General features: G+C 67.7%; 41 protein-coding genes and 1 tRNA gene (2 of these 42 running past the window's edge). 15 read left to right on the top strand and 27 right to left on the bottom strand.

Going from position 1 to position 57671, the window contains the following annotated elements:
* Nucleotides 1-1515: the 3' portion of an LTA synthase family protein gene (locus tag ACUDCK_RS04150; RefSeq protein ID WP_336236209.1), read on the top strand. Its footprint begins 411 nt before the window's first position; the window shows 1515 of its 1926 coding nt (coding positions 412-1926); its start codon lies beyond the left edge, outside the window; its stop codon occupies nucleotides 1513-1515.
* Between the two features lie 130 nt (nucleotides 1516-1645).
* On the opposite strand, the gene ACUDCK_RS04145 is transcribed toward ACUDCK_RS04150, so the two are convergent.
* The gene (locus tag ACUDCK_RS04145; protein ID WP_175168160.1) at nucleotides 1646-2266 is read right to left on the bottom strand and encodes a DNA-3-methyladenine glycosylase I; all 621 of its coding nucleotides are present in this window, start codon (nucleotides 2264-2266) and stop codon (nucleotides 1646-1648) included.
* Between the two features lie 215 nt (nucleotides 2267-2481).
* Here ACUDCK_RS04145 and ACUDCK_RS04140 point away from each other — a divergent pair, with 215 nt between their 5' ends.
* A complete protein-coding gene (locus ACUDCK_RS04140; protein ID WP_054501881.1) occupies nucleotides 2482-2955 on the top strand; it encodes a YkgJ family cysteine cluster protein in 474 nt (157 codons plus the stop codon).
* Between the two features lie 13 nt (nucleotides 2956-2968).
* Here ACUDCK_RS04140 and ACUDCK_RS04135 read toward each other — a convergent pair whose 3' ends face one another.
* The 3 genes from ACUDCK_RS04135 to ACUDCK_RS04125 all read right to left on the bottom strand — a co-directional run bounded on the left by ACUDCK_RS04135 (nucleotide 2969) and on the right by ACUDCK_RS04125 (nucleotide 4943).
* Complete coding sequence (locus ACUDCK_RS04135; RefSeq protein WP_054501882.1) at nucleotides 2969-3832, bottom strand: alpha/beta hydrolase; 864 nt, start codon at nucleotides 3830-3832, stop codon at nucleotides 2969-2971.
* The gene (locus ACUDCK_RS04130; RefSeq protein ID WP_155755566.1) at nucleotides 3829-3987 is read right to left on the bottom strand and encodes a hypothetical protein; all 159 of its coding nucleotides are present in this window, start codon (nucleotides 3985-3987) and stop codon (nucleotides 3829-3831) included. The genes ACUDCK_RS04135 and ACUDCK_RS04130 overlap by 4 nt, the downstream gene beginning before the upstream one ends.
* A 176-nt stretch (nucleotides 3988-4163) precedes the next feature.
* Nucleotides 4164-4943, bottom strand: coding sequence for a helix-turn-helix domain-containing protein (locus ACUDCK_RS04125; protein ID WP_081273549.1), 780 nt, complete (start codon nucleotides 4941-4943; stop codon nucleotides 4164-4166).
* 107 nt (nucleotides 4944-5050) lie between these two features.
* Here ACUDCK_RS04125 and ACUDCK_RS04120 point away from each other — a divergent pair, with 107 nt between their 5' ends.
* From ACUDCK_RS04120 to ACUDCK_RS04095, 6 genes are all read left to right on the top strand, one after another.
* The gene (locus ACUDCK_RS04120) at nucleotides 5051-5491 is read left to right on the top strand and encodes a Fur family transcriptional regulator (protein ID WP_054501883.1); all 441 of its coding nucleotides are present in this window, start codon (nucleotides 5051-5053) and stop codon (nucleotides 5489-5491) included.
* On the top strand, nucleotides 5488-5907 hold the full coding sequence (locus ACUDCK_RS04115; protein WP_054501884.1) for a hypothetical protein: 420 nt from the start codon (nucleotides 5488-5490) through the stop codon (nucleotides 5905-5907). The genes ACUDCK_RS04120 and ACUDCK_RS04115 overlap by 4 nt, the downstream gene beginning before the upstream one ends.
* Nucleotides 5908-6317: 410 nt before the next feature.
* Nucleotides 6318-7229: a LysR family transcriptional regulator gene (locus ACUDCK_RS04110; RefSeq protein ID WP_064526510.1), complete on the top strand. Its 912-nt coding sequence runs from the start codon at nucleotides 6318-6320 to the stop codon at nucleotides 7227-7229.
* Nucleotides 7230-7412: 183 nt separating this feature from the next.
* Nucleotides 7413-9029 (top strand): methyl-accepting chemotaxis protein, encoded by a 1617-nt coding sequence (locus ACUDCK_RS04105; protein WP_054501886.1) that lies wholly within the window; start codon nucleotides 7413-7415, stop codon nucleotides 9027-9029.
* Between the two features lie 116 nt (nucleotides 9030-9145).
* Nucleotides 9146-9433: a hypothetical protein gene (locus tag ACUDCK_RS04100; RefSeq protein ID WP_054501887.1), complete on the top strand. Its 288-nt coding sequence runs from the start codon at nucleotides 9146-9148 to the stop codon at nucleotides 9431-9433.
* A gap of 109 nt (nucleotides 9434-9542) precedes the next feature.
* The gene (locus tag ACUDCK_RS04095) at nucleotides 9543-9974 is read left to right on the top strand and encodes a RidA family protein (protein ID WP_054501888.1); all 432 of its coding nucleotides are present in this window, start codon (nucleotides 9543-9545) and stop codon (nucleotides 9972-9974) included.
* Between the two features lie 36 nt (nucleotides 9975-10010).
* Here the strand turns inward: ACUDCK_RS04095 and ACUDCK_RS04090 are convergent, their stop codons facing one another.
* The 12 genes from ACUDCK_RS04090 to mnmC form a co-directional block, all read right to left on the bottom strand.
* On the bottom strand, nucleotides 10011-11318 hold the full coding sequence (locus tag ACUDCK_RS04090; protein ID WP_175168159.1) for a hypothetical protein: 1308 nt from the start codon (nucleotides 11316-11318) through the stop codon (nucleotides 10011-10013).
* A 10-nt stretch (nucleotides 11319-11328) separates the two neighbouring features.
* Entirely contained in the window at nucleotides 11329-12375 is a 1047-nt protein-coding gene (locus ACUDCK_RS04085; protein ID WP_175168158.1) for a hypothetical protein, read from the bottom strand.
* 10 nt (nucleotides 12376-12385) lie between these two features.
* Nucleotides 12386-24589, bottom strand: a complete 12204-nt coding sequence (locus tag ACUDCK_RS04080) for a hypothetical protein (RefSeq protein WP_175168157.1) — start codon at nucleotides 24587-24589, stop codon at nucleotides 12386-12388.
* Nucleotides 24590-24654: 65 nt separating this feature from the next.
* Nucleotides 24655-25893, bottom strand: a complete 1239-nt coding sequence (locus ACUDCK_RS04075; RefSeq protein ID WP_175142026.1) for an HlyD family efflux transporter periplasmic adaptor subunit — start codon at nucleotides 25891-25893, stop codon at nucleotides 24655-24657.
* Nucleotides 25890-28061 carry an ATP-binding cassette domain-containing protein gene (locus ACUDCK_RS04070; RefSeq protein WP_240317333.1) on the bottom strand — a complete coding sequence of 724 codons (2172 nt, stop codon included), beginning with the start codon at nucleotides 28059-28061 and terminating at the stop codon, nucleotides 25890-25892. Before ACUDCK_RS04070 ends, ACUDCK_RS04075 begins: the two co-directional genes overlap by 4 nt.
* Nucleotides 28058-29221: a TolC family protein gene (locus ACUDCK_RS04065; RefSeq protein ID WP_175168156.1), complete on the bottom strand. Its 1164-nt coding sequence runs from the start codon at nucleotides 29219-29221 to the stop codon at nucleotides 28058-28060. The genes ACUDCK_RS04070 and ACUDCK_RS04065 overlap by 4 nt, the downstream gene beginning before the upstream one ends.
* A 1045-nt stretch (nucleotides 29222-30266) precedes the next feature.
* Nucleotides 30267-30342 (bottom strand) — tRNA-Lys (locus ACUDCK_RS04060).
* Between the two features lie 216 nt (nucleotides 30343-30558).
* Complete coding sequence (locus ACUDCK_RS04055; protein ID WP_175168155.1) at nucleotides 30559-31356, bottom strand: MetQ/NlpA family ABC transporter substrate-binding protein; 798 nt, start codon at nucleotides 31354-31356, stop codon at nucleotides 30559-30561.
* Between the two features lie 49 nt (nucleotides 31357-31405).
* Nucleotides 31406-32059: a methionine ABC transporter permease gene (locus tag ACUDCK_RS04050; protein WP_006388812.1), complete on the bottom strand. Its 654-nt coding sequence runs from the start codon at nucleotides 32057-32059 to the stop codon at nucleotides 31406-31408.
* Entirely contained in the window at nucleotides 32016-33104 is a 1089-nt protein-coding gene (locus tag ACUDCK_RS04045; RefSeq protein ID WP_054501893.1) for a methionine ABC transporter ATP-binding protein, read from the bottom strand. Before ACUDCK_RS04045 ends, ACUDCK_RS04050 begins: the two co-directional genes overlap by 44 nt.
* A 172-nt stretch (nucleotides 33105-33276) precedes the next feature.
* Nucleotides 33277-35502 carry a glycoside hydrolase family 31 protein gene (locus ACUDCK_RS04040; protein WP_054501894.1) on the bottom strand — a complete coding sequence of 742 codons (2226 nt, stop codon included), beginning with the start codon at nucleotides 35500-35502 and terminating at the stop codon, nucleotides 33277-33279.
* Between the two features lie 271 nt (nucleotides 35503-35773).
* Nucleotides 35774-37648 (bottom strand): FAD-dependent 5-carboxymethylaminomethyl-2-thiouridine(34) oxidoreductase MnmC, encoded by a 1875-nt coding sequence (mnmC, locus tag ACUDCK_RS04035; RefSeq protein WP_175168154.1) that lies wholly within the window; start codon nucleotides 37646-37648, stop codon nucleotides 35774-35776.
* 131 nt (nucleotides 37649-37779) lie between these two features.
* Between mnmC and ACUDCK_RS04030 the strand changes: the two genes are divergently transcribed.
* Nucleotides 37780-38655, top strand: a complete 876-nt coding sequence (locus ACUDCK_RS04030; protein ID WP_054501983.1) for an inositol monophosphatase family protein — start codon at nucleotides 37780-37782, stop codon at nucleotides 38653-38655.
* A gap of 28 nt (nucleotides 38656-38683) precedes the next feature.
* Here the strand turns inward: ACUDCK_RS04030 and ACUDCK_RS04025 are convergent, their stop codons facing one another.
* The gene (locus ACUDCK_RS04025; protein ID WP_162876703.1) at nucleotides 38684-40384 is read right to left on the bottom strand and encodes an AMP-binding protein; all 1701 of its coding nucleotides are present in this window, start codon (nucleotides 40382-40384) and stop codon (nucleotides 38684-38686) included.
* Between the two features lie 76 nt (nucleotides 40385-40460).
* Here ACUDCK_RS04025 and ACUDCK_RS04020 point away from each other — a divergent pair, with 76 nt between their 5' ends.
* Nucleotides 40461-41657: a M20 aminoacylase family protein gene (locus ACUDCK_RS04020; protein WP_175168153.1), complete on the top strand. Its 1197-nt coding sequence runs from the start codon at nucleotides 40461-40463 to the stop codon at nucleotides 41655-41657.
* Between the two features lie 7 nt (nucleotides 41658-41664).
* Here ACUDCK_RS04020 and ACUDCK_RS04015 read toward each other — a convergent pair whose 3' ends face one another.
* Nucleotides 41665-42564, bottom strand: a complete 900-nt coding sequence (locus ACUDCK_RS04015; protein WP_175168152.1) for a LysR family transcriptional regulator — start codon at nucleotides 42562-42564, stop codon at nucleotides 41665-41667.
* 130 nt (nucleotides 42565-42694) lie between these two features.
* On the opposite strand from ACUDCK_RS04015, the gene ACUDCK_RS04010 reads away from it, so the two are divergent.
* The 4 genes from ACUDCK_RS04010 to pagP all read left to right on the top strand — a co-directional run bounded on the left by ACUDCK_RS04010 (nucleotide 42695) and on the right by pagP (nucleotide 46463).
* Nucleotides 42695-43780, top strand: a complete 1086-nt coding sequence (locus ACUDCK_RS04010; RefSeq protein WP_054501899.1) for a YeiH family protein — start codon at nucleotides 42695-42697, stop codon at nucleotides 43778-43780.
* Nucleotides 43781-43883: 103 nt separating this feature from the next.
* Complete coding sequence (locus tag ACUDCK_RS04005; RefSeq protein WP_006388802.1) at nucleotides 43884-44294, top strand: acyl-CoA thioesterase; 411 nt, start codon at nucleotides 43884-43886, stop codon at nucleotides 44292-44294.
* 10 nt (nucleotides 44295-44304) lie between these two features.
* A complete protein-coding gene (gene mgtE / locus ACUDCK_RS04000) occupies nucleotides 44305-45777 on the top strand; it encodes a magnesium transporter (protein WP_054501900.1) in 1473 nt (490 codons plus the stop codon).
* Between the two features lie 131 nt (nucleotides 45778-45908).
* The gene (pagP, locus tag ACUDCK_RS03995; protein WP_049071412.1) at nucleotides 45909-46463 is read left to right on the top strand and encodes a lipid IV(A) palmitoyltransferase PagP; all 555 of its coding nucleotides are present in this window, start codon (nucleotides 45909-45911) and stop codon (nucleotides 46461-46463) included.
* Nucleotides 46464-46539: 76 nt separating this feature from the next.
* Here the strand turns inward: pagP and ACUDCK_RS03990 are convergent, their stop codons facing one another.
* The 3 genes from ACUDCK_RS03990 to ACUDCK_RS03980 all read right to left on the bottom strand — a co-directional run bounded on the left by ACUDCK_RS03990 (nucleotide 46540) and on the right by ACUDCK_RS03980 (nucleotide 48705).
* Complete coding sequence (locus tag ACUDCK_RS03990) at nucleotides 46540-47151, bottom strand: gamma-glutamylcyclotransferase (RefSeq protein ID WP_054501901.1); 612 nt, start codon at nucleotides 47149-47151, stop codon at nucleotides 46540-46542.
* Between the two features lie 230 nt (nucleotides 47152-47381).
* Complete coding sequence (locus ACUDCK_RS03985) at nucleotides 47382-47840, bottom strand: Lrp/AsnC family transcriptional regulator (RefSeq protein ID WP_054501902.1); 459 nt, start codon at nucleotides 47838-47840, stop codon at nucleotides 47382-47384.
* Nucleotides 47841-47925: 85 nt separating this feature from the next.
* Complete coding sequence (locus ACUDCK_RS03980) at nucleotides 47926-48705, bottom strand: SDR family oxidoreductase (RefSeq protein ID WP_064527143.1); 780 nt, start codon at nucleotides 48703-48705, stop codon at nucleotides 47926-47928.
* Nucleotides 48706-48869: 164 nt separating this feature from the next.
* Between ACUDCK_RS03980 and ACUDCK_RS03975 the strand changes: the two genes are divergently transcribed.
* Entirely contained in the window at nucleotides 48870-49406 is a 537-nt protein-coding gene (locus tag ACUDCK_RS03975) for a cysteine dioxygenase family protein (protein ID WP_054501904.1), read from the top strand.
* A gap of 77 nt (nucleotides 49407-49483) precedes the next feature.
* Here ACUDCK_RS03975 and ACUDCK_RS03970 read toward each other — a convergent pair whose 3' ends face one another.
* From ACUDCK_RS03970 to ACUDCK_RS03945, 6 genes are all read right to left on the bottom strand, one after another.
* Nucleotides 49484-51178 (bottom strand): thiamine pyrophosphate-binding protein, encoded by a 1695-nt coding sequence (locus ACUDCK_RS03970; protein ID WP_054501905.1) that lies wholly within the window; start codon nucleotides 51176-51178, stop codon nucleotides 49484-49486.
* Nucleotides 51179-51237: 59 nt separating this feature from the next.
* A complete protein-coding gene (locus ACUDCK_RS03965; protein WP_006392965.1) occupies nucleotides 51238-52227 on the bottom strand; it encodes a tripartite tricarboxylate transporter substrate binding protein in 990 nt (329 codons plus the stop codon).
* Nucleotides 52224-52967 (bottom strand): GntR family transcriptional regulator, encoded by a 744-nt coding sequence (locus tag ACUDCK_RS03960; RefSeq protein ID WP_240806496.1) that lies wholly within the window; start codon nucleotides 52965-52967, stop codon nucleotides 52224-52226. The genes ACUDCK_RS03965 and ACUDCK_RS03960 overlap by 4 nt, the downstream gene beginning before the upstream one ends.
* A 182-nt stretch (nucleotides 52968-53149) precedes the next feature.
* The gene (locus ACUDCK_RS03955; protein ID WP_054419229.1) at nucleotides 53150-53869 is read right to left on the bottom strand and encodes a VOC family protein; all 720 of its coding nucleotides are present in this window, start codon (nucleotides 53867-53869) and stop codon (nucleotides 53150-53152) included.
* 12 nt (nucleotides 53870-53881) lie between these two features.
* Nucleotides 53882-56617, bottom strand: a complete 2736-nt coding sequence (gene secA, locus ACUDCK_RS03950) for a preprotein translocase subunit SecA (protein ID WP_054501908.1) — start codon at nucleotides 56615-56617, stop codon at nucleotides 53882-53884.
* 174 nt (nucleotides 56618-56791) lie between these two features.
* On the bottom strand, nucleotides 56792-57671 hold the 3' portion of the coding sequence (locus tag ACUDCK_RS03945; RefSeq protein WP_175168183.1) for a M23 family metallopeptidase. The gene runs 104 nt beyond the window's last position; 880 of the gene's 984 nt are visible here — the last part of the coding sequence; its start codon lies beyond the right edge, outside the window; its stop codon occupies nucleotides 56792-56794.

Genomic DNA, 57671 nt, shown 5'->3' with positions numbered 1-57671 from the left:
CTCGGGCTGATCGGCTGGGGCGGCTATGCGCTGTTCGGCCACGCCGAGCCCGACGCGCAACTGGCCTGGTGGCAGATGCCGCTGGCCAGCCTGGCGCTCCTGGCGGTGGTGATCCTGGCGATCCGCGGCACCCTCGGCCACCGGCCGATCAACCCGTCGTCGGTGGCCTACAGTTCCGACGGCATGCTCAACACCCTGGCCCTGAACTCGCTCTATAACGTGTTCTACGCCGTCTACAGCATGAAAAACGAAAAGTCGGCCTCGGCTGTGTACGGCGGCATGGACGACGATGACATGCAGCGCCGCGTACTGACGCAGGCTGGCCTGCCCTATCCGCCGGCCAACGCGGAATACCCCAGCCTGCATCGCCAGCCCGCCAGCCGCAAGACCGCGCGGCCGCTCAACCTGGTCATCATTCTGGAAGAGAGCCTGGGCGCGCAGTACAGCGCCGGCCTGGGCGGCATGGATCTGACGCCCGAACTGGACGCGCTGGCGCGCGACGCCTGGACCTTCACCCGCGCCTACGCCACCGGCACGCGCTCGGTGCGCGGCCTGGAGGCGGTGGTGACCGGCTTCCTGCCCACGCCGGCGCAGGCCGTGCTCAAGCTGCCGCGCTCGCAACGCGGCTTCTTCTCGCTGGCCGACCTGCTGGGCCGCCACGACTACCACTCGCGCTTCATCTACGGCGGCGAATCGCACTTCGACAACATGAAGGGCTTCTTCCTGGGCAACGGCTTTCGCCAGATCGTCGACCGCGAGGACTTTATCGATCCCGCCTTCGTCGGCACCTGGGGCGCGTCCGATGAGGACATGTTCAACCAGCTCGACCGGCTGCTGCGCGAGGACGGCGACCAGCCCACCTTCACGCTGGCCTTCAGCGTCTCGAACCATTCGCCCTGGGAATACCCGGCGGGCCGCATTCAGACCGAAGGCAACCCGGCCACGGTGGAAAACACCGTGCGCTACGCCGACTGGGCCCTGGGCCGCTTCTTTGAACGCGCCAAGGCGGCACCGTACTGGGAAAACACAGTCTTCCTGATCGCCGCCGACCACGACTCGCGCGTGTTCGGCGCCAGCCTGGTGCCGGTGCGCCACTTCCATATTCCCGCCGTGATCCTGGGCGCCGGCATCGAACCGCGGCGCGACGACCGCCTGATCAGCCAGATCGACCTGGCGCCGACGCTGCTGTCGCTGATCGGCGTCGATACCGAACACCCGATGCTCGGCCATGACCTGACCCGCAGCACGCCGGGCCGCGCCATCATGCAGTACGACAACACCTATGGCTACCTGAAGGAAAACGACCTCCTGGTGCTGGCGCCGAACAAGACCCCGGTGCAGTACCGCTACACCGCGCCGGAAGACTATGCCCCGGCGCCGCTGGACCCGGCGCTGGCCGACGAGGCGCTGGCGCACGCGCTTTGGCCCAGTTGGGCCTACCGCGAAGGGCGCTACTGCATTCCGGGCGCGGCCGCCGTGGCGCAGGATGCAAAGGCGCCGGCCGCTGCCGGATAGGCGCCGCAGGAGACCGGCGATGCGTGCCGGCCCGCCGCCACGTTATGCACAGGCGCCTAGCCAACGGGCCGCCTCGTGCCAGCCCCCCTTGTGTCGGCCGCCTTGGACCAGCCACCTTACGCCAGCCACCTTACGCCAGCCGCCGGTTCGCCGGCCGCCGGAACGCCTTGCGCGCCTGCTCGCTGAGACCGTGGCAGTGGCAGTCGGGATGATGGTCGTTGACCATGCCGACCGACTGCATGAAGGCATACACCGTGGTCGGCCCAACGAACTTCCACCCCAGCTTCTTGAGGGCCTTGGACAAGGCCTCGGATTGCGCCGAGGTCGACGCGCCGCGCGTGGACGGGGATCCCGGGGGCGCCTCGAAACGCCAGAAGAACGCTCCCAGCGACCCTTCGCGCTGGATCATCTCCAGCGCCCGCTGGGCGTTGTTGATGACGGCTTCGATCTTGCCGCGATGGCGCACGATGCCGGCGTCGGCCAGCAGCGCCAGCACCTGCTTTTCGCCAAACCGCGCGACCTTGGCCGGCTCGAACGCGGCAAAGCCGCGGCGGAAGGCCTCGCGCTTGTTCAGGATGGTGCGCCAGCTCAGGCCCGACTGGAATCCTTCCAGGCACAATTGCTCGAACAGGGCGCGGTCGTCGCCTTGCGGACGGCCCCATTCGTTGTCGTGGTACGCCATGTATTCGGCGGACGTGTCGACCCAGGCGCAACGGGCGAGGCCGTCGGAAAAGTCGGAGTTGGCGGTCATGGGAAAGGGTCCTGGCGGCTATCGGGTTTCCGATGCTACCGCAGCAACGTCCCCAAAAAAAGTCGTAGCGGCCGCAAGCCGAATCCAGCTACTATTTCCCACCCTGATCCCGCGCCGGCCGTGTCCGAGCGCGTCCCGGATCGGCCAGGCGGGCTTGCGGCATGCAAGCCCGTTTTGCGTCATGCCGGGACCGGACAGGCTTTCGGATCCCCGCCATGTCCCTGCTCGAGACAGCCGCCCTGACCCTGGTGTCGCCCGCCCTGCTGGCCGGCGACAGCAACCCCGCCACCAATCCCTGTCTGGACTGCGGCGCCTGTTGCTCGCATTTCCGGGTGTCGTTCTATATCGGCGAGCTGGCCGGCGAAAACGGCGGCCAGGTGCCGCTCGACCTCGTGACGCAGATGAGCCCGCTGCGCGCCTGCATGAAGGGCACTGAAATGGGCGGCGGCCGCTGCATCTCGCTGCGCGGCGAACTGGGCCGACCCGGCATCCACTGCGCCATCTACGAGAACCGCCCGACGCCCTGCCGCGAGTTCGACATCTGGATGCCCGACGGCTCGCCCAATCCCGACTGCCAGCGACTGCGGCTGGCGCTGGGCCTGCCCGCGGTGCCGCCGCGGCCCGACGCGGAAAACGATCCCCAAGGCCCGTCGCACCCCAACCAGCCCGACCAGCCGGCCGCGGCCTGATTCGCCTGCCGCCCTAGCGGGCGGCGACCAGCATGCCCTCTGCGCCCGCCTGCGCCTCCTGCCCCCGCGCGAGCCGCGGCGCATTGTCGCGACGCCGCACGCGCACGATGCCCGGGTCCTTGCCCAGGAAACTCAGGACGTTCTGCATCACGCGCTCGCGCTCGTGATCGACGCAGATCATGTGATAGCTGTCCTGCAGCAGCACCACCGACGCGCCGGGAATGCGCGCCCCCAGCAGCCGCGCCGACCGCGGGCTGGTCAGCTCATCCTCGACTGCGTGCATCACCAGCGTCGGGCAGCGCATCCGCTCCAGGCCGCGCTTGACCATGCCGCGCAGGCGATCGACCTGGCGCACGCAGGCCAGCGGCACCCATTGGTAGTGAAAGCCGTCGCCGCGCGCAAAGCCCGCCTTGATGAAGGCCCGCACCAGTTCGCTCTTGACGCCGTAGGGGTCTTCTTCCTCGACCCGGATGCGTCGCGGCACACCCGGCACGTGATACAGCAGATAGCGCAGGCCGCGGTACCAGGGCGTGCTCCAGCCATCCAGGAAAACCGGCGCCGACAGCGACACCAGCGCGCCGCGGGTGTGCGACTCGCGCTTGCACAGTTCGACCGCCAGCAGGGCGCCCAGGCACATGCCGATGACGTGCACCACCTCGTACTGCTCGCACAGCTCGCGATAGCGCCGGGTGACGACGTCCATCCAGTCCTCGACCCGCACGTCCAGCAGGTCCTCGGGCCGCCCCGCGTGCCCGGGCAGCGTGACGCCATGGGTTTGCACCCCGGCGCGCGCCAGCACCTTGTGAAGCGAGCCCATGTCGAATTCCGTGCCGCCCAGGCCGTGGATCAGCAGCGCGCCGGTACGCGGGGTCGTCACGGCGTGCTCCCGGCGGCGGCGTCGAGCTGCCAGGCGGCGCGCGTGGCCGCCAGCAGGCGCGCCAGGACGTGGGCGAAGGCGAGGACAGCCGTCGGAGCCGCGGCGGCGCCGGCGCTCCCGGCCGGCGGGAAAGCGAGGAAAGGTTGGCAAGTCATGGAACACCCTTGATGCATGGCGGGCAGGACGAGAAGACCTGTCCTACCCTGCCGCCATGGTAGGCAAAGGGCATCCGCGAAGATCCGCAAATCTGTCGGGAAAAAGTGAAGATCCGTAAAGGCTGGCCAGGGCTGGACGGCAGCCAGCGGCGCGACCGCACCCCCTGCCTGGCGGCTTACTCCCGGCCGGCGAGGTAGCGCGTGGGCGTCATGCCGAAGGCGGCGCGGAAGCTGCCGATGAAGGCGCTGGTGCTCTCGTAGCCGACCGACAGCGCGGCTTCGGTGACCGAGCCGCCGCGGCACAGCATTTCCAGCCCGCGCAACAGGCGCGCCTGCTGGCGCCACTGGCCCAGCGTGACGCCGGTTTCCTGACGGAAGCGGCGCATCAGGGTGCGCGTCGACATGTTCAGCCGCTGCGCCCATTCGTCGATGCCGGAGGGGTCTTCGGGCGTGCCCAGCAGGGTGTGGGCCAGGTCCTGCAGGCGCGGATCGTCCGGCATCGGCAGCAGCACCGGGGCATGCTCGCGCTGCTTGACCTCGACCAGCAACACCTCGAACAGTTGTTCGAGATAGGCCTCGGGCAGCTCGCCGGGCGCACTGGTGGTAAAGCGCTCCATCAGCGCGTCGATCAGGCGCGAAGACGGCCACGAGCGGCAATGATCCGGCAGCCGGGCGCAGGCGTCGGGCCGCACGTACAGGAACGAACCGCGCGCCTCGCCGAACCAGCGCGCCGCGTGCGAGACCCCGGGCGGAATCCAGCCCAGGCTGCCCGGCAGCACCGTCCAGACCTCGGCGCCCGACTGCACCATCACCAGACCCTCATGCACCAGCACCAGCATGCCCTCGTTGTGCACGTGGTCGGGCACCGACAGCCCCTTGGATGCGCGCGGATGCCGCATGCTGAACGGGGTCAGCAGGACATCGGGCAAGGCGTTGTGGACCACGGTCACGCGCATGGTTGGCAGATTTGAGCTACAGGTTGACGGAATTCCGTTAGCGGGGCCACTTGAAAATGTACATCATTCTCATCATTCGGGCATCGCCCCCGGCATGGAGAATCTACATGGACCATACCCGCCTGCGCGTGGCCGGCATCAAAGCCACCTTCCCGCGCCTGAAGATCCTGGACATCTTCCACCAGCACGCGGACCAGCACATGAGCGCGGCGGACATCTACCGCAACCTCATCTCGGAACACAGCAGCATCGGCCTGGCCACGGTTTATCGCGTCATCACGCAACTCGAAGACGCCGGACTGCTCAAACGAACTCAGCTCGACTCGCACTGCACCGTGTACGAGTTGAATGACAAGGGACACCACGACCACCTGGTCTGCCGCCATTGCGGCCGGATCCTGGAGTCCAGCGACCCCGAAATGGCGCAACTGGTGCGTGATATCGCCAGGCAACGCGGTTTCGCGCTGGACTCCTACAGCCTGGTGCTTTACGGCGGCTGCGGCTGCCGCAAGGCCGCGCCCGCCCTTTCCATCGGAGAATTCGAATGAACCGCGACCAGTTTTTCTTCCACGACCTATCCCACTTCCCCATCGTCACCGCCAAGCACGGCGGCGCCCCGGCCGGCTATTCCGCCAGTTGGATCCGCGAGATGGAGATGCTGGTCGACAACCCCGAGACCTTCGTCATGGTGGTGCCCGACATGCGCACCGAGGCCAGCCACGGCGACCGCAAGGCGATGATCGACTGGCAGACCGCCAACATGCCGCGGCTGAAGGCCCGCTGCCGCGCGTTCATCGCCGTCGAACGCGACGCCGACGCGCTCGACAAGATCCGCAAACGCGGCGAAAAGATGGCGCGCGCCTTCGGCATGCCGTTCCTGGCCGTGGCCACGCCGCATGAAGCGGTGCAGTGCGCGCGCGAATTGCTCGGCCAGGCCGGCCCCGGCGGCTTCGTGATCGACTGACGCGCCACAACGCTTGCACGCTGCTTTCAAGCGCGCCTTCGGGCGCGCTTTTTTTGCGTCTGGGGCCTGCGCAGGGCCGTAAATCGCTGTGCCAGGGCTTATTGCCGAAATTAGAATGCAATATTGATAAATTTGCGATTGTGGCAAAAGGTGTTGCTGGAATAAATTCCACCACTGGCCCAATCGCCTGGCCCACAGGCCCCGGGGCTGGCATTGCAGCGCGCCGGGCTCCCGGAAAGCGCTCTTTCCGCGGCGCAACCCACCCTCGCTTGCGTGGTCCGACGCCGTTGGCCGTGGCGTTCACAAGACGGCACGGCGCGCGGCCATCCCAAGGACCGCCGCCTCCCGCGCCGTTCATAGCGGTTGCCAGCCGCCCGGACTCGACATTGAGATTTACGGCACGCACATCAATGAAGCGATTCCAATTCGACAGCACCGCGCTTCGTTACTTTCTCACTGTCGTCGACACAGGGTCCGTCAATGGCGCCGCCGCGCGGCTCAATGTCGTCAGCTCGGCCGTCAGCCGCCAGATCGCCGGCCTGGAGCAACGCCTGCACAACCAATTGTTCGAACGCCACCCAAAGGGCATGCGGGTCACCGAAGTCGGCCGCATCCTGGCCGACCACGCGCGCCGCGTCGAGGCGGATGCCGCCCGCACCTATGCCGAAATCGATGGCCAGAACGGCCGCTACACCCAGACCGTGAAGATCGCCGGCGCGCCCGGCTTCGCCGCCTACGCCCTGCCGCGCAAGTTCGCCGCCTTCCAGGCCGAACACCCGACCATCCGCTTCAAGCTGCACATCCTCGACGCCGGCCTGGTGTCCGAGCGGGTCCGCTCGGCGCAGGCCGACATCGGCGTCACCTACAGCCACACGGCGGAAAAGGACATCGCCGTGATCTATTCGCATCCCGCCGAGATCGTCGCGGTGATGCGCCCCGGCCACCCGCTGGCCGCCTGCGAATCGCTGCACATCACGCAGCTTTCGGCCTATCCGCTGGCGCTGCCGGATGGCGGCAGCGCCTTGCGGCAGGTGCTGGACATGGCCTGCAGCCTGTACAACGTCACGCTGTCACCGGCCTTCACTTCGAATCTGCCGGGCGCGGCCTACCACTACGTCCTGGCCAGCGACGCGGTCACCCTGTGCGCCCGCCTGACCGCCGTCGAGCACCTCGAAAGCGGGCGGCTGATCTGCCGGCCCATCAACGACGCGCTGCTCAACGCCGGCCAACTGCAGTTCCAGACGCACGCCTCGCGCCCCCTGTCGGACGCCGCGCACCGCTTCCTGCGCTTCATCCGCAGCGACGCCCCTCAACTGTTCTGACCCTGCTGCGACGCCCGCCAACGCGCGGGAAAGCCAGGCCGTACCGCAGCGTTGCCGAAAGCAGAATGCCGGGGTGAAAAATGATCAATTGTTAAATTTGTAATTCAAATTTACAGTCTGCCGGATTTTCCGCGACCACGCTTTGACGGGTCAGCCCCAAGACAGACACAGGAGCCCCCCACCATGCTTAAGAACCTGAAGATACGCACCGGCCTGCTGGCCGTGATGGCCATCTTCCTCCTGGCGCTGACAACGGCCACAAGCATGGGCTGGATCTATGCGCGGGACGCCGACGTCGCGGTGGACGACCTGAACTCGGTCGCCGCCGAGCAGACCCGGCCGCTGTACGAAACGCAGACGCTGCTGCTGCGCAGCCGGCTGATGCTGGTCGCCGCCTACCTGGACATCGTGTCCGGCAAGGGCAGCCAGGCCCAGGGCAGCGTCGACCAGGCCACGCAGTACCTGCAGGAAGCGCGCAAGCACTTCGCCATCTACCAGCGCGTGCCCAAGAGCACCGAGGCCGGCCTGAAGCTGGCCAGCGAACTGGACACCGTCTTCACCGCCTATGTGCGCAGCATCGAGGCGCTGGAGCAGGCGCTGCAGAAACAATCCGCCGATGGCTATGCCGCCGCCGTGGTGGACACCCGCGGCGCCGACGCCCGCTTCGCCGAACGCGTGACCGCCTTCCTGGCGCACACCGAACGCCGCAGCGCCGAGATCAATACCGCGTCCGACCTGCGCTACGAACGGGCCGAGCTGTCCACCATCATCATGCTGGCGCTGGCCGCCGCGCTGGCGCTGGGCTGCTGGCGCTTCATCGGCCGCCAGGTGCTGCAACCGCTCAGGGACGCCGCGGTGCATTTCGACCGCATCGCCTCCGGCGACCTGACCCAGCGCGTCACGGTCAATTCCAAGAATGAGATCGGCGTGCTGTTCACGGCGCTCAAGCGCATGCAGGAGAGCCTGACCCGCACCGTCAGCGAAGTGCGCCGCAGCGTCACCGAGATCAACACCGGCGCGGCCGAAATCGCCTCGGGCAACACCAACCTGTCGGCTCGCACCGAGGAACAGGCCGCGTCGCTGGAAGAGACCGCCGCGTCCATGGAAGAATTGGCCACGGCCGTCAAGCAGAACACCGAGCACGCGCACCAGGCCAACACCCTGGCGGCCGAGAGCCGCGCCATCGCCCTGCGCGGCGGCGAGGCGGTCGGCCAGGTGGTCCAGACCATGGCCCGCATCTCGGAAAGCTCGCGCCGCATCTCGGAGATCGTGTCGGTGATCGACGGCATCGCCTTCCAGACCAACATCCTGGCCCTGAACGCGGCGGTCGAGGCCGCCCGCGCCGGCGAGCAGGGCAAGGGCTTCGCGGTGGTCGCCGGCGAGGTGCGCACGCTGGCCCAGCGCAGCGCCCAGGCCGCCCGCGAGGTGAAGGACCTGATCGAACAGTCCTCCAGCAACGTCGAAAGCGGCGCCGACCAGGTCCGCGCCGCCGGCGACACCATGCAGGAAATCGTGGCGTCGGTGCAGCGCGTCACCCAGATCATGGCGGAAATCACCGAGGCCTCGACCGAGCAGTCCGTCGGCATCGACCAGATCAACGGCGCCGTGACGCAGATGGACGACGTCACCCAGCAGAACGCCGCCCTGGTCGAGGAAGCGGCGGCGGCGGCCTCGTCGCTGGAGGAACAGGCCAAGCGCCTGGCCGCCAGCGCCGCGTTCTTCAAGCTGCCGGCCGGGACGGTGATCGACGTCACGCCCCAGGCCATCTCCGCGCCATTGAGCCCTGCCTACGTGAACTGAAAGGGTCGGTAACGCGGACGCGCCGATTTAAGACTGCGCCCGATCGGCCGTTGTCCAGAAGGTCAGGCCCCGCTCCCCCTGCGGCCGGCCTTCCCCCGACCACGAGCCCCCCCCGCATGAGCCGCGCCCTCGCCTGTCATTTTTGCCTCTCGACGCTGGCGCAAGGCGCCCCGCTGCTGGAACGGAACGGCACGGCCATCTGCAAGGCCTGTGTCGACGCCTTCTCCGTCGAATTCACCGAGCGGGCCTGGGCCATGGCGTCATCGCTGGACGAACAGCTCGACGTGCTGCTGCTCGAAAGCAAGCGGGCGCTGGAACAAAGCGCCACCCTGGCCGAGCGCGCCCGGGGCTGCGGCCTGAGCCTGGCCGACCTGTCGGCGATGCCGCCGCGCACCCTGTCCTGATCCGTCGGCCCGGCCGACAAGTGATGGCGGTGGCCGCCGCCTTGACCTCAACCACGGTTGAGGTTTGATACTGCGGCTTCGTCAATACGCTTGTCCACGGAGCCTTCGCATGTCGTCCCGCATCACCCCAGCCCTGTCCTCGCTCGCCTTCATCAACCCGCCCGGCCTGTACGACCCCCGCCCCAATGGCTACTCGCACGTCGCCGTGGCCGACACGCCCGCCCGGCTGGTGTTCGCCGCCGGCCAGGGCGGCGAAAACACCCGGGGCGAGCTGTCGCCCGACTTCCTGGCCCAGGTGCGCCAGGCGCTGGACAACGTCCAGACCGCCCTGCAGGCGGCTGGCGCCACCCTGTTCGACGTCGCCAAGCTGACCGTGCTGGTGGTCGACCACAGCCAGGAGCGCCTGGCGCTCTTCTCAAACGAGATCAAGTCACGCTGGGGCGTGCACCTGGCGCCTGCCTGCACCCTGATCCCGGTGCCGCGGCTGGCGTTGGATGGCATGCTGGTGGAAATCGAGGCAACGGCGCTGCTGCCGCTCTGATCCACGCCGCCCCAGGCGGCGTGGACGCGCCGGCAATCAGGCGCCGCCGACCGGGCTGCGCTCCAGCAACGCCCGGATCATCTGCAACTGCGTCTCGAACCCCTGCAGGCGCGCATCCTGGTGCGCATTCACCGCCTGATTCCAGGCCTGCAGCGTTTCCAGTATCCGCGGCGCCTGGGCCAGCCCCTGCGCGCATTGATCCAGCACCTGGCTCTGCGCCTTCTGGACGTCGCCCAGCTCCGCCAGCACGCCGGCGGCGCGGCGCAGCTCGGCCGACTCCTCGGTTGACGCATCCGCCAACGCCCGTACCGCGCCGACCACGGCGCCACCGCGCTCGATCAGCAGCGTCAGCGCCTCGTCGATCGAGTCCGAGCGCGCCTTGACGGTGTTCACCTGCGCGATCGCCGCGTCTTGCCAGTCGCCGATCTGCTCGAAGCGCGCCTCGATCTGCGCCTGCACACGCTCGTCGCGTTCGCGCGCCTGCGCCAATTGCCGCTGCAAGGCCTCGTGCGACTGCAGCGTCTCGGCCTGGCGCTGCGCCAGCCGCTCGACCAGTTCGCCCAGGTGGTGCACCTGGCGCGCCAGCATCTGCTCGTTCACCACGTCGCCAGGCATGATGCTCAGGCGCTGGTTGCGAACGTCCAGGCACTCCAGCATGAACTTGCGGACGGCGCGGATGTAATCCTCGATCTGCCCCCGCAGCAGCACCATCATCAGGCCCAGCAGGATCGAGCCCACCAGGCCGAAGAGCGATGCCGCGAAGGCCGTGCCCATGGCGGTCAGCGGACTCTGCAACTGCGCCACCAGGCGCCCGAAGACCTGCTCGACCTGGGACCCATCGACGGAGTTCGTGTTGAGTTCCGCCAGCATCCCGCCGACATCGCCCAGCGTATAGATCAGGCCGATGAACGTGCCGACCAGGCCCAGCGCCACCATCAGGCCGACCAGGAAATCCGGCAATATCTGGGCCTGATAGACGCGCACCCGCAGGTCCTGTACGTCCTTTTCCAGGGCCTCCTGCCCCAGCGCCAGCGTTTCCTGGCGCAGCAGCACCTTGCCCAGGGTGGTCTTGACATAAGGCAGCGTGCGCCAGTCCTTGCCCTGGCCCTCGACCTCGGCGATGAATCGCCTCAGGGCATCCCATCGCGTGTTGATCCGCAGGCTCTGGTTGACGATGAGCAGGGTGCCCACCGCGATACCCGTCAGGATCACGAAGGTGATGGCATGGCCTGATCCCAGCGCCAGCTTGATCAGGTCCGGCCAGATGGCTGACGCCACCGCCGCGCAGATCAGCGGCGACAGCACCTTCGCCACTTGCCAGCGTATCGATCGGAAACGAATCATGATCGGCTCCTCAAGGCTCGACGGACATGGAGACCGTCATGTCTTTCTGCCCGGCGGGCGCCGGGGTCATGTGCATCCGGATCTGCCCGGGCGCCACTTTCCGCTTCATCAAATAGTCCTTGATAGAAATGAGATAGAACAAAGCCGTGCGCTTGTTTTCGGTAAGCGCGTAATTCGGCACATAGATCACCACGTCGATGCTGGCGCCGCTGTCGCGCCGCGCCTCGAACTCCTTGAGCGTGCGTTGCAGGTCGTCCTCGATCTGCTGGCGGAAACGGCGGTCTTCCTGCGGCATCGTCGGCCCGAACTTGTCGACCGGCTTCTGTTTGCCCGCTCCCGCCTCGTTGCGACCCGCCGCGTTGCCGCCCGCGCCATGCTCCAGCGCGGCCTGCTTCTTGCGCAAGGCAGCCAGTTCCTGCCGCAGGGCATCGTTCTCGCGGCGCAAGGTGGCATGCTCCAGGGCTTCCTCCTCCCTGGCGGCGGCAGCGCTTGCCTGCGCCTCCCGCCTGGGGGAGGCATCGTCCCGCGCCGCGCCTTCGCGCCCACCGGACACGGCCCTGACATCGGCGCTGGAAGCGGGCTCCGCGTGAACGGCGGCCGGTATGCCCGGCGCGTCACCGCCTGCCTCCGCCGTCTGTTCAGGCCGCGGGTCGTTGCCAGGCGGCGCCGATGCCGGCTGCGCGGGCGGCGAGGCCTGCGCCTTTACATCGTCGGCGCTATCGGAGGCATCCATCGCCTCCTCCGCATGTGCGTCCTGCGCCTGATCGCCCCCGTCGCGCGCCTGCGGCTGCGCGACAGCCCGCGCGGCGGGATCCTTGCCGCCCGCCGACGCTCCGCCCGTGCCATCCCCCGCCAGCGAGGCCGAGGCCGCCCGCGATTCATCCAGGCGCTGCTCGACCAGCGCCCGCTGGATCGCCATCTTGGCCATGATGCCGCTGAACATCCCCAGCGACATGGCCAGGATCACGATCACGAAGACCAGCGCCAGCACCAGGTTGGAGAAGGCGTCCACGAAGCCCGGCCAATAGTTGATGTTTGACGAAGATTGACTTTGCATCACAACCCTCTCAGATGACCGGATGGGCGCTGGAATGCAGCGCGCTGTCCAGCGCAAGCGCGACGTGGGTGTCCACGATCACCTGCAGCGCCAGTGAGGATTCGGTGAACACCGTGTAATCGGCTCCGTCGTTCCCTTTGATCTGGCCGCTTTCCGTCCAGAACCGCGCGCCACCCAGTTGGCCGAACTGCAGCACATCGTGCTCGCCTCCCTGTACCACCAACTGGCGGAACGCGCCGTTCAACAAGCCGTCGTTGCTCAGGGACATGGCCGACCCGACATCCGACATCAGCCGCACATCGGTAGAGTCCATGACCAGGGTGTTGCCCTGCTCATGGGCCGCCTTGTCGGCGTCCAGATCCACCGCGTTGATCGTGCCGTGGCTGCGCGCGAAATCGACCAACTGCCCGTCGCCCGTGACCTCGACTTTCTTGTCAACGATGCCGAAGGCGCCATTGGCCAGGAACACCATGCCGGGCTCGCCATGCGTCATCGGGTCGGACAGCGGCCCGTCCGCGCCGGCCGGGGTCACGGTCGCCAACAAGGTATGACTCTGGCCATCGTCGACCTGGGCCTGGAAGGAGAAGGCGGTGGGGTCCCCGGCCTCGTTGACCGCGTTGCCCAACACGGCGGACTCGAACTGCGCGAATCCGGTCAGCGGCGCGAAGGCGGTCTCTCCAGGCTTGATGACGCTGACATGCCAGTCATCTCTCAGGACCCCCTGCTGGAACAGCGTGGAATCCAGGTAGTGCCATCCCGCCTCCAGGTGCAGGGAGGCATACTGCCCGTGGGGCATTCCCCTGTCGGGCGACAGCAGGGTGTAGCCGTCGATTTTGAGCTGAACCTGATCGTCCCGGGTCGTGCTGCGGATCAGCCAGGTGCCGGCCTCCGCCTGCGCGACATGGAACCAACCCGTCGCCCGCCCGATCAGCGAAGCGTCGGACATGGTCACGCCGCTGTCGAACGCGTGCCGCCAATCGTAGGGCAGGTTGTCGGCCATGCGGGACACCACCGGCGCCACGGTCGCGGTCAACGCCAATGCGTCCGGGAAGCTGCGGTTGGCATCTTGGGGCAGGTTCCAGAACTGCACGCGCAGCCCCTCTGCCGTTCGATGCGCCGTCAAGTCCACCACCTGCAACGTCTCGCCCTTGCCCAGGGGCGCGCTCAACGTATAGTCCAGCTTCACGTGGTGCGCCGTGTCCTTCGCCCCCAGGGCCACGCCCTGCTCGGTCGGACCGGTTTGCACGTCGCGGATCACGCTGAACTCGGATTCGCCTGGGCGGCGCCATTGCATCACCCAAGACCCCACCCCGCCGGTGTTGCCGGTATCGACCCGCAGGTAGTGCCAGCCCGCATCCAGGCTGACGTCGCCTTGGATGCCATTTCGCAGATACTCGCGGCCGACCATCACCCGGTCGCCATCAACGCTGACGATCTCGAAATCGTCCACCACCGGCGATCGGAATGTCCAGATGCCGGCCTGTTCGGGGCTGACGTGGAACCAGCCGCTGCCAACGTAGTTGGCGATGGTGGCATACGGCACACCCGGCAGCAGCGCGCTGTTGTACCCCCTGAAGTTAAGCTCCGGCAACTGCCCCTGGCCAGCGGGATTGACCGTGGAAGTCGCCCAGATGTTGTTGATATTGGTCGCCTGCGCACTCCCCATATTCCACGCGAATACCGAGAACCCGCCGGTATCGAGCTGCACCGCGCTGCCCAGCGCCGCGTCGCCGTTCTGAACGCTGACCGGCGTGACGACCTGGCCCGGCGCAGGGGCGGCGATGGTCAACGCGAACGGCTGCGAGGTTGCCCCCTTGACGCCCGGTTCGTTCTCCACCGCCACGGTCAACGTGTGCGAGCCATTGTTCAGCCCTGGCGACACGTAGGTCCAGTTGCGGCCATTGGCATGGACGCTGGCGTAGCCCATCCGGGTATCGCCGTCATACAGGACGACCCGCTCGCTGCCCAGCAGACCGCGGTCCAGCGCCCCGCTCACCACCAGCGCGGCGCTGGCGATCGTCGCGCCAGACTCCACGCCGGACAATCCGCTGGCTTGGGGCGTCGACACGGACAATATCGTCGCCGCTGTCGCAATGGCAGCCTCGTCGATGAGCACGGGCAGCGCCTGCGCCGCGGCAACGCGCGTATGCGTCGGCCCCTCGACCTGCACGGTCAGGGTCTGTGCGCCCACGCCCAGCCCCATGCCCGCGGCAGGGGTGAACGACCACGCGAAGCGGCCGTCCTTGTCCGCGGCGCCCTGTACCGTGGCATCGCCCAGCCGCACGGTTTCGCCGTTCAGCGTGCGGTACACGCCCAGGACCTCGTCCCGTCCCAGCCCGTGAGACAACGATCCGTTCAAGGCTTGCGCCGGATCCACGCGGCTGGCGAGCGCATCGATGCGGATGGCGTCGTCACCCAGCACCACGACCGGATAGGCAGCGGCATGGACCGGATCCGGCGCGGGCACCGGCTGCTCGTTGATGCGCAGCGAGAACGTGTGTTCGCCCTCGGACAAGGGCGGCGCGTTGAAACGCCAGCGCGTGCCGACAACCGCGGCTGCGCCCAGCAGCACGTCGTTGTCGAAGACCTGCACCAGGTCGCCGGCGCGCGGCTCCCGCGCCAGCGTGCCGAAGATCCCGACCCGCTTGCCATCCAGGCTCTGGCCAGGTCGGACACTTTGCGCCGCAAGCGTGTCGAAACGGCTGCCGGCCGACAGCACCTGCCCGGTCGGCAGGACGATCACGGCCTCGATCAACCCCGCCTGCAAGGGGTCCGGCGCGGCGTCATGCACGTTGACGGCCAGCGTCTCGAACACCAACGGCGTCGTGGGGCTGTTGCCGGCGCCGCCGATCGAGATCTTGAAGTCGTGCTGGCCATTGCCCAGCGGCACCTCGATGTCGAAATGCCACTGCTGCTCTTGAACACTGGCGCGTCCCAGGAGCTGGGCGCCGTCGCGGACTTCCACGTACTCGCCATCGGCCAGCGGCGCGGCCAGCGCTCCGCTGATCGTGAACTGCCGCTCGCTGGTGTTCTGCCCCACCACGACGCCCTTGGCGTCCTTGACCTCGATGCCCTCCAGCCCTTGCAGGTGGAAGCTGAAGGTGGGCGAAGGCCTGCCATGGATCGCGCTATCCTGCGCGGTATAGGTGGTACCCGCCCGCGCCGCGTTGTCCACTGTCGCGAACAGATTGACGGTGCCGAGCGCCATGTCCACGTCGCTGCGCCATTGCCAATTGGTTCCGGTGACCGTGGCCTCACCCAGGTAACTGACGTTGCCCTGGCCGTCATCCTGCCAGAGGCGCAACACCTGCGCGTTCGACAACGCCGCGCTGAGCCTGCCGGAAACCAGCGGACGCCGGAAGTCGATGTCCCCACCCATCGGCACATTGCCCACGACCGGGCCGTCATCGTCGCGCACGGTCACGATCGACACGGTCTGGGCGGGCGTGCTGCTGTCCTTGCGGAAGGACACGCTGTCCCCGGTCTCGGCAATGGCGGTGGTGGCCCCCACCACTTCCACCGACAGGACGTGCCGGCCGTCCAGCAGCGGCGCATCCGGCCGGAAGGACCATTTCAGCGGGTCGGCCCTGTCGATCACGGCCTGGCCCAGCTCGGAGGTGGCGCCATTGAAGGTATCCGACACGCGCAGGCGTTGCCCGAACTCGGCCAGCGGCGCGCTCAATGTGCCTTTGATGAGCGGAGTGGCCTCGTCGGTCAGGCGCGAGCCTGGATCTTGATCCAGCAGGTTGCCCTGCAAGGCCCCCGTCTGGTCGTTCAGCTCGGTGATGGTGAGATGCTGGACCTGGAAATTGGCTATCGCCGCGGCGATGTCGTTGCCGATCCCCGTCAACCGGTTCTCGGGAATCGCGCTCAGCGTGTAGGAGCCCGACGGCAGGGCCTCGCCTATCCGGAACTCCCAGGTCGTGTCGGTCAACATCCGGGCCACGCCCAGCCGCTGCCGCTCGCCGTCCTGCGGTTGTCCGTAGACCACGATCTGATCCTGTCCACCCAAAGCGGTGCTGACGGTGCCGCGCAATGTCGCGATCTGGCCCTCGATGGTGGAATTGGCGCTCAACTGGCCCGGCCGCTGGCCGTCGATCAGCCCCGTGATCGACGCGAACAGATCCGGACTCGGCCCGCTTCCGGCCGCCACCAGCGTCAACGCCGTCTGCGCCGACAACGCGGGCGCCACGCTGGCATCCCCGGCATCCACGCCCGCTGGCAGCGCCACCACGCTGTACTGATGATCCCCCGCCAACTGATCGGAAGACGTCAGCGCATAGCTCCATTTCTTGCCTTCCAGCGTCGCGCTTCCCAATGCCACGCCATCGCGCCGTACCTGCAGCGTGGTCCCGGCCGGCAACTCGCTCGCCAGGTGGCCGGACAACATCAGGTCGCCGCTGCCGATCAACGCCACCAGTCCGCCGTCCGCCAGGAGCTGCGCGTTGTCAGGCGCGTCGATCGTGATCGCATTCTGGTAGACGGTGGTCCGCGCCTCGCTGTCCGGGGCCGGCGCCAGCGTCGCCAGATTGACCGGTCTGACAGCCACCTGGTGGGCGCCCGGCGACTGCGCCCACAGCGTGTAGGACCAATTGGTACCCGAGGCATCGAACCCGGCCAACCCCACGTCCTTGCCGTCGATGGACACCATGACGCCCATGCCCGGCGTCACCGCCTCGGTGGTGGTGCCGGTCAGCATCGTCAAGCCGCGGTCGGTGAAGATGGGCTCGGCGCCTGTCGTCAAGGTGACGCCGAACGCGGGCGCGTCGGCGCCGCTCACCATGACATTAACGGGCGCCAGGCTCCGTACCGCCTCGACCGGCACGCCGCCATCGAGCAACACGTATTCGACCCGGTGCATGCCCGTCGCCAGGTCCGCGCGCAGTTGGAACGTCCACGCGCCGTCCGCGCCGACGGACGCCTCGCCTGCCGCGTCACCATCGACCAGCACGCGCACCGACAGTCCCTGCGTTCTATCCGTATTCACCCTGGCCCGCAGGATCGGACGCAGCGTTTCGACAGCGCCCTGCGCCGACAGGTCCTGCACCGATATCGGCGAGAGCGACAGCACGTTGACATCGACCGTATCCGACCGCACCGCGCCGAAGCTATCCCCTCTGTTCTCGATGGCCGCGTAAATATGGCTTGCGCCGGCCGGCAGCGATACCGGCGGCCGCAACGACCAGGTCAGGCCGTCGGTATTGGCCGTGCCCAGCAGTTGGACAACACCGTCATGCTCGGCGTAGACCCGCAGCACCTCGAAGGCGTTCAGCGCCTGCCCCAAAGTGCCCGACAAGCGCGGACGCGTATCGTCGAGCACCGCCGTCGTCACCACCTCGCGCCGCGGCACCTCCTGCCCGCGCGCGGTCCGGTCCCACGTACCCAGCAGATTGTTCGAATCCAGCACCGACGTGATGGCCACCGCATGACCCGGCCGCAGCGTCGACACCGTGATTTCCGGGGTTTGCGCCGACATGCGCGACACCCCGTCGGACGTCAGCAGCACGGCGCTGAAGCGCTGGCTGCCCGCCTCCACGTCCGCCTGCGGCGTGAAGGACCACGACACTCCGTCGGCGTCCATCTGGGCCTCGCCGAGCCTGTTGCTGCCTCGGAAGATCGCCAGCACCTCGCCACTGCCGAGCGGCTGGGCCAGATGGCCCTTCAAGGTCGGACGCGCGTCGTCGGTGCGCATGAGGACCGGGCGTCCGTTTGCCCCGAGGGATTCAAGCGCGAACAGATCTCCGCGGACATCCCCCTGGTCATCGATCAGCGCCGTGATGCTCACGGACTGCTGGTGCACGACGAAGTCCGACGAAAGCGGGCCTTGCAGGGCCTGAGGATCCGCCCGGTTGACCACGCGGGCATTGAATACCGTGTCGCCAAAGGGAAGCTCCCGGTCGACCTGGAACGTCCATTCGGCATTCGCATCCACGGTGGCATAGCCCAGGAGGACCTGATCGGCCTGCCCGGGCAAGCGGCCGTACACCGCCACGCTCAGCCCCCCGGCCAGCCGCGCGGAAACACTGCCCTTGAGCTGTGGCAGCGCGTCGTCGGACGGCACCCCGGTGGCGTTGGCGCCCGTGAATGAGGATCCCGCCCCGTATATGTCGCGGGCCTGGCTGATCGTCGCGGTCTCGGTGGGCGCGCCACCGTCGATGTAGACCGTATGCGATGCCGACACCGCCCGCAGTTCGGCGCCGTCATGGTCCGTGACCTGGACCGCGATGACATGGGCGCCATCCCCGAGGACTTCGTCATCGGCCAGCGTGCCCGACCACGTCAGGCTGGCCTGATCGAACGTGACATGGCCATCGCGAGGCACATCGTCGATAACCAGCTTGAGGACTTCGCCCTCTCCCAGCGGCGCGCCCAGGTGACCGCCAAAAACGAACTTCCCCTGTTTCGAGGCGCCATCGACCCCGGGCAGCAGGATGTTCTGGTCCAGGTGCGCCGGATCCGCGATGGAGTCCAGGGTTACCTGTTGCACATGGATGGTGAATTCCGACGAGGCATCGCCCTCCTTGCCCAATACGATATTCTCGACTCGCGCCAGGAACGTATGGACACCAGCCCCAAGCGGTTCCCGGTTCTGGAAAGTCCACTCGGTGTCCGTGGCCAAGGCTTCTCCCAGCCGCACCATCTGACCGTCGATACGGTCATACAACACCACGCGGCGGGTATCGGCGTTGATCGGTTTGTCGAGCTTGCCGCGCACGATGCCGCGAGTGTCATCGGTGCTGACGCCCGCCTGCGTCAACAGGGCCTGCAGCGGCCCGGCGTGGTCTTCGTAGCCGACGATTTCCGCGTGTTCCTGGGGAACCTGGGTGTCGACCGTGAAGCCCACCTTCGTCACCGCCCGCACCGCGCGCGTGGAGGCATCCTCGATACGCGCCGACACCTCGTAGCGTCCCTCCTGCCAGACTCGCGGCGCGCCATTGCTTTGCGGCAGGCTGAAAGTCCAGTCGGTGCCGTTCGCCTCGAACTTCGCCACGCCAACCGGCGTGAACAGCGCGGCGCCCTCGCCCTTCACGTAGATCGTCACCCGCTCCGACGGCAGCAGCAGCGGCGCCCCGAGCTGGCCACGCAGCGTCACTTGGTTGTCGGCGGTGCCATGGCCATCCCGGCCCAGCACATTGACGCCCGTGGTCGGTTCGACCACTTCGGACACCTGGATGCTGTTCACGTTCACCGAGGTCGCCAGCGTATTGCTGGTCAGCCCCGAATTGACCGCCACCACTCGCGCGTGAAGCGTCGCGAGCCCATCCGGCAATGCTTCGGTCAGGGTGTAGGTCCAGTTGACGCCGTTCAGGGTTGCCGCGCCCAGGCGGCGCATGGCGCCGTCCTCGCGCGACAGGAACACCTGCACTTGCTGGCTCGCCCCCACCGCCTCGCTCAGAGTGCCGCTGACGACCGGCCTCCGGTCGTCGGTGCTGGCGCGAAAGCCGACCGGCCCCACCTGCGAGCCATCGGCGCCCACGCGATCGGTTACGTTCACCGTCAGCACCACCGCCGTCACCGGCTGGGCGACGGCGTCGATCGTGATGGGAACCGTCGAATCCGACAGCAGGACCTGAGGCCTTGCACCTGCGACGATCCGCTCCACCCTGACCTGGAACCCGTGCGCGCCGTTGCTCAAACCCGCGGTTGGCTGGAAGCTCCAGGTGGTGTCCGCCACGGTCGCCACGCCCAGCAGGACCGCAGCGGTGCCATCGACCGAATCATAGACCGCGACGCGCTCATTCGGCCCCAGCGGCATGCCCAGCCTGCCCGACAACTGCGGGCGCACGTCGTCGGTGAAGGGCGGCTGGGCAAACAGCTTCGCATCCAGCAGATTGCCCTGCAGCGCACCGACACTGTCCTGGACCGCGTTGATGGTCAGTTGGCTTTCCCTGGCGGTGAATGTCTGGCCCACCGGTCCCAATTGCCCGTTGGCCCGGTTGACGATCCGGGCCGAGAACGTATGGTCACCCAGTTCCAGGCCTCCGGGCGGCGTGAAGCGCCAACTGCCGTCGGCGGCGTCGGCATTGAGCGTGGCCAGGCCCAGTACGTTCTCGACCACCCTGCCATCGGGCTGTCTCACGGAATCTACGATCTGCACCGCGCGCGATGCCGGCAGCGTATTCCCGTCCAGCAGCACGCCCGAGATCAGCGGCCGGCGATCATCGGTGCTCTGACCGGGAGCCAGCGCGCCGACGAAGCCGCTGTTGCCCGGAATCTGGTCACGAACCTCAGTGATGTTGACGACCCCCGTGGGCGTGCCATCATCGAAGTCAATTTCCCGGTCCACCGCCAGACGAATCTGCCCGCTGGCCGTGTCCACCACTCGCACCGACAAGGTGGAATGCCCTTCCGGCAACTCACCCGCGCCGCCTTGCGACGCGCCCAGCTCCAGTTGCCAGGTGAATCCGCCCTGCGGGCGCTCGATCAGCGAAGCTTGGCCCAGCACCGTCTCCTTCCCTGCTTGCGCCGCCACGATCTGCAACGCCTCGCCCTCTCCCAGCGCGGTGCCCAGTTGGCCGCGCAGCACCGGCGCATGGTCGTCGGTCAGGAACGGACCGTCGCCGTCGAACACATTGCCCCTGATGGGGCCGGCGGCGTCATCCAGCTCGCTGAAGGTCAGGCTGTTGATCCGCAGATCGAATTCGGCATGCCGCGGTCCCATGGCGTCGCCGCCATTCACCACGCCCGCCATCAGGCGATAGTTGCCCTCGGCCAGCGGGGGATCGATCCGCAGCGACCAGGCCAGGCCCGTTTCATCAATCTGCGGCTGGTAGGAGAAGGACCGGCCGGGATTGTTGACGTCCTCCACGCGGACTTGCAGGCGTTGCCCCGCGAGCAACGGGCCTGACAGCGTCCCGGACAGCGAAGGTTGCGTGTCGTCGGTGGAAGCGCCGCTGACGATCAGGCCCGTGTAGACGCCCACGTCATCCATGACCTGGTCGATCACCACCTGCTGCTCGGGCAGCTCGGTGCTTACGATGACGGCAGGCGGAGCCGCGCTGAGCAGGGCCTGTGGCGCCCCATCCTCCGGCCCGGCGCGCTCGACCACGGCGCGCAGCCGGTGGACGCCATCCCTCAGTTCGCTGTCAGCGGGGAATTCGTAGCGCCACGTCGCTCCCGAGCCTTCGCTGGCAGGCGTGACGTCCGCCTTGCCCACCAGTGTCGGCGCGCCGCCATTGAGGGCGTCGTAGATGGCCACGTACTCGCCTGGCGCGGGCAGGCTGCCCAGCGCGCCCGTCAGGATAGGCTGGGTGTAGTCCGTCACGGGACTCGTGGTCTCCAACAGGTTGACTTCGGTCACGCCCGGAACGATCACGCCGTCGAACGACAGCGACTGCACGTTGACGTCCCAGGAGCCCCAGTTGGACGTTGCGTCCGGCGCATCGGCATCGACGCCCTCGGGATAGACCGGCGCGTACGCATCCAGGCCCGGCGAGAACACCTTGACCACGACGTGATGGCTGCCAAACGCCATGTCCGACACCGGCGTGAAGGACCATTGCGGCAATTGCCCCTCGCCGGCCGGCGCCACGTTGGCGTAACCCAGCAAGCGTTCGGCCCCGCCGTTCAGGCTATCGGCCAGCACCAGCACCTGGTCGCCTTCCAGCGCCGCGCTGAGCGTGCCGCTGAAGGAAGGCCGCCGATCGTCGGTGCTCATGTTGGAACTGAGCGCGCCCACGAAATCGTAGGGATCGGTGGATGGATCGCCGACGTCGTCGGCCACCATGACGATCTGCGCGGCCTGGGTCGGCTGTATGCCGACCAGCGTGGGCTCGGTGTACTGGTACGGGTGCGACACGGTTTCCGTCGTGTTGCCGGCCACGTCGCTGATGCGCGCCAGGATGTCGCCCGCGCCGTACCTGGAGAATCCCACCGCGACGCTCCATGACGCGCCGTCGGCCGACAGCTCGCCCACGGTCCACGTGGCGCCGCCGTCGATCGACACCATGATCCGGTCGTCACTGGTCACCGTGCCAAGCACCTTGCCGCGGATTGTCTGCGCCGGCTGCGTGAACAGGAAGCCGCCCGGCAGCACCGCGCCCGCGAACGGCGTGCTGATGCTGTCGATGGAAGCCACGCGGGCGTCCGGCGGCGTGACGTCCAGCACGAATGCATGCGAGGCGCCGGGCAGCGTCAACGGCTGCTCGCCGTCGACACCAGACACCGCCACACGCGTCAGCAGCCGCGCGTCCTCGCCTTCGCCGTCCAGCCGCAGGAAGCCGGAGACCCAGGTGCCGCCGCTCGCGCCATCAGCGGCGGGCGTCGCCTCGGCCTCCACCCAGGTCTTGCCGCCATCGGCCGACACCTCGATATGGGTGTTGGGCCCCAACGTGCCGAGATAGTGGCCGGACACGGCCTGCACCGGCTGATTGGTGATGAAGTCGCTGGGCGAAACGCCGGTATCGGCGCTCAGGCCGGTGATCTCATCGACCTCCACGCTGACCAACCCATAGGTCCGCAGGTCGGATCCGGCGATCAACTCGCCCTGGTCGTCGACGATTGCCGCGAACAAGCGCTTGGCGCCGTCCTCGCCCAATGTGTTCTCGCCGTAGTCCCCGGCCCGCAGCACCACGCTGCCGGCGGCCACGTCCTCCGCCGTCAACACGCGCGACAGGATGGTGCGGCCATCGAGCAGATGCAGCTCGACGCGCTGGCCGGCGCTGATGCGGTCGGCGCTGCCGGTCCATGACACCGTCACCGACGGCTGCGCATCCTTGCCCAGCGCATCGAGCGCGGGGAGGGGCGACGCCTCCGCGTCCGTGAACGTCGCCGCCACGGACGCCCAGGGCATCTGCGGCAACGTGAAGGTATCGAACAGGGCGGGATCGACCAGCCTGCCGAGCAGCACATTGGCTTCCTGCATGGCCGCCAGCAGGACCGCGCCCTCGATCGTCGGCGCGATCCGCAAGGCGCCATCGGCATCCGGCGCCAGGCCGCCGGCCAGGAGCTGCAGGGTGTTGCCCAGCGCGCCCGACACCGAATCCATGCCGGCCAGGGCCGCCAGCACCTTGCCATAAGCCTGCGCCGCGACCGACGCCTGCGCGAACGTGTCGGCATTGATGGCCACCACCGGCCCCAGGATGTCGACGAGCTGCGCATCGCTGGTGAACTGCGACATGAGCTTGGTCACCGCGGCCGCCATCGCGTTGACCTGCTCGGCCGACACCCCGTCCAGCGGCGCGGAGGGATCGGCCGGCGCGCCCACCAGGCGCGTGACGAGTTCGGTCAGCGGCGTCACCGAGATCGACAGTTCGGTCTGCCCCTCGGCGCGGTAGCCGATTGCGCTCAGCGTGGGGAAATCCGTCGCGGCGAATTGCGCCGCCTGCTCCGCCGTCATCCCCTGGGCCAGCGCCAAGGCCTGGCGATATTCATCGATATAGCCCTGGCCGTCGCGCGCCTTGTCGGACACCACCACGCGCACCAGGCCGACATAGTCGGACGGCAGTTCGGCGCGGTAGGACAGCACCTGGCCGCCGGGTCCCAGCACCAGGTCGCCCTCGCCCAGCGACTGCCCCTGGCCGTCGTACAGCGAAATCGACAGCGTCTGCGCATGGTTGAACACCCCGGCCGCGATGCCCCCCGTGACCGTGACGGCCGGCTTTGCCGGCGTGTCGCCGTCAGGGTCCGGCGTCGGCGACGGCGTGCTCCCGCCAGCCTCCGGCTGCTCCCCGGCGTCTGGCGCGGGCGCCGGCGCGGCCGGCCTGTCTTCTTCCTTGCCCTTGCTCTTGCCCTTCTGGCTGGACAGCCCCAGCGCCAGGCCAACGAGGCCGACCACGCCGAACATCCAGCCGTACTCCTGGTACCAGGCCAAGGGTTCCCCCGTGCCTTTGCCATCCTCCTTGGGCGCGCCCTGCGCGCTGTCCGACGGCACGGCCGCCGCCTCCTCGGCGAAGCCGAGCGTCTCTTGCGTCGTGGGTTCGGAGATCGGCACCTGCAGCGCCTCGGCGGCGTCCTTGAGCGCGGTGCTGTCGATATCCACCTTGGAGAACAGCTCCGCACCCGACAGCGATTGGTCATCGAACTGCAATTCGGGCGAGGGGCGCTCCAGGATCTTCACTGCCAGGCCGGGCAACAGCACTCGGCTGCCATCCTTCATCAGCGCGACCACGTCGACACCGACGATCGCCATGGCCTTGACGTCGGAGAGCTTGAAGTTCAGCGGAATGCGGCCGTCTTTGGCAAAGGTGGAGAGCGTCCTGAATCGATTTTTCATGGCGGTGGTTTCACAAAAGGAGAATCAAAATCCCGGGCCTGTCACGCCCGGCAAGACAAGGCAGGTCAGCGTTCACCCAGCGATTGCTGCAACCCCTTGGTGATGGGCTTTGCGAGGTACTGAAGCACCGTGCGCTCGCGCGCCTTGATGTCCACGGTGGCGGTCATGCCCGCCCGCAGTTGGATCTGTTCGGAGGAATGGCGCTTGAACTCCGCTTCCCGGATCAGGATGCGGACGCGGTAGTAATGCGAAGGCCCCTGGCGCGTCTCTTCCTGGAGCACGTCGGGGCTGATGTAGCTCACCTCGCCCGACATGACGCCAAAGATGGAGGAGTCATAGGCATCGATGCGCACGTTGGCGCTCTGGCCCACCTGGACAAAGGCAATGTCGGCGGGTCCGACCCGCGCCTCGGCCAGCAGGTCGCCGCCGGTCGGCAGGATTTCCATGACCGTCTCGCCGGGGCGCACCACGCCCCCTATCGTGTTGACGCGGATGTTGTTGACGATGCCATCGGCCGTGGCGATCAGCCGCGTCTGTTCCAGCACCTGATTGCGGTCGCGCAACTGCTCGGTCTGGCTGGTCAGGTCTTCCTGCGCCTTGGTCATTTCCGCCTGCGCGTCCTGGAAATACTTGTTGCGCCGGCTGGTCATCTGCGCCTCGATGTCGGCGACCGCGCGTTGCAGCCGCAGGATCTCCGCCTGGCTGACGTCGCCTGTGGCCACCAGCTTGCGGTTGATCGACAGTTCCTGGCGCGCGAGCGACAGCATGTTGCGCAGCGCCGCCAGGTCTTCCTTGATCGCGGTGCGGCGCTTCTGGTACAGGTCGCGCTGATTGCGCATGTAGTCCTTGTAATCCTGCAGATCCGAGGGGAACGCCAGCGGGGTGCCATAGACCTCGGCATGCAGGCGCGCCAGCGTGATCCGCAGCGCCGCCACCTTGGCGTTGCTGTCGCTGACGGCGGCTCGGGCCCGCTCTTCCTGCAGCGTCGCCAGCACGTCGCCGGCATGGACCACGTCGCCCTCGCTGACATGCAGTTGGGTGATGATGCCGCCATCGGGCGACTGGATCACCTGGGTGCGCGCGGCGGCGATGATCTGGGCGGGCGCCCGCGTGACCTGGTCGATCTTGCCCACCGCGGCCCAGGCCAGCAACGCGCACAGGCCGGCGAACATGGCACGCATGCACCAGCGCGCCCGGCGCGGCGGCGTGGCCAGCGAGACCCCATCCGATCCGTCCGCGGGCAACATCGGCGCCAGGGCATTCCCCTTGCCGCGCGAGCGGGAATCAATGATCAGCCGGCTCATGCCTGCGCTCCCGCCACGCCCAGCGAGGCTCCGGCGGCGCGCCGGGCATCATCATCGCGCCGGGCGGCCTCCAGGTCTTTCAATACAGCATCGCGCGGGCCGTCCCTGACGATGCCGTTGCCGATCATGACCACGACGCGCTCGACCAACGGCAGCACATTGGGCTTGTGGGTCACGACCACCAGCGTCGCGCCGGCCCGCGCCTCTTCGGCCAACACGCCGAGGCAACGGCGCTCCTGGTCGTCGTCCATCGACGCGGTGGGCTCGTCCAGCAGGATGATCCGCGGCCGGCACAGCACCAGGCGGGTGAACGCCACCAGTTGCCGCTGCCCGCCGCTCAATCCCCGCCCGCCTTCGACGATGGGCCGGTCCAGGCCCTTCGGATGCGCGGCCACGATGCGATCCATGCCGGTGCGGCGCATGGCGCGCAGGATCTCTTCGTCGCCGGGATCGGGCAGCCCGATCAGGAGGTTCTCGCGCAGGGTTCCCTGGAACAGGCGATGGTCCTGCTGCAGGTAGCCGATCTGCCGGCTCAACGCCAGCCGGCTGATGTGCGACAGATCCAGGTCGTCCAGCAGTACGCGCCCGGATTGCGGCACGTACATGCCGGTCAGTACGCGCAGCAGTGTCGACTTGCCCGACCCGATCGGCCCGACCACCGCGATTCTTTCACCCGGCTGGATACGCAGGTTCGGCACGCGCAGGGCCACGGGATTGTCGCCATAGGCGAACGACACGTCTTCGAGCGCAAAGCGTCCTTCGATCCGCTCCGGCGCCAGCGGACGCCGCACGCCGTGGTTGTCGGTCTTGAGTTGATAGAGTTTTTCCAGGCCGTCCTCGGCGGCCAGCGCATGCGCGCGCTGGATCATCAAGCCCGGCACCGCCAGGATCGGATTCAGGATCCGGCCGCTCAGGATGGAGCAGGCGATCAGGGCGCCGGTGGTCATCTCGCCGTGCATCACCGTCAGGGCGCCCACGACGATCAACGAGGCATAGCTGAGTTGCTGGATGGAGCCGCCCAGATACCCCACGTTTTCGCTCAAGTGGCGCATCTTGAGATCGTTGGCGATGGTCCGCGCGCTGACATCGAGCCAGCGCGACAGGAAGCGCCACCCGCCCGCGCCGGCCTTGATGGTCTCGGCCCCTTCGACGGCCTCCACCAGCAGGCCCGTCTTGAGATTGGCATACGCCGCGCCCTCCTTGGCCTGGCGCGCGATCCGGCGCTGCGATGCCAGGCCGATGAACAGCGCGACCAGCGCGAACCCCAGCAACACCAGGCCCACCGCCGGCGTAGCCAGCGCCATCACGATCGCCACGAACACCAAGGCCATCGGCAAGTCGACCAGCGCGAACAACGAAGACGCGGTGTAGAACGCGCGAACCTGTTCGTAGCCGCGGATCTGCGCCGCCAGCGAACCGACGGAAGCCGGCACCTGATCGATGCGCAGCGACATCAGGCGATGGAAGATGTCGCGCGAAAGCATGCCGTCGACCCCGACCACCACGTGATCCATCACGCGGGCCCGGGCGATCTTGACGGCGAGTTCGATCAGGACGCTGATCAATACCCCGGTCGCCAGCACGAACAGGGTGTACTCGCCACGCGTGGGGATGACACGGTCATACACCTGCATCGAGAACATGGAGGTGGCCAGCGCCAGCAGGCCGACCATCACGGAGCCCACGCACGCTTCGATCAACGCGCCGCGGTACGGCCGGATGGCCGCGTTGCGACGCGAGCGGAAGGTCTCGGCCGGTGCCGGCCCGACCGGATGGCCGCTGACCGCGGAAGAACCCGCCGGCGCCAGTTGCATCCGCGTGCAGCGGTCTTGCAGCGCGGCGCTCGCGAACGCCTGGGTGACGGTGCCGCATGCCACCATCCAGTCGCCCGTGGGCGCCAGGTCGGTCACGATGCCCCACTGGCCGTCCGGCAGATGGCACAGCAGCGGCAAATGCGCGGCATCGGGACGCCGCAACCCCTGCGGCGCCCCCACCCCCAACAGGCGGCACAACAGAACCAGCAACTCGGCGGGATGCTGGACGCCGGCGCATTGACGCAGGCCGGACCGCAATTGCAGCGGATCCAGCACCGCGCCCTGCAACGTGGCCAGCCGGTTCAATGCCCAGGCCAGCGACTCCAGCGGCTCCATCTTGGGGACGGCGCTCACGGCGCCAGCTCCGTCGCGCCCAGGCGCACCTGCAGGCGATAGGCGGCCGCGGCCAGCGCGGCCTGCGAGTCGGCCCGGGCGTACTGGTTCTGCGCCAGTTCCCGGACGGCATTCAACAGGTCGATCCAGGTCTTGCGCCCGGCGGTGAACTGACGGGAATAGGAGTCGAGCACGTGCTGCGAGCCGGTGACGGCGCTCTCCAGCGCCGCCAACTGATTCTCGGCCGCCGCGATCTGATCGATATCGCCGAGCATCGCCTCGCGCTGTTCGAGCCAGGCCGCGTCCACGGCCATGCTTGCCGCCGACACGCGCTCGCGCAGGGCATCGGCCTCGACACCGGTCGAGAACCCCGCGCCCGGCGTGTAGCGCAGGCCCACGAACACCGATACGCCACGGTCGGTGCGGGCGCCCGGATAGGCGTCGCCCAATGGGCGGTTGACGCGCAGGTAGGCCGTCGGCCAACGTTGCGCCGACTTGGCGTCGAGCTGGGCCCGCATGACGGCCACATCGCCCTGGGCCATTTTCACGGCCGCGCTGTCCCATGCCTGGGCGCCGACGTCTTCCGCCAGCAAGCGGGCCGAAACGTCTTTGACCTGCTGCGCGTCGGGCCACGCGGCCAGCGTGTCGGCCTCAGCGTCCAGCCCGGCCACGCCCGACAATTGCTCGATCCGTTGTGCCGCCAGCCGCAGGGCGGAACGCGCCGTCGTCAGGTCGACTTCCGTCTGCCGCAGGCGCGACAGCGCCAATTCGATGTCGACCGCCGGCGAAGCATCGGCCGCCACCCGGCGGCGCATCTGGGCTTCGTAGCCGCGCAGCCGGGTCATGGTTGCCTCGGAAATGGCAATCCGGTCTCGGGCGCTGATCAGCGACTGCCAGGCGCCGATGACCTGCAGCGCCAGTTGCTGGCGCTGCCATGTGACCCGCGCCTCGCTCTTGCTCACATCCGCGCGGGCCCGGTCGATATTGGCATTGATCTGGCCGCCATCCCATAGCGTCTGCTCGAGTTGGGCGCCCCGCGATGCGGGCGAGTTGACGGAAGTCGAGTGCGACTCCATGACCAGGGACGCCGAAGGCCACCAGCGCCGCCGGGCCGCGTCCACGTCCACCTTGGCCGCGTCCAGCTCCTGCTGCGCGCCACGCGCGAGCGGATGGCTGCGCATCGCCGCCTCGACCAGGGCCTGCAGTGTGATGGGAGCCTCCCCGGGCCCGGAGGCACCCGCGGGCGCGCCAACCGACGCTGTCTTGCCGCCGGTCACACCGGCCCCGGCCGTGCCGCCCGTCGCGACCAGGGCCATCGCGACGACGGCGCCCACGCACCAGCGCATTGCTACCCATGACCGGGATCGGCCCGCCCCGGACATCAGGACGACCATGACGTACCCGCATCCATTACGGACACGACAATCGTTGCCCATCGGTGCATTTGCCAATCGGCATTGCAACCCGCCTGCATTTCAGCTTTATATTTTTTCATTATTACGACGACAAAAAAACGGCCCTGCAAGCCATTATTTCAACCTGGATGAAATCCCGCGATTCCAATTGAAATCGCTACGTGCATTCAGCAAGGAAATAACCCCGTCAGCACGATTCCTTCGCGAGAATCGAGGCGATTTGGCTAATGAATTAGAGCACTTGCGGCACACGCATCATGCGTAACGCCATAGGTATTAATTTCGATGGAGCAGTCGAATATCAATGCGCACGCCGCACTCTAATAATTATTATTGCGGGAAGCAGGACAAATAAAACACATAGATATTTATAAAACCGCGGCTTGGTCTTATATTATCCGAAGCCATTTCCAATAATGGTATTTTCAGCTCGAATTATTTCCGTCGAGCTGCTCAGATGGCGTGATATTCGGATAAAAGGAAACCGCTCTTTCCCGGGAGTCTCATTCGTCCGCAAGAAAGTGGCCGATCAACAACGACTGCGGAATCGACCCGCACACCACGATGGCCATTGCGGCCAGATCGGTCGATCGGCGGGAGACGGCTCGATCAGAGCCCAAGGGTCGGTCGCGAATCCTGAAGCGGCGCGCCGCGCAGCGGCCTGCCGGGGAGCACCGGTACTCGGATACCGGCGCGGCTCCAGGCGAGGAGCCGCGCAAAAAAAAACGCCGCTTCGAAAGCGGCGTTTTTGGGTGCCATGGCATCAAGCTCCCCGGGGATGGAGAGCTTGGGCTCAAGCGAGAATTCGGGGTGGTGGGCTGAGCGAGACTCGAACTCGCGACCAACGGATTAAAAGTCCGCTGCTCTACCGACTGAGCTATCAGCCCGACCGAAGCCCGAAATTATGGCTGATTTCGTGGACCTTGTCAAAAAATAGAGGCCAGGATGCCTCCACGCCGGAACTGGCGATCGCTGTCCGCCAGCGGCGCCGGTGCACGCGACCCGCCGCGCGCTGCGGCGGGACCGTGAAACGGCCGTTCGGCCCGCCTCAATGGAAAACGGCCGCTTGCGCGGCCGTTCTGCATCGGGGAGGCGAACCTGGCTTACCAGGCAGCCACCACCGCGCCCTTGAACTTGGTCTCGATGAATTGCTTCACGGCCGGGCTGTGGTAGATGCTGACCAGCTTGGCGAACTCGGGACGGTCCTTGTCCTTTTCACGCACCACCAGCACGTTGGCGTACGGCGAGTTGGGCGATTCCTGGGCGATGGCGTCGGTGGCCGGGTTCAGGCCCGCTTCCAGCGCGAAGTTGGTGTTCACGGCCGAAGCGTCGGTGTCGTCCAGCGAACGCGGCAACTGGGCGGCGTCCAGTTCGATGAAGCGCAGCTTCTTCGGGTTCTCGATGACGTCGATCGGGGTGGCCTTCAGGCCGGCTTCCGGACGCAGCTTGATCAGGCCATTGGCCTGCAGCAGCAACAGGGCGCGGCCGCCGTTGGTCGGGTCGTTCGGCAGCGCGATGCGGGCGCCTTCCTTCAGCTCGGACAGCGACTTGATCTTCTTGCTGTAGATGCCGATCGGGAAGATCACGGTCTTGGCGATGCTGACCAGCTTGTAGCCGCGGTCGGCGTTGGCGTTGTCCAGGTACGGCTGGTGCTGGTAGCTGTTCAGATCCAGGTCGCCCGAGGCCAGCGCGACGTTGGGCTGCACGTAGTCGGTGAACTCGATCACCTGGATATTCAGGCCCTGCTTGGCGGCTTCCTGCTTGACCACGTCGAAGATCTGGGCGTGCGGGCCGGCGGTGACGCCAACCTTCAGGGGCTTGTCCTGGGCCAGCGCGGGCTGGGCCAATACGGCGGCGCCGAGGGCGAACGCGGCCAGCGACTTCAAAACCTTGATGCTCATGTTGCGAATTTCCCGGATGTCGGAAGGAGGAGAAGAATGTTCGGTGTGCTCAACGATGCGAGATGCGGCGCACGTAGCGGTCGCCCAGGCTCTGGATCAGTTGCACCAGCACGATCAGCACGATGACCACCGCGGCCATCACGTCGGACTGGAAGCGCTGGTAGCCATAGCGGATCGCCAGGTCGCCCAGGCCGCCGCCGCCGATGGCGCCGGCCATGGCCGAGTAGCCGATCAGGCTGACCACGGTGACGATGGTGGCGGCGATCAGGCCGGGCAGCGCCTCGGGCAGCAGCACCTTCATGATGATCTGCATCGGCGAGGCGCCCATGGCGCGCGCGGCCGTGATCAGGCCCGGATCGACTTCGCGCATGGCGTTCTCGGCGATGCGCGCCATGAACGGGATCGCGGCCACCGACAGCGGCACGATGGCGGCGGTGGTGCCGATCGAGGTCTGCGCCACCAGGCGCGTGAACGGGATGATGGCGACCATCAGGATCACGAACGGCACCGAGCGGGTGGCGTTGATGACCGCGCCCAGCGCGTGGTTGACGGCCTGGTTCTCCAGCATGTTGCCGCGCGCGGTGACGGTCAGGATCACGCCCAGCGGAATGCCGACCAGCACCGCGATGGCGCTGGCCACGCCCACCATCAGCAGGGTGTCAAGCAGCGACGTAATAAGCAGGTCGATCAGTTGCGGGCTCATGAGCGATTTCTTCAACGGTGATGTCACGGGCGGTCAACGCGGCGATGGCGTCCTTGACCGCGGCGGGCGCGCCCTGGGCCAGCACGAACATCGTGCCGACGGCCACGCCCTGGATGTCTTCGACGCGCGCCTGCACCAGGCCCACGTCCAGCGAATACTGCGTCGACAGGTCGGACAGGAACGAACCCGACGCGTCGGTGCCGGTCAGCGACAGGCGCAGCAGGCGCACGGCCTGGCCCGGCTTGGCGGCGGCCAGCGCCTCGATGCGCTGCTTGACGGCGGCCAGCGTGGCGTCGGTCAGGTCCGACGCCGTCGCGGCCGACACCATGGCGCGGGTCACTTCGTGGCGCGGCTGCGCGAACACTTCGCGGGTGCTGCCCATCTCGACCACTTCGCCCTGCGACAGCACGGCCACGCGGTCGCAGACCTCGCGCACCACTTCCATCTGGTGCGTGATCATGACCACGGTCACGCCGGTCTTGCGGTTGATGTCGCGCAGCAGCGCCAGGATGTTGTGGGTGGTCTCGGGATCGAGCGCGGAGGTGGCCTCGTCGCTGAGCAGCACGTCCGGATTGTTGGCCAGGGCGCGCGCGATGCCGACGCGCTGCTTCTGGCCGCCGCTGATCTGGCTGGGATAACGGTCGCGCAGGTGCTCCAGGCCCACCAGCGCCAGGAGGCGTTCGACGCGGGCCGGGATCTCGCTCTTGGCGACGCCGGCGATTTCCAGCGGCAGCGCCACGTTGCCGTACACCGTGCGGCGCGACAGCAGGTTGAAGCCCTGGAACACCATGCCGATGCGGCGGCGCTGCGCGCGCAGTTGCGCCTCGCTCAGCCCGGTCAGCGCCTGGCCGCCGATGGCGATGGAGCCCTCGTTGGGACGCTCCAGCAGGTTGATGCACTGGACCAGCGTGCTTTTACCGGCCCCGCTGGGGCCGATGATGCCGAAGACCTCGCCCTGCTGGATGTGCAGGTTGATGCCACGCAGCGCCTGGAACTGGCCGTGCGGCGTGGCGTAGGTCTTGGATAGGTTCTCGATCTGAATCATGGCAAGCGATTTTGTATCTTTTCTCTTCTAAAGAGAACGACCGTTTTTTCCATTTTTAATAACTAACAGTAATATAAGATGCGTCCGCGCAAAGACGTAAAGGGCAGTCGGGAAGGAAAGCCTTCCTGACTGCCCTTTTTCATCGGCGGCCGGCGAACCGGCCCCGCCTGGCTCAGCGAGCGCGCGAAATACGGACTTCCGCGCCGCGGCGCTTGACCTCCAGGCCCTCGGACGGCGAAATGCGCAGGCCTTCCAGCCCCTTGATGTAGCTGGAGCCCTGCATCTGCATGACGCGGATCTTGTTGCGCATGACCACCGGGTTGTGCACCGGCATGCCGAACATCCAGACCTCGTCGAGGATGCGGGCCGAATTGAATTCACCGGTGTGCTGCGCGGCCGGGCCGAGACAGAGCATGTGCCCTTCGCGGCCGAACACCGGGAACTGGCCCAGCTCGCAATCGATGGTCCAGGTGGTGCCGCCTTCGTAGCGATGGCCGGTGTTCAGGTCCCACCAGGCCTCGCCCTTGGGCAGGTACACCCGCACCTGCTTGCCCGGCGCGGTGATCGGCGCCACCAGCAGGGCCGGGCCGAGCAGGTACTGCAGGTCCCATTCGTGGGCATGCGGGTCGTTGGGGAACGACAGCGCCATGGAGCGCTGCACCGGCAGCCCGGTGCGGGCCGCGTCCTCGATGGCGCCCAGCACGTAGGGCACCAGGCGGTAGCGCCACTGCATCCAGGTCTTGACGTGCGCCAGGGTCTCGTCACCGAAGTCCCACGGCAGCAGGCCGGCGACGCCCTGGAACGAGAAATTGGCCGAGAACACGCCGGCGGTCAGCCAGCGCAGGTACAGCTCGGGCGTCATGTCGGCCGTGCCGCGCGAACCGGTGCCAATGCCGTGCACCTGCACCGGCAGGCCCGAGGCGCCGATCGACAGCGCGGTGCGCAGGGTATGACGCAGGCCTTCCCAGGTGTTGTCGACCTGCGGGCCAACCTGCCACGGCAGGCGCTGCGCGGCCGGGAACAGGTCGGTGCTGGGCACCACGCCCTCGGGCGGCACTTTCAGGCCGGCGACGGCGTCGAACAACGCGCGGCGCACCAGCAGCGGATACATGCTGCGCAGCGCGGGGCCGGTCTCGCCGTTGCGGGCGGAGACGCCATCGGGAATGGCGATCTGGGCGTCGCAGGCCGGCGCGTCCAGGCCGTCCTCGACCAGTTGGCGATGGCGCTCGACCCAGAGGTTGTAAATGTCGCGGTAGGTCAGGTCCAGCAGACCGTAGGGCTGGCCCGAGGTGGCGGCATTGCCGTCGAACACCTGCGCCGAGCCATCTTCGCGCGTCAGCAGCCAGCCGCGGTCTTCGAGTTCCTCGAACAGCGGGCTGGTCTTGATGACACCCGGGAAACCCGACGCCGCCACATGCACGTTGTGCTTGTGGAACAGCGCCAGCATCTGCTTGGCATCGGGGAAGCGCTGGGCGTCCCATTCGAACACGGTCTTGTCGGCCTGGAAGCCCCAGGCCGCCGGCTGCGCCAGGGTCACGGCATCCACCGGAATCTGGTTTTCGCGCATGCGGCCCAGCAGGGCCACGGTCTGTGTCGGCATCTCGCCGCTGGCCTGCTGCAGCCACGCGCCCATCGCCCACAGCACCGGCTGGCCGGCGCGGCCGGTCAGGGCGGTGTACTGGTTGAGGATTTCGGCGGGCTCGCCGGCGAACAGGAACACATCCAGCACCACGTCGTCGACGCTGACGACGTAGGCCGAATCGGCCGGCGCCGTGCCAACCGCGTGCTCGACGCGGCGCATCGTGTTGACGTACAGCCCCCAGCCGCGCGGGCTCCATGCCAGCGGCAGGGCGCGATGCTCGGGATCGTCGGAGACCACGGATTCTTCGCGGCGGTTCAGATCGCCCGGGGTTTCGCCCAGACCGTACACGCGCTCGCCCGGCAGCAGGGTAAAGCCCGCCGTCCAGGCCGCGGCGTCGGCCTGGTCCAGCGCGTTGTGCCCGAATGCGGGCGTATGCGCGGAAACCTCGGACTCGAACACCCGCTCTTCATTGCGGTAGAGCGCAAAGCGCACCGGGTTGGATTGGAGCTCCAGGGCCACGTCGCCCTGGGTGATGCGCCAACCGTCCCCGCCTTCGCGCGGGGCAATGGCGGCCTCGCCCACCGCCTCCTGGCGCGCGAGCAGCATCTCGGCCACGGCGCGCGCGCGCGCGCCGGGTTTGTCATCGGTAAGGTGGTTCGCCTCGCCGCAGCGCAGGCGGAACACACCAGGCGCATGCGCCTCGACTACCAGGTGCAACCCATCGCCCGCGTCGAAATCGATGCGACTGGGGCGGGACGTCAGCAGCTCGATGTTGTCGAGCTGGGTAGTATGGGCAAAGTCGAACTTGGGCGGCACAGAGCATCCCCCGGCTTAAGCCAAAAACCATCAAAAGACGCTATTTTGACGGATTTGAGCTTTGAAATAAACTCAGTCCCTCTTTTGGATGGCGATATCATCCGAAAAAAGGGGTCGCAAAGCCCCCGGCTGGCCCCCCGCAAGTCATCGCCAGAGCGCCACCGGAACACCAAACCTGCGCCCAACGCGGGTTCATTTGGCGCCAAATCCTGGCATTTGCCACAATTCTACGCCACCCCGCTCCGGGTTCTGCACGCCCCGGAAGTTTTTTTCAGCGTGGGGCGATCAACCGGGACAGATCGGTTTCAAGAGGTGACGGCTCGCCGCAAAGCCGGGCCGCAACCAGGTCCCCCATCAACGCGGACCAGGACAACCCGCGCGACGCGTAGCCCGCCGCCAACCACAACCCCGGCGCATGGGCCAGCTCGCCCACGGCGGGCAGGCGCCCCGGCAACACCGCCCGCCACCCCGCCCAGCCCGGCAGCGTGCCAGGCACGAGCGCGTCGAAGGCGGGAAAGTCGCCGCTGCTGAGCAATCCCGCCGCCTTGTCCAACGTCACGCGCTGGCCTTCGGCGCCGATACACGCCTCGCTGGCGCCATGCACGTACGTACTGCCCGCCACACAACCCGCGCCAGTGTCCGGCAACAGGTAGCCCTCGCCCCCGACCACGCAACGCGGACCGCCGCCCAGCGCCGCGGCCGGTATCAGTGTGACCTCGCCTGCCAGCGCATGCATCTGCGCTACCCGCGGCAGCGGCGCCAGCAGGCCACTGGCCGCCAGCACACCCTGGGCGCCGAAGGCGTTGGCCAGGATCACGACATCGGCCCGCGCCAGCTCCGCATCGGCGGCGTCGAGCGCGCGCCAACCCGTGCCGTCCGGCGCCACCCGCGCCACCGTCCCCGCCGCCACGCGCACGCCGGGCGTCGCCAGCAAGGCCGGAATCAACTGGGCGGGCTGCACCAGCATGCCCTGCCCGAAGAAAATACCGCCGCGCGCCAGCGGCAATCCGGCCAGCGCGCTGGCCTCGTCGCGGCTGACCGCGCGCACCCAGTCACGCGGAAACGCCAGCACCGACAGGGTTTCCTCCAGCGCGGCGGCGCGCCCGGCGTCACGTTCCAATTGCACGGTCCCGCACCGGATCGGCGCGGCGCCGCCGGCCAGCCCGGCCCAACGCGCCCGGGCGCGTGCACTGCCGGCGCGCGACAGGCGCGCGCGCGCATTGTCGTCGCGCGCCAGCACCGGCGTCAGCGCAGCCGCGGTGTGGCCGGCATGGGCCAGCGCGCCCCCCGCCAGCGCCGCATCCAGCACTGTTACCCGCCAGCCCCGCAGCGCCAGGGACTGCGCAATGCCCGCCCCCGCCAGGCCCGCCCCCACCACCAGCGCATGGCGGCCAGGGTCGGCCGTGGCGGCCGGCGCGGCGTCGGCGCCGACCGCCACCGCGCCTACCGTCATGTGCCATTTGCCGCCATAGCCCGGCGCCCGCCGCACGTCGAACCCCGCATCGCGCAGGGCCTGGCGCAGTTCACCCGTGCAGGCCCAGGTGGCCACCGTGGCCTGCGGCGCGGCCAGCCGCGCCAGGTCCTTGAGCAAGGCGGCCTGCCACATGCGCGGGTTGCGTTCGGGTGCGAAACCGTCGAGGAAATACGCATCGACTCGCGCGGCGAGCCGCGGCGCCAACACCTGCGCGTCGCCGAAACCCAGCGTCAGCGTCACCGCGCCGCCCTCGAATTCCAGCCGGTGCAGGCCGGGCAGCAAGGCCGGCCACTGGGCCGCCAGTTGCGTCGCCAGCGCAGCCACGGGTTCGGGCGCATGGCGCGCCAGCACGGCTCGCAGGTCTTCGCCGCCGAATGGATGCGCCTCCAGCGACACCACGTGCAGGGTGCGCGAACGCTGTGGATCGTCGCGCCAGGCGCGCCACAACGCCAGGAAATTGAGACCCAGGCCGAAACCGGTCTCGCAGACGGTGAAGGCGCCGCGACCGCGCCAGCGTTCCGGCAGGCCGTTGCCCCGCAGGAAAACGTGTTCCGCCTGGCCCAACGCGCCCGACGGCGAGTGATAGACGTCGCCATAGACCGGGCTGTACAGCCGGCCCTGGGCATCGAATTCAGCGACGGCGGGGGTCAGGGGCGCATAGGACGAGGACATGAAAACGGCGGCGATCGGAAAAGAAGGATTATCGGCTGGCGCAGCCGGCTGCGTTGGATATGCGCCACGGGCACGCGGGCTTTTGCCGCGTCGCCACGGATTTGACGCATGGCTGGGCTTACACTGGTTTCATGGAAACCTATGACCCGCCCCGCTCGCTCGCCTCGCCCGTAGACCTGTGCGCCGCGCTTGACGCCGCGGTCACGGCAGCCCACGCCGGCGCGGCCATCCTGCAATCCTACGCGCATCATCGCGCCGACCTCGTGATCGATCGCAAGGCGCGCAACGATCTCGTGTCCCAGGCCGATCGCGAGGCCGAGGCCGCGATCATCGAACAATTGCAGGCGCGCACGCCCAAGTTCGGCATCGTCGCCGAAGAGACCGGCGGCCAGGCGCAGGGCGCCGCCACCTGGTACATCGACCCGCTCGACGGCACCACCAATTTCCTGCACGACATTCCGCACTACGCCGTCTCGATCGCGCTCATCGCGCATGCCGGCACCGCGGTATCCCCCACCGAACGCCTGGCGCGCGACACGCCCGTGGCGGGCGTGGTCTACGATCCCTGCCGCGAAGAACTGTTCACCGCCGTGTACGGCCTGGGCGCCTGGCTCAATGGCCGGCGCATCAGTTGCTCGCGCACCCGCACGCTGGACGACGCCGTGCTGGCGACGGGCTTTCCCTTCCGTGATTTTTCCTTCGCCAGCCAATACATGCCGATGCTGCATGACGCCATCAACCGAGCCCGCGGCGTGCGGCGCATGGGCGCGGCCGCGCTGGATCTGGCATGGACCGCCTGCGGCCGCTATGACGGCTATTGGGAAATGGGATTGGCGCCCTGGGACGTGGCCGCGGGCACGCTGATCGTGCGCGAAGCCGGCGGCGCCTGCAGCGACATGCACCAGCAGGACTCCTGGCCCATCGGCGGACGCGTCGTGGCCGGCAACCCCGACATCGAGCGCGCCCTGCACGAGATGATCGCCCCCCACCTGGACCAGCCGGGCTGAGGCCCGGCCGTCCCCACGCCGCGCGCGCTCAGGCCGCCTGGCCCTGCGGCGCCGCGGCCTCGGCGTCCGGACGCAGTTCGCGCCGCAGGATCTTGCCGACGTTGCTCTTGGGCAACTCGTCGCGAAACTCGACGAAGCGCGGCCGCTTGTAGCCGGTCAGCTTGTCCTTGCACCACTGCTGCACTTGGGCCTCGGTCAGCGAGGCATCCTTCTTCACCACGAAGACCTTGACGGCCTCGCCCGAATGCCCGTCCGGCACCCCGATGGCGGCGCATTCGAGCACGCCCGGCATCTGCGACACCGCCGCCTCGACCTCGTTCGGATAGACCTTGAAACCCGACACGGTGATCATGTCCTTCTTGCGGTCGACGATGCGCGTATAGCCCTTGTCGTCCATGATGCCGATATCGCCGGTGCGGAAGAAGCCGTCGGCGGTCATCGCCTGGCGGGTCTCTTCCGGCTTCTGCCAGTAGCCCGCCATGACCTGCGGCCCGCGGATGGAGACCTCGCCGCGCTCGCCCAGCGCCACCTCGTGGCCCTCGTCATCCAGGATGGCGACGTCGGTGGAGGGCAGCGGCAGCCCGATCGAGCCCGAATACGCATCGGTATCGGTCGGATTGACCGTGGCCACCGGCGAGGTTTCGGACAGGCCATAGCCCTCGACCAGCGGCCGCCCGGTAACCTTGAGCCAGCGCTCGGCCACCGCCTGCTGCACCGCCATGCCCCCGCCCAGCGTCAGCCGCAGGCCGGAGAAATCCAGCTTGGCGAAGTCCTCGTTGTGGACCAGCGCATTGAACAGCGTATTGACGCCCGGGAACACGTTGATGGGCGTTTTGCGCCACGCGCCGATCAGCGACGGCTGGTCGCGCGGATTGATGATGAGCACGTTGCGCATGCCGGCGTGCAGCCCGTACAGGCCGCAGACCGTCATGGCGAACACGTGATACAGCGGCAATGCGCTCAGGATCGTGACCTGCCGCGCCGCCAGGTCATGCAGCGCGGGCGAGGCCACCGCTTCCATCTGCATCACATTGGAGGTCAGGTTGCGATGCGTCAGCATCGCGCCCTTGGGCACGCCGGTGGTGCCGCCGGTGTACTGCAGCACGGCCAGATCGTCCATCGAAATGGCCGGCGCGGTGAACGGCAGGCCCGCCCCCGAGGCCAACACCTTCGACAGCATCTGCGCGCCCTCGATGTGCCACGCCGGCACCAGTTTCTTGATGTAGCGCGCCGCCAGGTTCACCAGCGGCGCCTTCAGGCCGCCCAGCAGGTCGCCCGGCCCGGTCACCACCACGTGCTTGAGCTGGCCGCGGTCCGACACGCTCTGCAGCGTGTGGGCAAAATTCTCAAGGATGACGATGACCGCCGCGCCGCTGTCCTGCAACTGCCGTTGCAGTTCATCGGGGGTATACAGCGGATTGACGTTGACCACCGCGTGTCCGGCTCGCAGCGTGCCCAGCAGCGCCACCAGGTAGGCCGGCACGTTGGGCATCATCAACGCGACCCGCGACCCCTTGGGCAGCCCCAGGCTTTGCAGCCAGGCGGCGAACCCGCGGCCGTGCGCGTCCAGCTCCGCATAGGTGATGTCGCTGCCCATGGCGGTGCAGGCGATGCGGGTCGCGTACTGCTTGCAGGCCCGGTCCAGCAGGTCGGTCAGCGAGGTGTAGCCGTCGATGGAGATATCGGCGGGCACGCCTTTCGGGTAATGGGCAAGCCACGGACGGGTCATGGTGTTTGTCTCCATTAAATTGGTTTTTGATTGATGATAACCTTGTTGCGTTCCCATATTCCGCCTGATTCTTTCCATGAAACTGCTCGATCCCATCGTTGCCTGGCGCGACGATATCTCCCAGATCCGACGCGACATCCACGCGCATCCCGAATTGGCGTTCGAGGAATTCCGCACCGCCGACGTGGTCGCGGCCAAGCTCGAAGAATGGGGCATTGAAATCCATCGCGGCCTGGGCGGCACCGGCGTGGTCGGCATCATCCGCGGCGACCGTCCCGGCGAACGCGCCGTCGGCCTGCGCGCCGACATGGACGCCCTGCCGATGCAGGAAGCCAACACCTTCGCCCACGCCAGCAAGCACGCCGGCAAGATGCACGCCTGCGGCCACGACGGTCATACCGCCATGCTCCTGGCCGCCGCTCGCTACCTGTCGCAGCACCGCGACTTCGCCGGCACGGTGTACGTGATCTTCCAGCCCGCCGAGGAAGGCGGCGGCGGCGCCAAGCGCATGATCGACGACGGCCTGTTCACCCGCTTCCCGATGGAAGCAGTGTTCGGCATGCACAACTGGCCCGGCATGGCGCCCGGCCAGTTCGGCGTGACCGCCGGCCCCATCATGGCCTCCAGCAACGAATTCTCCATCGTGGTCAAGGGCAAGGGCACCCATGCAGGCATGCCCAACCTGGGCATCGACCCGGTGATGGCGGCGGTGCAACTGGCGCAATCGCTGCAGACCATCATCACGCGCAACCGCAATCCGCTCGACGCCGCGGTCCTCAGCATCACGCAGATCCACGCCGGCAGCGCCGACAACGTGGTGCCCAATCACGCCGAGCTGCGCGGCACCGTGCGCACCTTCACGCTGGAGGTGCTGGACCTGATCGAACGCCGCATGGAAGAGATCGCGCGCCACACCTGTGCCGCCATGGACTGCGAGGTGGAGTTCACCTTCCAGCGCAACTACCCGCCCACCATCAACCATCCCGACGAAGCCGCGTTCTGTGCCGACGTCATGCGCGACATCGTCGGCGCCGACAAGGTCAACGACCACGTGCAGCCCACCATGGGCGCCGAGGACTTCGCCTTCATGCTGCAGGAACTGCCCGGCTGCTACGTCTGGATCGGCAACGGCGTCGGCGACCACCGCGCCGCCGGCCATGGCCTGGGCCCCTGCATGCTGCATAACGGCAGCTACGACTTCAACGACGACCTACTGCCGCTGGGCGGCACCTACTGGGTGCAACTGGCGCTCAAGCGCCTGGCCAAGGCCTGACGCGCCGCTAGAAGTCGCCCGCCTGCGCCATCCGCACCGCCTGGCACATCGCCAGGAAGCGCTGGGCGGCGCGGGCGGCGGCATCCGCGTGCGGCACCAGGATGCTCAGCGTGCGCGTCAGCGGACGCGGCAACAGCCGCAAGGCCGCCAACGCGCCATCCTCGTGCCGCATCGACATGGCCGACACGAAGCCCACGCCGAGCCCGGCGCGCACCGCCTGCTTCACCCCCTCCACCCCCGCCAGTTCCAGCCCGATCGACGGCGCGAGGCCGGCGTCGGCGAACGCGCGCTCGACCAGCCGCCGCACGCCTGAGCCCGGTTCCCGCATCACCAGCGCCGACTGCGCCAGGTCGCGCAGCGTCACCGCGCCCTTGCCGGCCAGCGCGTGATCGGCCCGCACGATCGCCACCACCTCGTCCTGCCGCCACGCGTGCACCGCGGTATCGGCCGGCAGGCCCGTCGGCACGTCGCCCTCGATGAACGCCAGGTCCAGCGCGGGCAGGCGCTCCACGATCTCGCGCGTGTTGCCATCGGACAGGTGCAGGCTGACCGCCGGAAACGCCTGGCGGAAATCCGCCACCAGGGCGGGCAACAGGTAGCTGGCGGGCGTGGTGCTGGCCCCCAGGCGCAGCGCGCCGGTCTCCAGGCCGCGCCAGGACTCCCGCACCGCCTGGGCCTGGCGGTACACCTGGCGCAATTGCCGCGCCTGCTCGGCAAGGCGCTCGCCCGCTTCGGTGAGGGCGATGCCGTGGCCGCTGCGGCGGTACAGCGGCTCGCCGAACCATTCCTGCAAGGCGCGCAACTGGCCCGACACGGCCGGCTGTGACAGGTGCAGTTGCTGCGCCGCGCGGCTGATATTGCCGGCATCGGCCACCGTGGCGAAGGTGAGCAATTGATCGGGGGTCATGGGCGGTCCGGGCGGCGGCAGCCGTATTATCAGAATTTCCGATATTTCATATCAAAAATGAAAATTTTCCAAATAACGACCATGAAATTAATATTTCGCCTAGTTATTTAGATATGCACGAAGGCCCGCCATGAGCACCGCCAGCACCACCGCCCCCCACCATGCCGCCCCTGCCGCGCCGCCCGCCGCGGCCGCCGCGGCCACGCCCTGGCGCGACAAGCTCAACGGCGTGCTGTTCGTCGGCCTGATGTCGGCCGCGGTGATGCAACTGGCGGACCTGCCCGCCATCCGCCAGCTCGGTTTCTCGCCGCTGGTGGTCGGTATCGTGTGCGGCATGCTGTACGGCAACTTCCTGCGCGGCACCATGCCGGTCGATTGGGGCGTGGGCGTCAACTTCACCGCGCGCCGCCTGCTGCGCATCGCCGTGGCCTTCTATGGCCTGAACATCAGCATCCAGCAGATCGCCGCCGTCGGCCTGCCGGGCCTGGCGGTCTCGGTGGCGGTGGTGGTGGGCACGCTGCTGATCGGCACCTGGGTCGGCCAGCGCCTGCTCGGGCTGGACCGCGACACCGCCATGCTGACGGCAGCCGGCAGCGCCATCTGTGGCGCGGCCGCCGTGCTGGCCTTCGAGCCGACCCTGCGGGCGCAGCCGCACAAGAGCGCCGTGGCGGTGGCCACGGTGGTGCTGTTCGGCACGCTGTCGATGTTCCTGTACCCGGTGCTGTACCACGCCGGCTGGCTGCCTTTCGACACCCAGGCGCTGGGCATCTACATCGGCGGCACCATCCACGAAGTGGCGCAGGTGGTGGGCGCGGCCAGCAACATCGACCCCGCCACCACGGAAGTCGCCACCATCGTCAAGATGACCCGCGTCGCGCTGCTGGTGCCGGTGCTGCTGATCCTCGGCCTGTACTTGCGCAGCGCCGCCAGCCACGCCGGCGGCAACGCCAAGGGCGCCAAGCTGCCCATTCCCTGGTTCGCGGTCGGCTTCCTGGCCCTGGCCATCATCAACTCGCTGAACATCATCCCGGCCGACGTCGTCGCCGCCATCCGCCGCCTGGACGTCTTCGCCCTGACCATGGCCATGACCGCGCTGGGCATCGAAACGCGCTTCGCCAACATCCGCAAGGCCGGTCCGCGCGTGATGGCGCTGGGCCTGATCCTGTACGTCTGGCTGCTGGTCGGCGGCTACGGCATCGTCAAGCTGGCGTCCTGATCCGCGGGCGCTTCGAGAAAGCGTCCCGACGTGGCGCCGGCCCGCGCCGGCGCCACGTTTTTCCTGCATAATCGGCTGGTTGCCTTGCATTGGAGCCGGCCGCATGACCTCCAGCACCAAAACCCCCTTCACGACTTTGCCCGCCAATCGCGACGCGGTATTGCGCGTCATGCCAATGCCGGCGGACGCCAACATCCACGGGGACGTTTTCGGCGGCTGGATCATGTCCCAGGTCGACATCGCCGGCTCGATTCCAGCTGCCCGCCGCGCGGCCGGCCGGGTCGCCACCGTCGCCGTCAATGCGTTCCAGTTCAAGCAACCCGTGTTCGTGGGCGACCTGCTCAGCTTCTATGCCTCCATCGTCAAGACCGGCAAGACCTCCATCACCGTCTCGGTCGAGGTCTACGCGGAGCGCCAGCGCCTGGATGCCGAAGTCGTCAAGGTCACCGAAGCCACGCTGACCTACGTCGCCACCGACGAAGCGCGGCGCAGCCGCCCTCTCCCCATTCTTTGAGCCGTATCGCATGACGCAGTCCGCCGCCGCGCAGAAACCGCCCGCGACGCCCCGCCGCCTCGACCCGGAAGACGCGCAGCACGCCCTGGCGGAAGTCCAGGAGCGCCTGCGCCGCCAACAGTTGGTGGCCGACCTGGTGCATCGCCAGGAAGAAGGCGACGCCAAGGCCAACCTGGTCGAAGACCTGGTGCACCGCCAGCACGAGGCCGAGCTCAAGACCCTGCTGGACGGCCTGCATCCCGCGGACATCGCCTTCATCCTCGAATCGCTGCCCAAGGATGAACGCCAGGCGATCTGGAAGCTGGTCAGCCCCGAGCACGACGCCGACGTGCTGCTCGAGGTCGAGGACTGGGTGCGCGAGTCGCTGATCGAGGCGATGGACCGCCAGGACCTGGTGGCCGCCACCGGCAACATGGACGCCGACGAACTGGCGGACCTGGCGCCCGACCTGCCGCCGGACGTGGTGGCCGAGGTCCAGAAAGGCCTGACCGAGGAAGAGCGCGCGCAACTGCTGGAAGCGATGGGCTATCCGGAGGACAGCGTCGGCGCCATCATGGACTTCGAAATGGTCCGGGTGCGCGAGGACGTCACGCTCGAAGTGGTGCTGCGCTACCTGCGCCGCCTGCACGAACTGCCCGACCACACCGACCAGATCTTCGTGGTCGACCGCCAGGACAAGCTGCAAGGCATCCTGCCGCTGTCGCGCCTGCTGGTCAGCGAACCCGAAACCGAAGTGCGCGCGGTCATGAACGCCGACTTCCTGACCCTCAACCCGCTCGACTCCGACGCCGACGCCGCCGGCGCATTCGAACGCTACGACCTGGTGTCGGCGCCCGTGATGGACGACCAGGGCCGCCTGATCGGCCGCGTCACCATTGCGGACGTGGTCGACGTGATGCGCGAAGACTCACAGGAGCAGGCCCTGTCGCGCGCCGGTCTGCAGGAAGAGGACATCTTCGCCCCGGTCAGCACCGCGCTGCGCAACCGCGCGCCCTGGCTGCTGTTCAATCTCTGTACCGCCGCCACGGCCTCGTTCGTGGCCTCGCAATTCGAGGGCACGGTCAGTCAGATCGTGATCCTGGCGTTTCTGATGTCCATCGTCGCCGGCATCGGTGGCAACTCGGGCAACCAGACCATGACGCTGATCATCCGCGCCCTGGCGATGGGCCGGATCACCGGGCGCAACCTGTGGCAACTGGTCAAGCGTGAACTGTTCGTGACCCTCATGGTGGGCCTGTGCGGCAGCCTGGTGGCGGCCCTGTTCGCCTGGGTGATTTCGCACTCCCTGTCGATCGCGCTGGTGATGATGGCCGCCATGGTCTGCAACATGCTGGTCGGCGCGTCGGTCGGGGTGCTGGTGCCGATGGTGCGGGCCCGTTTCGGCAAGGATCCGGCCATGGGATCCTCGGTCCTGCTGACCTTCGCGACAGACTCGCTGGGCTTTTTCATCTTCCTGGGCCTGGCCACGATTTTCCTGCTGTAGCGCGTCCGCAACGGACCCGCGCACGAATGTTTCACCGGATGTCCTGAACACTCGTTTGACAGCGACATGACAGTCAATATGACGGCCGCTCCGTTACAGTAACGGGGTTGTCATCATTTTCTGTCCCCGCAATGACCGCCCGTTTCCGGGCAGCGCTTTTTTGCCTGCTGCTCTCCACTTTCAGCGCCGCCGCGCACGCCTGCGATAACCTTCCCTCGTGGGCCCAATCCGCCTGTCAACGCCTCGACCAGATCTGGACCGAAGGCGGCAACGACCTCTATTTCAGCGGCTACGCGTGGCACAACCGCGCCATGTACAGCCGCGAAAAGATCAACAGCTTCAACGAGCTGGCCTGGGGCGGCGGCTATGGCCGCAGCATCTACGACGAAGACGGCGACTGGCAGGGCCTGTACGCCATGGCCTTCCTGGACTCGCACAGCAAGGTCGAGCCGATCGCCGGCTATGGTTTCCTGAAGATCGGACGGGTCAGCGAGAACTTCCGGCTGGGCGCCGGCTATACGGTCTTCCTGACCGCGCGCCACGACATCATGAGCTACGTGCCCTTCCCCGGCGTGCTGCCGCTGGTCTCGGCCGGCTACAAGGACACCATGCTGTACGCCACCTACATCCCCGGCTCGCGCGGCGCGGGCAACGTGCTGTTCATGTTCGGCCGCTGGGCCTTCTGACGGCCCGGCGCGCCGCCGCGGAACGGCCCCGGGCGCCCGCCGCAAGGCGCTTCGGCGGCCTCGGGCGCGCCGCCCTTCAGCAGGGCTGCATGCCCAGGCGGCGCACCAGCTCGCCCAGGCGCCAATCGTCAATGCCGTGGGCGCGCAGCGCCTTTTCGGTTTCCACCACGTAATCCAGGCACGGGCCTGAATGCCCAACCGCGTTGCGCACCGATGCCAGCAGGCGGTCGTCGCTCAGGTCGGCAGCGTATTCCTGGCAGGCGCGGTTCAAGAGGAAAACCAGTCCGCGCACGGGCGCCTGTTCGGTGTGGCAGGCCAGCCAGCGCGGCGTGTAGGCGCCGGTGACCATCTCGCGGCGCCATAGCGCCTCGAACACCTCCGGCACGTCGCAGGCGGCAATCTGGAATGCCACGCCGCGGCAGCAGCCGCCGCGATCCAGGCCGAACACCAGCCCGGGGTTGTCGGGCGAGCCGCGGTGGTCGTGCGACCAAAGGCAAAGCGAGCGGTGATAGCCGCGCACCGTGGCCAGGCGCCGTTCGCGCCAGGCAAAACCGGGATGCCAGATGAGGGAACCATAGGCGAACACCCACAGGTCGTCGGTGCCGTTCCATCCCACCAAAAGATCTTCCACCGACGCGGGTTGCGTCTTCGCCAGTCCGGCGCAGCCGGCGGGTACTGCCAACGACATAGGGTCCTCTGATATCCCGGGTTCATTCCCATGGCGGGAATGACGGATATGCTACGCCGCCTGGCGCGCAAAAGAATTGCGAGATGGGCCGCGCGCAACACCCCGAAAGAAATTTGTATTCGCCGGAGGGCGGCGCCAGGGAAAAAAATTGCGCATCGGCGCCGGGGCCCGATTGCCACCGGCCGCCCCCCTGGGGACGGTCCCGCACGGAGCGCGTCGGCCGCCCGCGCCTAGAGCGCGTCCAGCGGCAATTCCGTGGTGCTCTTGATCACTTCCATCGAGAAACTGGCGCTGACGTCCAGCAGGTCGACCGCGCCGATAAGGCGGCGGTAGAAGCGGTCGTAGGCCGCCATGTCCTCGACCACCACCTTGAGCAGGTAGTCGATGTCGCCGGCCATGCGGTGGAACTCGACCACGTTCGGCAGCGCCATGACCGCATTGATCAGGCTCTGGGTCCATTTCTCGTTGTGCTGGCTGGTCTTGATCGAGACGAACACGGTCAGGTTCAGCCCCAGCGCGCGCGGATCCAGCAGGATCGCGTTGCGGGCGATGACGCCATCGTCCTTGAGCTTCTGGATGCGGCGCCAGCAGGGGGTGACGGACAGATTGACCTGCTCGGCGATCTCGGCGACCGAGCAGGTGGCGTCCTTCTGCAGCAACGCCAAGATCTTGATGTCCGTCTGGTCCATGGGGGTTCCTCAAGCGATATCGCCGCAATCTTGCCCTGACGCCCCGACCGCGTCCAGCCGTGGAACACCCTAAGCGGCCGTGGCTTCAGTACGTGCCGGGGTAGCCACCGCCGTCAAGCAGGATGTTCTGCGCCGTCATGTAGCCAGCGTGCGCCGAGCAGACGTAGGCGCACAGCGCTCCCAGTTCCTCGGGCTGGCCATAGCGGCCGGCCGGGCTGGCACGGCCCCGCTCGTCCCAAAGCTGTTCGAAGGTCTTGCCCCCCTCTTCCAGCATGCCGCGGATATGGCGCGCCTGCGCGTCGGTGGCGAAGGCGCCCGGCAGCAGGTTGTTGATGGTGACGTTGTGGCGCACGGTCTGACGCGCCAGGCCGCTGACAAAGCCGATCAGGCCGGCGCGGGCGCCGTTGGACAGTCCCAGCTCGGCGTGCGGCGCCTTGACGCTGCGCGAGACGATGTTGACGATGCGCCCGAAGCGCCGTTCGATCATGCCGTCGACCACGCGGCGGATCATGTCGATGGGGCCCAGCATCATGGAATCGAGCGCCGCGATCCAGTCTTCATGGCTCCAATCGCGGAAATCGCCAGGCATGGGGCCGTCGGCGTTGTTGATGAGGATGTCGGGGTGCGGACACGCGGCCAGCGCGGCGTCGCGGCCCTTGTCCAGCGTCAGGTCGGCCGAGACCCAGCCCACGCCGATGCCCGCGACGCGGGCGATCTCGGCGGCCGCCTGCTCCAGCGTCTGCGGGTTGCGGGCCGCGATCGTCACCGCCACGCCCTCGCGCGCCAACTGCAGGGCGCAGGCACGGCCCATGCCGCGGCTGCCGCCAAATACCAATGCCGTCTTGCCGCTGATCCCCAGATCCATGCCTGACTCTCCAGAGTGATGCCGTGAAGCGGATCAGTATAGGAGCGGCAGGCCGCGGCAGGGGTGGAATTTTTTTCTAATGTTCGGGCCCCGGCGGCCGAATTTGGCAAAGGCATTCCAGCGCAAATCCCTAAGATGAAACCTCGTCATTCAGGGGCCCGCCCATGACCTCCGTCCAACTTGCCGCCGCAGACCTGCGCTCGCTGTGCGAATCGGTGCAGGTCGCCCAGATGAACGCGGCCCGCGGCCTGCTGCGCGAGCTGGCCAGCAGCGTCGCCAATGCCGGCGACATGCTGCGCGGCCTGCCCGAAGACCTGCGCGCCGGCCGCGCCGACACCTACACCCGCCATATCGCCTACGCCGATCCGCATGGCGCCTTCACCGTCGCCTACCTGATCTGGCGCCCGGGGCAGTTCAGCCCGGTGCACGGCCACAAGACCTGGTGCACCTACCAGGTCCTGCAAGGCGAACTGGCCGAAACCCACTACCGCTGGGACCCTGCCGCCGCCGCGGCCATTGCCTGCGGCGAGATCAGTCGCCGGCCGGGCGATGTCGGCACCGCCGCCCCGGGCCTGCATCAGATCCACCGCCTCGGCAACGCTGGCCCGGGCGTCGCCGTGTCCCTGCATATCTACGGGGTCGACCAGGCCGATCTCTGCACCGGCGTCAACCATCTGGTGCCCACGCCCGCGCCGCACTGACGCCGTCCGCCGCAACCGGCATCCCGAAAAAAAGCGGGGCCTTCCAAGGCCCCGCTGCATATTTCCCGGCCGGGTTCTCAGCCCATCCACTGGCTGACCGGCGCCGCCGCGTCCTGCAGCGGCTGCGCCACCACGTCGATCAGCGCAGGGCCGTCATGCTCCATCGCCGCCTTGATCGCCGCGTCCAGCTTGGCCGGATCCTCGACCCGCCAGGCCTTCACGCCATAGGCTTCCGCGATGCGGGCGTGGTCGGTGCGGTCGAAGTCCACACTGTAGTAGCGCTTGTCGTAGCCGGCCTTCTGGCTGGCCTTGATCCAGCCATAGACCGAGTTCGAAAACACGATCATCAGCAGCGGCGCCTTGTGGCGCACGATGGTCTCGAGCTCGCCGACCGTGAAGCCGAAGCTGCCGTCGCCCATCACCGAGACGCACTTGGCGTTCGGCCGGCCGACCCAGGCGCCCAGCGCCGCCGACATCGAAAAGCCCAAGGCGCCATGGGCGCGGTTGGTGATGAAGTGGCGGCCGGGCCGCGACACGTCGTAGTAGGCCGAGAAGTACGGGCACGGCGTGCCGGGATCCGCGCACACCACGGCATCGTCGGGCAGCAGGCGATTGAGCGACTGCACCACGCGTTCGGGGCGGATCGGCGCCTCCAGGCTGCTCGCCAGCGGCTCCAGTTGCGCGCGCCGCGCGGCCTTGGCGCGGCCCGCCAGCACCGCGCCATCAACGGCGTCGGATGGCCGGTGCGCCAGGCGCGCCTGCACCTCGGCGCCCAGCGCCTGCAGGGCGAGCTTGGCGTCGCCCACCATGCCGACTTCGGTCAGGTAGTTGGCGCCGATCACCATCGGATCGATGTCGATGTGCAGGATCGGCACGTCGCGGTTCGGGAAGCGCCAGTGCTCGGTCGAGGTCGAACCCGCGCGGCAGCCGACGAACAGCACCACGTCGGCCGCGGCCACCACGTCGCGCGTGGCCATCACGCCGCCGTTCGAACCCACCACGCCCGCGTTCAGCGGATGGGTGTCGGCCAGGCTGCCCTGGCCGCTGACGGTCACGCAGACCGCCGCCTTCAGGCTCTCGGCCAGTTCCTGCAGCGCGCCGCTGGCGCCGGCGATCACCACGCCGCCGCCGCAGATGATGACCGGCGAACGCGCGCCCACCAGGCGCTGCGCCGCGCGCGCCACGTCCGACGGATCCGGCGCGTAGCGCAGCGACGGAAACTGCGCATGCTCGGGCTGGGCCCAGACGTCGGCGCCATCGACCTGCTGCTTCATCACGTCATACGGAAAGCACAGGTGCGCCGCGCCGGGCTTGCCGGTGGTCATGGCGCGGAACGCCGCGCGCACCATGCCGGGGATCTGGTCGGCGCGATCGATGGTGCGGTTCCACTTGGTCAACGGCCGGTACAGTGCCTCCTGGTCCAGTTCGGTCAGCGGGTACTTGCCGCGCGAGCCCACCGCCACGTCGGAGGTGATGCCCAGCACCGGAATGGACGATTCGTTGGCCTCCACCAGCCCCGGCAGCAGATAGGTCGCGCCGCCGCCGCTGGGCCCTTCGCACACGCCCACCTTGCCGGTCACGCGGGCATAGGCGTCGGCCATGTAGCCGGCGCTGCGCTCGTCACGGGTCAGGATGTGTCGCATGCCATGATCCAGCCGGTAGAGCGCGTCGTAGAACGGCAGGCTGGTATCGCCGCACAGGCCGAAAATATGTTTGACGCCGTTGTGTTGCAGCATCCGCACCATTGCTTCGGCGCCGGTCAAGGTATCCATGTCTTCTCCACGCGATGCGCGGACCGGGCGGCGCGCGAGGGCGCGCCGCCGCCGGCCGCTCAGTTATCCAGGTTGATGTTGCTGCTCTTGATGAACTTGCTCCAGCGGTCGTATTCCGCCTTCACGTAGGCATCCAGCGCCGGGCCGTTCGAGGCCACGATCTCGAAGCCGGCCTCCTCCAGCTTCTTCTTGACGTCCGGATCGGCCAGCACCGTGTTGAACGCCTGCGTCAGCTTTTTGACGGTCGCCTCCGGCGTGCCCTTGGGCGCGAACATGCCGCTCCACGAATAGGCGACGAAGCCCGGAAAACCGGACTCCGCCACCGTCGGCACGTTGGGCAGGTCCGGCAGGCGCTTCTCGCCGGCCACCGCCAGCGGCTTGATCTTGCCTGCCTGGATCTGGCCGCGCAGCGCGGCGAAGCTCAACCAGGTCATGTTGGCCTGGCCGCCCACCACGGCCTGGATGGCCGGCCCGCCGCCGCCGTACGGCACGTGCAGCAGTTCCACCTTGGACAGGCGCTTGAGCTCTTCGGGCGCCAGGTGATTCAGCGATCCCACGCCGGTGGAGGCATAGTTGAACTTGTTGGGCGGCTGCTTGGCCGCGGCCGCCAGGAATTCCTTCAGGTTGTCGCCCGGCACGCCCGGATTGGCGCCCAGCACCAGCGGAAAGCGCACGGTCTGGGTGATGGCGACGAAGTCCTTGAAGGTGTCGTAGGGCAGCTTGGGCTTCACCGCCGGGTTGATGCCGTGGTTGTCGAAGCTGACCAGCAGCGTGCTGCCGTCGGGCTCGGCCCGCGCCACGAAGGCGGTGGCGATCTGGCTGGCGGCGCCCGGGCGGTTTTCCACCACCACGGCGCGGCCGCCCAGCTCCTTGGACAGCCGCGGCTGCAGGATGCGGGCCAGGATGTCGGTGCTGCCGCCGGGCGGATACGGCACCACCAGGATCAGCGGCTTTTCTTCCGCCCGGGCGGGCGCGGCGGCCAGCCCGCCCCCCAGCGCGGCGAGCGCGCAGACGGCCGCCAAGGCGCGCCGCATCGTTGTGTAGGTCATGTGTTTTCCCCTGCTGTTGTGGTGTTGGCCGGCGCTGCGACAGCGGGTTCGGCCTGGTCCCGCATGTAAATCGTGGAAAAGCCGGTGCGGATGACATCGGTGATCTGGTCCAGCCGCCGGCCGATGTGGCTGCGCATCATGTCCGGCAGGGCATCCATGTCGCGCCGCTCCAGCGCCTGGACGATGCGCAAGTGTTCGCCCTGGGTGTGGCTGCGACGGCCCTGCTGCATGTCGATCCAGCGCACGAAATGGATGCGGGCGTTGACGCTCTCCAGCGCGCGCACGAATTCCTCGTTGCGCGAATAGCGCGCCAGCGTCAGGTGAAACGCCTCGTCCAATTCCAGCAGGCGGGTCGCGTCACTGTCCTCGGGCACGTCGCGCGAGCGTTCGACAAACGCGCGCAGCGCCACCAGTTCCTCATCGGTGGCGCGTTCGCAGGCAGCGCGCACAATGCCGGCCTCGAGCACCGCGCGGTATTCATAGAGGCTATGGATCTGCTTGGCGTCGAGCAGCCGCGCGATGAAACCGCGGTTCACCGAACGGGTCAGGAAGCCCTCCACCATCAGTTGGTTGAGCACCTCGCGCAGCGGCGTGCGGCTCACGTTCAGGCGCCTGGCCAGTTCGACTTCGTTGATGCGCTCGCCCGGCTTGAACTCGAAACTCACCGCCATCGCCTTGACGGCGTTGTACAGCTCGGCCTGGCCGGCCATGGTGCGGGCTGCGGGTCGGGATGAGGTCATGAGGGTGTCGGCCGCCGGGGCGCTCCGGGTTGGGGTTGAAGTGCATACTAAAGTGCATACACTTTGCCCCACAACCCGGGTTTGCCCGAAAGACGCACGTCAGCGTTCCGTCCCCGGAAAGACGGGGAGGAAAGTTGGACGAAGGGAAAGACCCGCGCGGCGACTGCGCGCGGAAGGCGGGATCAGACGCCGGTGTCGAGCGTGTAGTGAGCGCCGTCGCGGTTTTCCAACGTCAGCGTGGACAGCACCGGAGTCACGGCCGTGGCGTCTTCCCGCACGTGGATGCGCAGGTTGGCCAGCGGCACGTCCCAACCGCCGGCGGCGGCCTCGGCCGTCACCCCTGCCACCAGGGCCAGCCGTTCGGCCACCTGGCGCGGCTGGGCCGCGCGGGCGTCGATGCGCAGCAGGCTGCGGGCGCCATTGGGATGGGCCATCAATTCAGGCGACCAGACGCACTCGGGCGTCAGGTGACGGCAGAAATACATGCGAATGCCGGGCAGCGGTTGCTCGGCGAAACGCACGGTATGGAAACGGGCCTCGACTTCCCGGCCGTCCAGCATGGCGGGACGGGACAGTTCCTGCATCGGATTGACGGCGAAGCCGGCGGCGAGCAGGCGCTCGCGCGTGGCCTCGGCATCGTAGGTGCGGAACACCAGCGCCTCGAGCCCGAAGGGCGAATCGGCGATTTCCTTGCGCGCCGGCGGCGCGCCGGGCGGCCAGCCCAGCAGTTCGACGTAGGTGCCTTCGAGCACGATCAGGCGGTTGCACGAACCCAGGTTGTGCACCGCCTTGTCGCTCAGGTGGAAGCCCTGGCGCTCGAAGTGCGGCGCCAGCGCATCCAGGCGGTCCCGTACCATGACCACGGCGTGGTCGAACTCGGTCTGGCCGACGGCATGCAGCATGGCGTTATCCGCTCAGACCAGCTTGCCGTGGCACTGCTTGTACTTCTTGCCGCTGCCGCACGGGCACGGATCGTTGCGGCCCACCTTGGGCAGCACGTTGCGCACCGGCTGGGCGCCCGCGTCGTCGGCCGACTGGGCCAGGGCCTCGTCGTAGTCGGAGTGGTGGTACTGCACGTTCTGCACGTGCGGCTGGGCCGCTTCGGCCTCGGCCTGCTCGACCTGCTCGGACGACTGCACGCGCACCGTCATCAGCACGCGCACCACGTCGTCGCGGATGCGGTCCAGCATGCCCGAGAACAGTTCGAAGGCTTCGCGCTTGTATTCCTGCTTGGGGTTCTTCTGCGCGTAGCCGCGCAGATGGATGCCCTGGCGCAGATAGTCCAGCGCCGACAGGTGCTCGCGCCAGTGCGTGTCGATCGCCTGCAGCATGATCGAACGCTCGAACTGCGACCACGATTCGGCGCCGACCTGGTCGACCTTGCCCTGGTAGACGTCGCGCGCCGCCGCGATCACGCGCTCGCGCAGATCCTCGTCGGTCAGGTTGGCTTCCTTCTCGAGCATCTCGGTCAACGGCAGGTGGATCTGCCAATCAGCCTCCAGCGCCTTCTGCAAGGCCGGGATGTCCCACTGCTCTTCCACCGATTCCGGCGGCACGTAGGTATTGAACAGGTCGACCACCGCGGCGTCGCGCAGGTTCTCGACCGTGGCGCTGACGCTGGCCGCTTCCAGCACTTCGTTGCGCTGCGCGTACAGCACCTTGCGCTGGTCGTTGGCGACGTCGTCGTATTCCAGCAGTTGCTTGCGGATGTCGAAGTTGCGGCCTTCGACCTTGCGCTGCGCGGTCTCGATGGAACGCGTCACCATGCCGGCCTCGATCGGCTCGCCCTCGGGCAGCTTCAGGCGTTCCATGATGGCGCGCACGCGGTCGCCCGCGAAGATGCGCATCAGCGAATCTTCCAGCGACAGGTAGAAGCGCGACGAACCCGGGTCGCCCTGGCGGCCGGCGCGGCCGCGCAGTTGGTTGTCGATACGGCGCGATTCGTGGCGCTCGGTGCCGATGATGCGCAGACCGCCCGCGGCCTTGACCTGCTCGTTGAGCGGCTTCCAGTCGGCACGCACCTTTTCGATGCGGGCGGTCTTTTCGGCTTCGGACAGCGACTCGTCGGCGCGGATCAGGTCGACCTGCTTGTCGACGCTGCCGCCCAGCACGATGTCGGTGCCGCGGCCCGCCATGTTGGTGGCGATGGTGATGTGGCCCGGCTTGCCGGCCTCGGCGACGATCTCGGCTTCACGCGCGTGCTGCTTGGCGTTCAGCACCTCGTGCGGCAGCTTGGCCTTTTTCAGCAGGCCCGACAGCAGTTCGGAGTTTTCGATGCTGGTGGTGCCCACCAGCACCGGCTGGCCGCGCTCGTGGCAATCGCGGATGTCTTCGAGGATGGCGTTGTACTTTTCGCCGTCCGTCTTGAAGACCTGGTCGTTCTGGTCCTTGCGGATCATGGGCTTGTTGGTCGGGATGATGACCGTCTCGAGCCCGTAGATCTCCTGGAATTCGTACGCTTCCGTGTCGGCCGTGCCGGTCATGCCGGACAGCTTCTCGTACATGCGGAAGTAGTTCTGGAAGGTGATCGACGCCAGCGTCTGGTTCTCGTGCTGGATCTTCACGCCTTCCTTGGCCTCGACCGCCTGGTGCAGGCCGTCGGACCAGCGGCGGCCCACCATCAGGCGGCCGGTGAATTCGTCGACGATGATGACTTCGCCGTCCTGCACCACGTATTGCTGGTCGCGGAAGAACAGCGTGTTGGCGCGCAGCGCCACCATCAGGTGATGCATCAGCGCGATGTGGCGCGGGTCGTACAGCGACTCGCCCTCGGGCAGGATGCCCAGGCGCGCCAGGATGCCTTCGGCGTTGACGTGGCCGGCTTCCGACAGGTAGACCTGCTGGCTCTTTTCATCGACCCAGTAGTCGCCCTCGGGTTCCGGCTCCTGCGGCTTGGGCTCGCTGGCCATGCGGGTCAGCAGCGGCGGCACCGCGTTCATGCGGATGTAGAGTTCGGTGTGGTCCTCGGCCTGGCCGGAGATGATCAGCGGCGTGCGCGCCTCGTCGATGAGGATCGAGTCCACTTCGTCGACGATGGCGTAGAACAGGCCGCGCTGGCGCCGGTCCTCAACACGGTATTCCATGTTGTCGCGCAGGTAGTCGAAACCGAATTCGTTGTTGGTGCCGTAGGTGATGTCGGCGGCGTAGGCGGCCTTCTTTTCCTCGTTCGGCTGCTGCGGCACCACCACGCCCGTGGACAGGCCCAGGAAGTGATACAGGCGTCCCATCCATTCGGCGTCGCGGCGGGCCAGGTAGTCGTTCACCGTGACCACGTGCACGCCCTTGGCGGCGATCGCGTTCAGGTAGACCGGCAGCGTGGCCATCAGCGTCTTGCCTTCGCCCGTGCGCATTTCGGCGATCTTGCCGCTGTGCAGGGCGATGCCGCCCAGCAACTGCGCGTCGAAGTGGCGCATGCCGAACACCCGCTTGCCCGCCTCGCGCACCACGGCGAAGGCTTCGGGCAGCAGGTCGTCGAGCGACGTGCCCTGCGAATGGCGGGAACGGAATTCCGCGGTCTTGGCCGCCAGCTCCGCATCGGAGAGCGCGGAGATCTTGGGCTCCAGCCCATTGATCTGGGTTACCAGCTTGCGATACTGCTTAAGCAGCCGGTCGTTGCGGCTGCCTATGAGTTTTTTGAGCAGAGAAACCATGCGTATGTCGGCCGCACGAGCCCCGCCGCGCCCGCATGGGGCCAGGGCGGCGTCACCCGTGACTTGATTTATTTGGTTGAGCGGGGGTCCGCTGGGAAACGAACCAGTTTAACGCACCTGGCGCGTAAGAGCCTGAACCGATGGCCAGGGTGGCACTGTAGCCCGGATCGGGCGTCAGCGCGCGGCGCTGTCCGCGCCGGCCTGCGCCACCGTCGGCGGAGCGTTCTGCTGCGGGCCGAGGAACAGGCGCGGATCCAGCGGCTGGCCGGCCAGCCGCACTTCGAAATGCAGGTGCGGTCCGGTGGATCGCCCCGACGAGCCCACCCGGGCGATCTGCTGGCCGCGGTCGACCAGTTGACCCTGTTTGACCATCAGCGAGGAAGCATGCGCGTAGCGTGTGATAAGGCCATCGCCATGGTCGATTTCGACCATGTTGCCATAGCCGGGATGGAATCTTGCTTCCAGCACCACGCCACCGGAGGCCGCCAGGATGGGCGTGCCCGGCGGCGCGGCGAAGTCAAGCCCCTCGTGCATGGCCGAACGACCGGTCACGGGGTTGCGGCGCCAGCCGTAGGAAGAACTGAGATAGGGGTAATCGGTGATCGGCATCGCCGTCGGCATGCGGGCCTGGTCGGCCGAGCGCCGGGTCAGCGCCGCGTCCAGCAGCTTGAGATTGTCGGTCTGCAGGGCCAGCCGTTCCTGGATCTCGTCCAACTGACGGCCCAGGGCCTCGGCCGAGGCGGCGCTGGGCGGCGTGCCCTCGGTGAACAGGTCGTCCATCACCTGGGTGGCCTCGGGGGCATGCTGGGTGTCGGCGGGGGCCGATGCCAGTTGCTTGGCGACCTCGGGATCGGTGTAGGCCACGCCAGCCACCTTGGCCACCCGTTGGCCCAGTCCGTCGATGCTGGCCAGCTTGGCCTGCAGCGCGCCCACCTTGGCGGCCAGCAGGTTCATGTTGCCCCGCAGGAAGTCCGCATCGCGTCCCGGTTGTTCGGACAGCGGCCAGCCAACGGTGTGTACGGCGGGCAGGATGGGTGTAATGTAGCGCTGAAGG

It is taken from the genome of Achromobacter sp. CF-sbj1-Ac2-l (assembly GCF_052698165.1).
The sequence above is the reverse complement of the archived record's forward strand: the minus strand, read 5'-3'. Positions and strand labels throughout refer to the sequence as shown.

Bases quoted from the DNA above. Each gene is read 5' to 3' on its own strand.
- ACUDCK_RS03985 (WP_054501902.1), bottom strand. From the start codon at position 47,840: ATGGACCAGACGGACATCAAGATCTTGGCGTTGCTGCAGAAGGACGCC.
- ACUDCK_RS04145 (WP_175168160.1), bottom strand. From the start codon at position 2,266: ATGACCGCCAACTCCGACTTTTCCGACGGCCTCGCCCGTTGCGCCTGG.
- ACUDCK_RS04045 (WP_054501893.1), bottom strand. From the start codon at position 33,104: ATGATTCAGATCGAGAACCTATCCAAGACCTACGCCACGCCGCACGGC.
- ACUDCK_RS03990 (WP_054501901.1), bottom strand. From the start codon at position 47,151: ATGTCGTTGGCAGTACCCGCCGGCTGCGCCGGACTGGCGAAGACGCAA.
- ACUDCK_RS03980 (WP_064527143.1), bottom strand. From the start codon at position 48,705: ATGGATCTGGGGATCAGCGGCAAGACGGCATTGGTATTTGGCGGCAGC.
- ACUDCK_RS04110 (WP_064526510.1), top strand. From the start codon at position 6,318: ATGAAGCGATTCCAATTCGACAGCACCGCGCTTCGTTACTTTCTCACT.
- ACUDCK_RS04105 (WP_054501886.1), top strand. From the start codon at position 7,413: ATGCTTAAGAACCTGAAGATACGCACCGGCCTGCTGGCCGTGATGGCC.
- ACUDCK_RS03975 (WP_054501904.1), top strand. From the start codon at position 48,870: ATGACCTCCGTCCAACTTGCCGCCGCAGACCTGCGCTCGCTGTGCGAA.
- ACUDCK_RS04085 (WP_175168158.1), bottom strand. From the start codon at position 12,375: ATGCAAAGTCAATCTTCGTCAAACATCAACTATTGGCCGGGCTTCGTG.
- ACUDCK_RS03970 (WP_054501905.1), bottom strand. From the start codon at position 51,178: ATGGATACCTTGACCGGCGCCGAAGCAATGGTGCGGATGCTGCAACAC.
- ACUDCK_RS04100 (WP_054501887.1), top strand. From the start codon at position 9,146: ATGAGCCGCGCCCTCGCCTGTCATTTTTGCCTCTCGACGCTGGCGCAA.
- ACUDCK_RS04095 (WP_054501888.1), top strand. From the start codon at position 9,543: ATGTCGTCCCGCATCACCCCAGCCCTGTCCTCGCTCGCCTTCATCAAC.
- ACUDCK_RS04140 (WP_054501881.1), top strand. From the start codon at position 2,482: ATGTCCCTGCTCGAGACAGCCGCCCTGACCCTGGTGTCGCCCGCCCTG.
- ACUDCK_RS04015 (WP_175168152.1), bottom strand. From the start codon at position 42,564: ATGACCCCCGATCAATTGCTCACCTTCGCCACGGTGGCCGATGCCGGC.
- ACUDCK_RS04020 (WP_175168153.1), top strand. From the start codon at position 40,461: ATGAAACTGCTCGATCCCATCGTTGCCTGGCGCGACGATATCTCCCAG.
- mnmC (WP_175168154.1), bottom strand. From the start codon at position 37,648: ATGTCCTCGTCCTATGCGCCCCTGACCCCCGCCGTCGCTGAATTCGAT.
- secA (WP_054501908.1), bottom strand. From the start codon at position 56,617: ATGGTTTCTCTGCTCAAAAAACTCATAGGCAGCCGCAACGACCGGCTG.
- ACUDCK_RS04090 (WP_175168159.1), bottom strand. From the start codon at position 11,318: ATGATTCGTTTCCGATCGATACGCTGGCAAGTGGCGAAGGTGCTGTCG.
- ACUDCK_RS03965 (WP_006392965.1), bottom strand. From the start codon at position 52,227: ATGACCTACACAACGATGCGGCGCGCCTTGGCGGCCGTCTGCGCGCTC.
- ACUDCK_RS04030 (WP_054501983.1), top strand. From the start codon at position 37,780: ATGGAAACCTATGACCCGCCCCGCTCGCTCGCCTCGCCCGTAGACCTG.
- ACUDCK_RS04010 (WP_054501899.1), top strand. From the start codon at position 42,695: ATGAGCACCGCCAGCACCACCGCCCCCCACCATGCCGCCCCTGCCGCG.
- pagP (WP_049071412.1), top strand. From the start codon at position 45,909: ATGACCGCCCGTTTCCGGGCAGCGCTTTTTTGCCTGCTGCTCTCCACT.
- ACUDCK_RS04075 (WP_175142026.1), bottom strand. From the start codon at position 25,893: ATGAGCCGGCTGATCATTGATTCCCGCTCGCGCGGCAAGGGGAATGCC.
- ACUDCK_RS04130 (WP_155755566.1), bottom strand. From the start codon at position 3,987: ATGACTTGCCAACCTTTCCTCGCTTTCCCGCCGGCCGGGAGCGCCGGC.
- ACUDCK_RS04115 (WP_054501884.1), top strand. From the start codon at position 5,488: ATGAACCGCGACCAGTTTTTCTTCCACGACCTATCCCACTTCCCCATC.
- ACUDCK_RS04125 (WP_081273549.1), bottom strand. From the start codon at position 4,943: ATGCGCGTGACCGTGGTCCACAACGCCTTGCCCGATGTCCTGCTGACC.
- ACUDCK_RS03955 (WP_054419229.1), bottom strand. From the start codon at position 53,869: ATGCTGCATGCCGTCGGCCAGACCGAGTTCGACCACGCCGTGGTCATG.
- ACUDCK_RS04120 (WP_054501883.1), top strand. From the start codon at position 5,051: ATGGACCATACCCGCCTGCGCGTGGCCGGCATCAAAGCCACCTTCCCG.
- ACUDCK_RS04080 (WP_175168157.1), bottom strand. From the start codon at position 24,589: ATGAAAAATCGATTCAGGACGCTCTCCACCTTTGCCAAAGACGGCCGC.
- ACUDCK_RS04065 (WP_175168156.1), bottom strand. From the start codon at position 29,221: ATGCGCAGCCATCCGCTCGCGCGTGGCGCGCAGCAGGAGCTGGACGCG.
- ACUDCK_RS03960 (WP_240806496.1), bottom strand. From the start codon at position 52,967: ATGACCTCATCCCGACCCGCAGCCCGCACCATGGCCGGCCAGGCCGAG.
- ACUDCK_RS04055 (WP_175168155.1), bottom strand. From the start codon at position 31,356: ATGAGCATCAAGGTTTTGAAGTCGCTGGCCGCGTTCGCCCTCGGCGCC.
- ACUDCK_RS04050 (WP_006388812.1), bottom strand. From the start codon at position 32,059: ATGAGCCCGCAACTGATCGACCTGCTTATTACGTCGCTGCTTGACACC.
- mgtE (WP_054501900.1), top strand. From the start codon at position 44,305: ATGACGCAGTCCGCCGCCGCGCAGAAACCGCCCGCGACGCCCCGCCGC.
- ACUDCK_RS04005 (WP_006388802.1), top strand. From the start codon at position 43,884: ATGACCTCCAGCACCAAAACCCCCTTCACGACTTTGCCCGCCAATCGC.
- ACUDCK_RS04025 (WP_162876703.1), bottom strand. From the start codon at position 40,384: ATGACCCGTCCGTGGCTTGCCCATTACCCGAAAGGCGTGCCCGCCGAT.